Consider the following 57,671-nt stretch of genomic DNA (forward strand, 5'->3'; position numbering starts at 1 on the left):
TCTCGATTACGCGATGAGCGTGATTGTGGGCCGTGCATTACCTGATGTGCGTGACGGCCTTAAACCCGTGCATCGTCGTATTTTGTTTGCGATGCATGAAAGCAACAACGTGTGGAACCGCGCTTATGTGAAGTGCGCCCGTGTGATCGGTAACGTACTGGGTAAATACCACCCGCACGGTGACTCGGCCGCATACGAAGCACTGGTACGGATGGCGCAGAGTTTCTCCTTGCGTTACACCTTGATCGATGGCCAGGGTAACTTCGGCTCAATTGATGGCGATGCTGCTGCCGCTTACCGTTATACGGAATGCCGTCTGGCACGCATCTCCAGCGAGTTGCTGGCCGATATCGACAAAGAAACCGTTGATTTCGCGCCTAACTACGATGAAAAAGAGCAGGAACCCACAGTTCTGCCTACCCGTATTCCCAATTTGCTTATCAATGGCTCATCGGGTATTGCGGTCGGTATGGCCACCAATATTCCGCCGCACAACCTGGGCGAAGTCATTGATGCTGCCCTGGCTTTGTTGCAGAACGGCGAGTTGACCGTTGATGAATTGATCGATTTCATCCCCGCCCCGGATTTTCCTACCGCCGGTATTATTTACGGTGTAGCCGGCGTGCGCGAAGGTTATCGCACCGGTCGTGGCCGCGTGTTGATGCGTGCCCGTACCCACTTTGAAGACATCGTCCGCAGCGCTGATCGCCAAGCCATCATTGTTGATGAATTGCCGTATCAAGTGAACAAGGCCCGTCTGCTGGAGCGAATCGGCGATCTGGTGCGTGCCAAGCTCATTGAAGGCATCTCGGAAATCCGTGACGAGTCGGACAAGTCTGGCATGCGCGTGGTGATTGAGCTCAAGCGTGGTGAAGTGCCAGACGTTGTGCTCAACAATCTGTACAAGCAGACCCAGTTGCAAGACAGCTTCGGGATCAACATGGTGGCACTGGTCGATGGCCAGCCACGTCTGTTGAACCTCAAGCAGGTGCTGGAAAGCTTCCTCAAGCATCGCCGTGAAGTCGTTACCCGTCGCACCGTATTCGAACTGCGTAAGGCACGCGAACGCGGGCACCTTCTGGAAGGTCTGGCGGTTGCGTTGTCCAATGTCGATGAAATCATCGCGTTGATCAAGGCGGCACCGGCACCTGCTGAAGCCAAAGTGGCGTTGATGGATCGCACCTGGCGCTCTGCGCTGGTTGAGGACATGTTGGCGCGTACCGACGTCAGCGCCTCGCGTCCGGATGGCTTGGGTGAAGGCTTCGGCTTGGGTCGCGACGGCTATCGTCTGTCTGACGCACAAGCGCAAGCGATTCTGGAACTGCGTCTGCAACGCCTGACGGGTCTGGAACAAGACAAGATTGTCACTGAATATAAAGACGTCATGGAGAAGATCCTTGACCTGCTGGATATTCTGGCGCGGCCGGAACGCGTTACCCAGATCATCACCGATGAAATGCTGGAAGTTCGCGCGCAATACGCTGACGTTCGCCGCTCGGAAATCGTCGCGCACGCTGAAGACATCAATCTGGAAGACCTGATCACACCGCAAGACATGGTTGTGACCCTGACTCATGGCGGTTACATGAAGGCCACACCAGCGGAAGAATATCGGGCCCAGCGTCGCGGCGGTCGTGGCAAGCAAGCCGCAGCAACCAAAGAAGATGACTTCATCGATAATTTGTTCGTGGCTAACACGCACGATTACATCCTGAGCTTCTCTTCGCGCGGTCGGGTTTACTGGCTCAAGGTTTACGAAGTGCCGCAAGGTGGTCGTAACAGCCGTGGCAAGCCGATCAACAATCTGCTGCCGCTGGAAGATGGCGAAAAGATCAACGCCATTCTGCCGGTCAAGGTATTCAGCGAAGACCAATTCGTGTTCATGGCAACCGCTGACGGTACCGTCAAAAAGACCTCGTTGACCGATTTCTCGCGGCCAATGAAGCGCGGCATTATCGCCATTAACCTGGATGAAGGTAACAACCTGATTGGTGTGGCGCTCACTTCCGGTAGCGACCAGATCATGATGTTCTCGGATGCCGGTAAATCGGTGCGCTTCTCGGAGACCGATGTGCGGGTTATGGGCCGTACCGCAGCCGGTGTGCGCGGCATGATGCTGGGCGAAGGCCAGAGCGTTATCTCGCTGCTGGTGGCTAACGATGATCAACAACAAGTGCTGACTGCCACCGAAAATGGTTACGGCAAGCGCACTCCGGTTGGCGATTACCGTTTGACCAGTCGTGGCACTCAGGGCGTGATCGCCATTGATACCGGCGATCGCAACGGCAAGCTGGTTGCCGCTACGCTGGTAGAAGAATCCGATGACGTCATGCTGATTACCACCGGCGGCGTGCTGATCCGGACCAAGGTTGCGGAAATTCGCGAAACCGGTCGTGCCGCACAAGGCGTGCGCCTGATCAATCTGGACGATGGCGAAGCGCTGTCTGGCCTGGAAAAAGTGGTCGAGACAGATTCTGAAGAAGGCGAAGATGCGCTGGATGCAGAAGAGGGTGCAGCACCTGAAGCTGGCGCCGCAGATGTAACGCCGGACGACCAGCAGTAAACAGTCAGTAAACAGTAAAGAGCAGGAAATGGGCCGGGCACCTGTTGGCTTGAGCAAACAGGTGCCCGCTCAGATATGTAAGTAGAATTCAAAGCATCAATAATATAATCAGAATAACCAGTCAGTTTCCCTGGAGTGGCTTGCATGAACGGCTTGTGGCTGCCGGTCGAAGAACCGGTGTTTTTTGATCAGTTACAGCAGTGGTTCATGAACTTGCCACACTGCCGCATGCTGGGTATGGAATTTGCCAATGCCGAGCGTGGCCGCATTACCCTCAAATTGCCCTTCAGTGAAAAGCTGATTGGTAATCCGGATACCCGGGTTATCCACGGCGGTGTAGTGACCTCCCTGATTGATACCGCCAGTGGCACTGCCATCTATTCCTTGTTGTCGGCACCTGAACCGGTGGCGACGCTTGATCTGCGCATTGATTATCTGCGCCCGGCCCGGCCGGATCTGCCCGTTTATTGCACTGCCGAGTGCTATCGCCTGACCGATCACGTCGCCTTTACCCGCGCCACAGCGTATCAGGAAGATCCGGAAAAACCGGTTGCCCACGGCGTGGCCACATTTGCGCGCGGCATGGAGCCCAAGGGTAGTGCCGGAATCAACGCCACTCATGGAGCGAAAGCATGAGTTCGCTCGCCAATATCCAGACCATTGACGATTTATCTGTGGCCATTGCTGCCATTCCTTATGCCACTTTGCTTGGCATCAGGGTGCGCGAAGAAGCGGGCGAGCCTTTGTTTTACCTGCCATTTCAGGACCACAACATCGGCAACACAATCCTGCCAGCACTGCATGGTGGCGTGATTGGCGGCTTTCTGGAAAATGCCGCGGTGCTGCATTTGATGTGGCAGCGCGAAGGCGAAGGCATTCCTCGCGTCATCGATTTTTCTATCGATTACCTGCGCAGTGGCCGTGCGCAAGAACTCTATTGCCATTGCGAGATCGTGCGTCAGGGCAAGCGTATCGCCAACGTGCTGATGACTGCCTGGCAGGATGACCGGGCCAAGCCGGTAGCACAGGCACGCGCGCACTTCTTGCTCGCTTGAACATACATTTACCTTTGTCTTCCCCGGCGCCAAGCCATCCGGAGAAATCATGATTCGTCGCTGGTTTGCCTTGATTGCGCTGCTGTCAGGCATGTTCTGGCTGCCAACCGCCGTTGCAGATGCGCCGGACCCTGAAAAAACGGCAGTCCTTCAATCTTTGCTGCAGCATTTAAATGTGAGCCAGCAGCTTAAAGAGAGCCGCAAAACGGCGGTGCGCCAGACGCTGGACCAGTATGTGCAGTCTATGCGTACCCAAGTCATATTGGCCGGATATACTGATGAACAACGGGCAAAAGTGAATGCTGCAATGGCGGATTTTCCGGCACAGATCCAGCCCGTCATTGAGCAATTTGTTGCTGACGCAATGCCCGAAGATCTGGTGCGCCAAAGGCTGGTGCAGGTTTATTCCGATAATTTCACGCTGGATGAGCTCAAAGAACTGGACCGGTTCTACAGCACACCCGCGGGCCAGAAAGAGTATCGGCTGACGCCACAGCTGGCGAGCGATATGATGGCAGGCTTCAAAGAGCGCATTCAAAAGTTGGTGCCGAACTACAGTCACACCATCAACGAAAAATCCCGGCAGTTTCTGCATACCGCCTGCGGTTGTAATATCCCCTGACGTGCCGAGTCACGTGGTTAAATTTTTTTTGCCAGCAAGGATCACCATGACCCAAGTCTATAATTTCAGCTCCGGCCCCGCGGTTCTGCCGCGTGATGTGTTACTGACCGTTCAAGCGGAATTAACCGATTGGCATGGCTCCGGCATGTGCGTCATGGAAATGAGCCATCGCGGCAAAGAATTTACCCAGATCATCCATGAAGCCGAGGCGGATTTTCGCAAGCTGCTGAACATCCCTGCCAACTACAAAGTGCTGTTTATCCAGGGTGGCGCGCACTTCAATTTCAGCATGATCCCATTGAATCTGGCGACTGAAACCAGTGTGGTGGATTACGTGGATACCGGTCACTGGTCGCGCATTGCCATTAAAGAAGCGCGGCGCTATGCCAATGTAAACATCGCGGCATCCAACGAAGACCGGCATGGCTCGTACGTGCCGGACGAAGCGGGCTGGAAGCGCAGCGACAATGCTGCATATCTGCATTACTGCTCCAACGAAACCATTGGCGGTGTCGAGTTTCCGTTTGTGCCAGAGAGTGGTGATACGCCGCTGGTGTGCGATATGTCGTCCAATATCCTGTCGCGCACACTGGATGTCAGCAAGTTCGGGTTGATCTACGCCGGTGCGCAAAAAAATATCGGCCCGTCGGGCCTGAATCTGGTGATCGTGCGCGAAGACTTGCTGGGCAATGCCCGCGTTGGGACGCCGACCATGCTGGATTACCAGGTGCACGCTGCGGCCGATTCGCTCTACAACACGCCGCCTACTTTTGGTATTTACGTCGCTGGCCTGGTGTTCAAGTGGCTGCTGGCCAATGGCGGTGTGCCGGCCATGGAAGCGCGCAATATCGAGAAGGCTTCACTGCTTTATGAGACGATCGACGCTTCCAGCGGTTTTTACAATTGCCCGATCGAGCGTCCGTTCCGTTCGCGCATGAATGTGCCGTTCCGGCTGGCCGATGAAGCGCTGGATGACGCTTTCCTTGAAGCCGCCCAGGCGCATGGTTTACTGCAGCTCAAGGGCCATCGTTCGGTCGGTGGCATGCGGGCTTCGATCTACAACGCCATGCCGCTGGAAGGCGTGCGGGTACTGAGCGAGTTCATGCGCGATTTTGCGCGCGGCCATTAAGTTGCCAGCGGACGTCATCGGTGGCGTCCGCCCAAAAAACCAAGATAAGACCCATTGTTTGCCACAGGAGAGGGCATGTCCGACGAGCTGCTAAAAGTGCACCGTGATGCCATTGATAGCATTGATGCCGAAATTCTCAAGCTGCTGAACCAGCGCGCCGAGCACGCCCGGACCATTGGAGAAATCAAGGGTGGCGGCGTGGTATATCGGCCCGAACGCGAAGCGCAGGTGCTGGCACGTATCAAAACTCTGAACCCGGGACCGTTGTCGGACGAAGCCGCCGCCAAGCTGTTCCGGGAAGTGATGTCCGCCTGCCTGGCGCTGGAACGCCCGCTGACCATTGCTTATCTGGGTCCGGAAGGCACTTTCAGCCAGGCTGCGTCGATCAAGCACTTTGGTCACGCTGCGCATACGCAGGCCTGTGGCTCTATTGATGAAGCATTCCGCGTGGTTGAAGCCGGTTCGGCCGATTACGTCGTGGCGCCGGTTGAGAACTCCACCGAAGGCGCTGTGGGCCGCACGCTGGATTTGATGGTGACATCGCCACTCAATATCTGCGGTGAAGTCGTGCTGCGCATTCACCATCATCTGCTGCGTAAGGGTGAGGGTGTTGCAGGCATTTTGCGTGTGTACTCGCATGCGCAGAGCCTGGCGCAGTGTCACGAGTGGCTGAACAAGAATCTGCCGGCAGGCGTCGAACGCATTTCCGTATCCAGTAATGCCGAAGCCGCACGCCTGGCTAGCAAAGAGCCCAATAGTGCGGCGATTGCTGGCGATGCCGCTGCCGAACGTTTTGGCCTGACCAAGCTGGCCGAGAATATCGAAGACGAACCCAACAACACCACGCGTTTCCTGGTGCTGGGCGCGCAACAAACCGGGCCGTCCGGGCGTGACCGCACCTCGCTGGTGGTGTCGGCACCGAACCGCCCGGGCGCTCTGGCCTCGCTGGTGGAACCATTGGCGAGCAATGGCGTGTCGATGAGCAAGTTTGAGTCGCGCCCCAGCCGCACTGGTTTGTGGGAGTACGTGTTCTTTGTGGATATTGAAGGCCATGTGTCCGACGCCAAAGTGGCAACAGCGCTGGAAGGGCTGCGCAATGTGGCGGCCTTTGTCAAAGTGCTGGGGTCGTATCCGCAAGCCGTGATTTAACCCGCAGCTGTGGTCACATCAATCGAGCGTGACCACGGTTCCCAGTAGTCCGGAGTAATCCTGCAATGAAATCCGTTGTTGTATTTTGTGGCTCGCGCCACGGCGAGCGCCCCGAATATGCTGCTGCCGCGCGCGAACTGGGTCAGTTGCTGGCGCAGCGCGAGCTGACGCTGGTTTATGGCGGCGGTCGCGTGGGCTTGATGGGCGTTATGGCCCAAGCTGCCCTGGAAGCGGGCGGCAAAGTGATCGGCGTGATTCCGGAATTCATGCAAGAGCGTGAGCTTGGCCTGACTGAGTGCACCGAGTTGATCGTGGTGGATTCCATGCATACTCGCAAAGCGCGCATGGCAGAGCTGGCCGATGCCTTTGTCGCCATGGCTGGCGGCTTTGGCACCTTTGACGAATTGTTCGAGATTCTGACCTGGGGCCAGATTGGCATTCACGGCAAGCCCGTTGGCGTGCTTAACACCGCTGGCTATTACGACGGAATGCGCCAGTTTCTGGATGCTACGATGACCGAAGGTTTTGTACGCGAATCCGAGTTGGCCAAGCTGCAATTCGCCGATACACCCGCCGCCTTGCTGGATCAACTGGCCGCCACGCCGCTGCTGCCAGCGCGTTGGGCCAAAGCCGACCTCTTCAGCAAAACCTGAGCGGATTTACCGCAGTGCCCCAGGGTCAGGTTCTGGATTGATTGTTCGCCTGCCTCTGACTTCTGCCACGATGCACGCCTGTGTTAGTCTCGATTTTTATCTCGATTGCCATTTCTTTCCGCATGATTGAATGGCGCTTCCGAAATCCTGTTGTGGTGAGTTCCGAATGTCTCTGCGCGATCTAGCCCCCGAATACGTCCGTGCAATTGCACCTTATCAACCCGGCAAGCCGATTGGCGAGCTGGCCCGGGAAATGGGTTTGAACCCGGACGATATCGTCAAACTGGCCTCCAATGAAAACCCGCTGGGTTTGAGCCCGAAAGCCAAGGCGGCCATGGAGCGCGAGATTGCCGAACTGGCCCGCTATCCGGATGGCAATGGCTTTGATCTGAAAGCCAAAATCGCGCAGAAGTACGGCCTGGAACTGAACCAGATCGTTTTGGGCAACGGTTCCAATGACATTCTGGAACTGGTTTCGCACGCTTTCCTCACCACCAGTGATTCGGCGGTGTATTCGCAATACAGCTTTGCGGTGTACGCGCTGGCTACCCAGGCCGTTGGTGCTGAGCAAATTGAAGTGCGCGCCGTGGATTATGGCCATGACCTGACCGCCATGCGCGCCGCCATCAAGCCCAATACCAAAGTGGTATGGATTGCCAATCCGAACAATCCGACCGGCACACTGGCGCGCCCTGGCGATCTGGTCGAGTTTCTGGAGTCATGTCCCGCCAATGTGCTGGTGGTGCTGGACGAGGCCTACACCGAATATCTGGCGCCAGAAAAGCGCCTGGATACGCTGGCCTGGGTGAAGCGCTTTCCCAATATCATTGTGGTTCGCACTTTCTCCAAAGCCTATAGCTTGGCGGGTTTGCGTGTCGGCTTCGCCATAACCAGTGCTGAAGTGGCCGATATCCTCAATCGGGTGCGTCAGCCGTTTAACGTGAATAGCCTGGCGCAAGCCGCTGCCTGCGCCGCGCTGGATGACGTCGAATTCCTGAACGAATCGCGCCGCGTTAACGACGCGGGCATGAAACAACTGACGGATGCCTTTACCCGCCTTGGCCTGCCGTTTATTCCAAGCTATGGCAACTTCGTGACCTTTCACTGCGGTGACGCGGCAGCGCTCAACCAGTTCTTGTTGCGCAAAGGCGTGATCGTGCGACCAATTGCCGGGTACGGTTTGCCAGACAGCCTGCGGGTGTCGATTGGTTTGCCAGATGAGAACGCACGCTTTATTGCGGCGCTGGAAGAAGCGCTGGGCGACTGATCTGGTGGATTTTCATCTTGGCACGGTACTGAAAAGCCCGGTTCATACCGGGCTTTTTTGCGACCTTCTCGCAAATCAGCGCTGGGTTTACGCAACAAATGCCGACCGCACTGGCTGGCGTGAAAAGGCTGTTTTACCATCTTCTTCCCGAGGATGATCATCCTTGTCGTTTGCCCGGTTTGCTCTCTGAAGATACGCAGGTCAGCCCCGCTGAGTTGCGCCGACCCACCCGCATTGGCGAGCGGCCACAAGCCGTTTGCAGGATGAATGTCACCATCATGTTCAAACCCCTTATTCAGCGCTTCAGGGCGCTAGAAGCCAGCGTCGATTTTTGCTCGCTGCGCCTCGTTGAAGAGCAATCAGAAAGCCTCGCGGTACGCCAGAGCGTGCCGCAACCGATTGAGCGGCGCACTGAACGCGGCGCGATGATCACCGTGATCCATCGCGGTGGTTACGGTTATGCTGCCACTGCCGATTTGTCGCAAAGTGGCCTGGCTGCCGCGTTTGAGCGGGCCAAAGCCTGGGCGCAAGCCACGGCCGGGCGCTCGGTCTTCGACTACTCCAAAGCTGCGCTGACTCATCCCGTGGGCCAATATCACGGCCCGGCCGCTGCAGCCGAACTCGACTGGGACCGCAAAATTTTGATGGATTTGCTGATGAGCGAATCCGAAGCCTGTCGGCTGGATGAACGCATCGTCGATTGGGGCGTGAATCTGGACCGGCTGGACGTGCGCCAGTTGTATTTGACTTCAGGTGGCGGCGAAGTCGAGCAATCGTTTCGCGCTTTGATTCCGGCGTTGTCGGCCACGGCCTATGCCGATGGCGATTCACAAACGCGCAGTCTGGGTGGCCAGTACAACGGTTATTGCCGTCAGGGCGGCCTCGAAGTAATTGATCAGTCCGGTTTGCGCGGTGCCGGTCGGCGCGTGGCGGATGAAGCGCTGCAATTGCTGACCGCGCCCAATTGCCCGTCGGGCAAGCAAGACTTGCTGCTGATGCCATCGCAAATGATGCTGCAGATTCACGAGAGCATTGGCCATCCACTGGAGCTTGATCGCATTCTGGGTGACGAGCGCAATTACGCCGGGACCAGCTTTGTGTCGCTGGATATGTTCGGCAATTACCAATACGGTTCGCCGTTGCTGAACGTCACTTACGACCCGAGCCGCAGCAATGAATTTGCCGCTTATGGTTGGGATGACGATGGCACGCCTGCCGAGAAAACCTTCCTGATCCGCAACGGTCAACTGGAGCACCCTTTGGGTGGCACCATTTCGCAAGCGCGGGCGGGTGAGCGCGGGCTGGATCTGGGCGGAGTTGCGAATAGCCGCGCCTGCAATTGGAACCGTGCGCCGATCGACCGCATGGCCAATCTGAATATCGAAGCTGGTGACCAGACGCTGGAACAACTCGTCGCCGGGATTGAGCATGGCGTGCTGATGGACACCAATGTGTCATGGTCAATTGATGACTCGCGCAATAAATTCCAGTTCAGTTGCGAATGGGGCCGTGTGATCGAAAACGGCGAACTCAAAGGCGTGGTCAAAAACCCGGGCTACCGTGGGATTTCCGCCACCTTCTGGCGCTCACTCAAAGCCGTTGGCAATCAAGGCACCGACGACGTTATGGGCACGCCATATTGCGGCAAAGGCGAGCCGAATCAGGTTATTCGTGTTGGGCATGCTTCACCCGCTTGCGTGTTTGGCGATGTCGAAGTCTTCGGGGGAGAGGTGTAATGAGCATGCATCAAGACAACCGTCAGCATTTTTATGCGCTGGCCGACCAGGTTACCAGCCAGTTGCACGCTGGCGAGGGCTTTACGCTGTGGCTGCAAGGCGAAACTTCGGATTTCGTGCGCTTTAATCGCGGGCTGGTGCGCCAGGCGGGGCAAGTAGCGCAGGTCTATCTGACTATTCGCCTGGTGCAGGGACAAAAGCATATCTCGCAGCGCGTGGTGCTGACTGGGCAGGCTGAAGATGCGGAACAGGTATCCGCCGTGTTGCTAGACCTGCGTGCCGCACTGGTTGATGCCGCCCAAGACCCGCACCTGCTGCTGGCCGAAACCGTCAATTCCACCGAATCGATCCAGCCCAATCAATTGCCGCCGACCGAACAAATCGTTGAAGATATCATCGCCGCAGCGGCAGGCAGTGACGTGGTTGGCATTCTGGCAGCGGGTCCGGTGTTCTTTGGCTTTGCCAACCATTATGGTCAGCGCAACTGGCACGAAACCGCGAGCTGGAATTTTGACTGGAGCCTGTATTCGCACGGCGATAAAGCAGTGAAACGCGGTGGCGCCGGATTCGTATGGAATGCTGCAGCAATCCGCGCCAACATTGCCGCTGCGCGTACGCAAGCCGAATTGTTAAGCCGCCCGGCTCATTCGCTGGCCCCTGGCGGTTATCGCGCCTACCTGACGCCATCCGCTCTGGGTGAGATTGCTGCACTACTTAATTGGGGCGGTTTCTCTGAAAAGAGCCTGCGCACCAAGCGTAGTTCGCTGTTAAAGCTGGCAGAAGGCGCTGCGTTCTCCCCAAGCGTATCGATGGCGGATGACTCGGCTGGCGGGCTGGAGCCTTCGTTCCAGCAAGAGGGCTTTATCAAACCTGCGCGCATCCCTTTGGTGGCAGAAGGGCGCCTGGCAGGCAGTCTGGTGAGCCCGCGGACCGCGCGCGAATACGACATTCCCAGCAATGGCGCCAGCGCACAGGAAGGTTCCGAATCGTTCAGTATGGCTGGCGGTGACTTGCCACAAGCGGACGCGCTCAAAGCGCTGGGCACCGGCTTATACATCAGCAATCTGTGGTATCTCAATTTCTCTGACCGGCCGGCAGCGCGGATTACCGGCATGACGCGGTTTGCGTGTTTCTGGGTGGAAAACGGCGAAATCGTGGCACCACTGAACGTCATGCGTTTTGATGATTCTCTCTACCGGATTTTCGGTAGCGAACTGGAAGCACTCACCCGCGAGACCGAGTTCCTGGCTGATGCTGGTAGTTACGGTCACCGCAGCAGCGCCAGCCAGCGCTTGCCAGGTTTGCTGTTAAAGGATTTGAAGCTGGTGTTGTAAATCGTTTGCTGTCGCACAACGCGTTTGTCACGGCCCCACTTTTTCAGGTGGGGCTTTTTTTTGCAAGGCGATAGGTCATGTCAGCCCGCAGATGACCAGAAGCACACTTTTCAGATTCAAATTAAGCCGTTTCCTATATTGCCTCTCCAGCTGCCCCGGTATTGTCCGCAGCGTTCGCTAAAGAACTCGCCTGCCCTGCGCCAAGTAACAAGAGCCAATTGGCATCAGTTGAAATTCCGGACCGACATTTCGGCAGCATCAGGGGCAGTCTTCAAGCCACAGGGAAAGGAACAAGAAAATGAAAATCAAACGGATATGTATTGCTCTGGCGGTTATGTCAGGGATTAGCAGCGTGCACGCCTTGGCCAATGGCGAATTTGACGGCCCATTTGTCGGCGGCAAGATTGGCGGCAACCGCAGTAGCGCCGATGGCAAACCTTATTCCGGTTCTGTCGATTCCACTCTTGCAGCAGGGCTTGAGGCTGGCTACAACTGGCAACTGGACAGCGCGCTGATCGGCTTGAGCGCTACGTATGACTTTGTGGATAGCCACAATGCGGACCATGATAACGGCAGCCGTCGTCGTAACAACTACAACAGCAAGTACGGTAGCAATGGCGGTAGCCTCGATCTGAAACTGGGTGTGCCCATCGAAAATTGGCTGCCGTATGTCAAGGTTGGCTATGGCTACGTCAGCGGCACTGATGCCCTTGATCATCTAGGCGCTGGTGCGTTTCATGGTGGCGCTGGCGTTGAATACAAACTGGCACCCAACTGGGGTCTGGCGGGCGAGTGGACAACAACTCGCCCGACTGATCATGACCAGAAACTGCGCAACAACACCCTCACATTGAACCTGAACTACTACTTTGGTGGCGCCGCGCCAGCCCCGATAGTAGCTCCCGTGGCACCAAGGCCTGAGCCGGTTGTTGCACCTAAACCGGTCGTTCAAGAAGCTCCGGTGCCGGCTACGGAGGTGGTGAGCAAGCGCTTCTCACTCAAGTCTGATGTGCTGTTCGAGTACAACAAAGCGGTGCTGAAACCTGCCGGTAAAGATGCGCTTAATGCGATGTTTAGCCAGGTTGCGCAGATGGATGTGAAGCAAGCCCAGATGGCAGTGACGGGCTATACCGACCGCTTGGGCTCTGACAAGTACAACCTTGATCTGGGCAAGCGTCGCGCGGTAGCCGTGGCGAATTACCTGATAGGCAAGGGTGTGCCGCAAGGTGGCATGCAGGCGCTGAGCCAAGGCAAGGCGAATCCGGTCACAGGCAATAGCTGCGACAAGATCAAGAACCGCAAGAAACTGATTGAGTGCCTGGCGCCTGATCGTCGCGTGGAGATTGATGTGAGTGGTTTGCATGAAGTGCAGCAAGTGCACTGATACCACTGGTGAGCTGGCTCATCAGATGCAAGTGACAAGAAACCCCGGTACATCCGGGGTTTCTTTTTTTGATAGGCGTGAGCTAATGTGCACGTGCCTACCGGCTTGCATAACGACGTGGCGCTTAGAAATCGCGTTGCAAAGACGCCATATCTATCACGAAGCGGTACTTCACGTCGCTTTTAAGCATGCGCTCGTAGGCGTCGTTGATGTTCTGGATGTCGATGACTTCAATATCGCTAACGATGCCATGTTCCGCGCAGAAATCCATCATTTCCTGGGTTTCTGCAATGCCGCCGATGCACGAACCGGCCACCTGACGACGACCCAATACCAGCGGCACGGTTTGCAGTACCGGTTCCACCGGGCCCAGAAGGCCGACCAGTACCAGCGTGCCATCGCGCTTGAGCGTGTTGGTGTACGGGTTCAGATCGTGCGAGTACGGCACGGTATCCAGAATGAAACTGAAGCTATTGGCCACGGCCTCCATCTGGGCTTGATCGGTGGAGAGCACCACATGATCGGCACCAAGGCGACGGGCTTCGGCTTCTTTGCCGGGCGAGCGGGTAAACAGCGTGACTTCTGCACCCATCGCTTTGGCAAACTTCAGACCCATATGACCCAGACCGCCCAAGCCAATCACTGCCACTTTATCGCCCTTGCCGACTTTCCAGTGTTTGAGCGGCGAGTAAGTGGTAATGCCGGCGCACAACAGCGGGGCGGCGGCTTTCGGGTCGATCTTGTCGGAAACGCGCACCACGAATTTGTCCGAAACCACGATACGTTCCGAGTAGCCACCAAAGGTTGGCAAGCCATCGTGACGATCCAGGCCGTTGTAAGTCGGCGTCGGGTATTTCTCGCAATATTGCTCCAGCCCTTCGGCACATGAGGCGCAATGTTGGCAGGAATCCACCAGGCAACCGACGCCGACCAGATCGCCCGCCTTGAAGTTGGAGACGCTACCGCCCACGCTGCTGACGCGGCCAATGATTTCGTGGCCAGGCACCATCGGGTAAATCGAGTTGTGCCAGTCGTTACGGGCTTGGTGCAGGTCCGAGTGGCAAACGCCGCAGTAGAGAATGTCGATGACTACGTCATTGGCGCGTGGGTCACGGCGGGTGACCAGTGCCGGGCCCAGCGTGGCCGTTGCGGATGGGGTGGAATAGCTGCGAATGTTCAAAGCCATGATGTTCTCCGGTTATGTTGCAGTTCGCCTGGCCGGTAGGCCGGGGAATTGGTAGCCATTATTGAAGAGTGCGCCGCTCTCTTGAAGACCCGTTTCTGCGGAACACTTGCCTGATTCTGCTGATTCACACCTCGAGCCCTGTCAAACCAGCCCTTACGCTGATACATTTCTCCAGCACCCACCGTTATATAGCCCAATCATGACTACTTCTGTATTGCCTGTGAATGCCGAACTCTCCCGCTTGATCCTGCAATTGCAGCCGCGGCCGGGTGTGACTGACACCAGCGTGCCGGGCGTGACGCTCATGCGCGTGGATGAAGATACGGCGCGTATCCCGGTGTTTTATGAGCCGGGGATTTTTGTTATCGCCCAAGGCCGCAAGATGGGTTATCTGGGCGAGCACAACTGGCAGTATGACGCGGCCAATTATCTGGTGATGTCGGTGCCTTTACCGTTTGAATGTGAGACCCGTGTTCATGGGAAAGAGCCGTTTCTGGGTATCAAAGTGCCGGTTGATGCCGGTCTGTTGCGCGAGTTGTTACTGCAGATTGAAACGCTGCCGGATGCTGGTCCGAGTGACGTGGGTGCGACTATTCCAATGGCTTCGGTTGCTCAGGGTGACACACTCAACGACGCCGTCTTGCGCTTGACTCGCTGCCTGCAAAATCCTTTGGAAAGTCACGTGCTAGGCCCGCAACTGGTCCGGGAAATTGTGTTTCGCGCCTTGCTGGGCGGGCAGGGCACCGCGTTGCGGGCGGTGGTCGGGCGACAGGGTAACTTCAGTCGCATGGCGCGGGCTTTGCGGCGTATTCATACCGAATATGCGTCCGAGCTGGATATCGAGACGCTGGCGCAAGAGGCCAATATGAGCGTGTCGGCGTTCCATCACAACTTCAAGGAAATGACGTTTACCTCGCCTTTGCAGTATCTGAAGCGCATCCGTTTACACAAGGCATGGATGCTGATGCTGCAGGATGGCGTGAGCGTCAGCGTTGCGGCCAACCGTGTCGGCTACGAAAGCCCTTCGCAGTTCAGTCGAGAGTTCAAACGCTGTTTTGGCCGCAGCCCGGTGGCAGAAATCGGCGCGCTGCAACCTGGCTGAAAATGGTGCCGCGGGCGCGCGTATACGCGCCAGCCAGGTGGTCGGTTGACCGCTGGGGCAAGGTTTGTGAGACCTGGCACAACTTTGCACATGTGGTTACAGGATGCTGTGTATCTGCGTCAGCGAGGCTGTAATCGGTTCCGTTATTGGCTTATGCAGGCACGAAACGTCTGCGTGTAGCTAGCCGATACCAAATCGATACTCAGGAGAACACATCATGAAAAATGCATCCCGTTTACTGCTCGCCATTGCTGGTGCCGTCATTTGTGTTGGTGCTTACGCTGCCGATACGGCCACCGAAGTTCAGCGCGATACCAATCAGCAAGAACGTATTGAACAAGGCCTGCAAAATGGCTCGCTGAATACCAAGGAAGCTGGGCGGCTGGAACAGGATGAATCGCGTGTTGATCGTTCTGAAGCCAACGCCGAAAAGAACGGCAACCTCTCGGCTGCAGAAAAGAACCGCATCCAGCATCAACAGAATCAAGTGAGTCAGGCGATCAATCGCGATGAAAACAACGGCGCGCGCGGCAACCCGAATTCGGCCTCAAGCCAGCGCATGCAGGCCGATGTACAGCGCAATGTGAATCAGGATCAGCGGGTCGAGCAGGGTGTGAAGAACGGCTCACTCACCAATCGCGAAACGGGCAAGCTGGAGCGTGGACAGGCGCACGATGATCGCCTGCAAGCGCAGGCAGCACATAACGGCCACGTGAATGGGCGTGAACAGCAGCATATCCAGATGGCTGAGAATCATCAGAGCAATCGTGTCTGGAACAAAAAGCACAACGATGTAGTGCGCTAAACCAGCAGATGCGGCCGAAAAAAACGGGAGCGATCTGCTCCCGTTTTTATTTGAGGATGTGGATTAATCAGCGGCAAACACCTGGTTGCGACCACCATGTTTGGCGACATACAGAGCGGTATCGGCGCGGGCCAGCAATTCGGTGGCGGCTTCGCCCGGACGTAATTCGGCGGTGCCGATGCTGACGGTGAGATGCACATCCGGCAGCAAACCAGGCCAGGTGTGTGCCGCTACCGTGCTGCGGATGCGTTCGGCAATTTGCAACGCGCCCGGCAATTGCACGCCGGGCAGCAATAGCGTGAATTCCTCGCCGCCGTAGCGGGCGATAAATTCTTCACTGCGACACGTTGAGGTGATCAACTGCACGACGCCCTGCAGTACCTGATCACCCAGGATGTGGGTAAAGCGGTCGTTGATCTCTTTGAAGTGATCCAGATCGATCATCAAGATGCTCAGCGGCCAGCCGTCGGTGTTGGATTCATTGTGCAAACGGGCCAGACGATCTTCCAGTGCGCGTCTGTTCCAGGCACCGGTAAGGGCGTCGGTTTGGGCCACGCTGGACAAGGTCTGGATGGTTTGCTCGTGGGTTTGCACGCGTGCCAGCAGACGGTTGTTCTCGTGCCGGGCGCGTTCCAGTTCCATGCGTTGTTCCAGCCGCGCCAGACGCCGCTGTGTAGCCTGTTGCAGCTTCTGTTCGCCAAGGCGTTGCATCTGGGTTTCGAGCGCCTGATGCCAGGCCCGATGGTGATGCAGTCCCGCCTCAAAATGGTCTTGCGCTTTGTTCAGTTCATACAGTTTGCGGTGAATGCGCAGAATCAGACTGGGAGCGTTAAGCATCAACGCATGGCTCAGCGCAGTCTGCAAACGCGCCACGGCGGCGGTGCACTCACCCTGGCGCTCCAGTACATCGGCCCACGCCAGCAGGGTAATGGATTCACCCCACAACTGGCGTTGTTCGCCTTGCTGGCGACACGCACCCAGCGACTGTTCTATCCACTCCATTGCCGCAGCGAAATCGCCATTGCCGGCATGCGCCTCGGCGTAATAGGCCGCCAGCTCAATTTGCCAGACCGATCTGTCGCGCGCATTGGGTAGCGCATCGTGGGCGATTTTGAGCGAGACAAACGCACTCGGAATCTGCCTCAGCCGCAAAAAATCAGCGGCCAGGCACAAGTAGGTGGCGCAATAAATGGTCGGATCGTAAAAGGTGTGACCGTACTCAGCCGAGCGCAAATGATGCGCTTTGGCTTGTTCATAGTCGCCCAGCGCAAAATAGATTTTGCCGATGCCAAGATGGCTGCGCAAACACAACGCGGTATCGCGCGCGGCGATGGCCAGCTCCAGGCATTCCACCCAATAGCGCATGGCTACGTCAAACCGGCCCTGCAGCAACACGCTGTCGGCAGCCTGATCCAGTGCATTGGGTAAATCCTGCAGCAAGCGATGGCGGCGGGCAGATTCAATGGCCCGTTCCAGTAGTGGCGTGCCGGTTTCGACATTGCCTTGAAACATCAGCGCCAGCGCGTGATACAAGCGCGCCCGGGCCAGCGTGGATTGCATGTGAACCACCGCGGCTTCTTCGGCGACATCCAGCGCAATGCGACGGGCTTCATCGGGAGAGGTGGCAAGCAGCTCGCTCAGTTGATCCAGCTCTGCTTCCAGCAGACGCGATTGACTATGGGTGTTCATGAATGCTCGCGGACGTCGCTATCGGGTAGTCGTGCCGATACCGGGGCTTTGAGGACGCTGCGCAGCGCGGTGCGATGATCGTGCACCCGGCAGGCGCGCAAGCAGATACGCGCGGCCGGTACGTCTTGCGCTTGTCGCAGCATGATTTGCAGATCGGTCAGCAAGGCGTCAAAAATGCTCTGTTGCTGGTCGCTCGGAACAATCAGTACAAAACTGGCGGTCGAATAACGCGCCGCATGGCAAGACTTGTGCCGGGCGAACAGCGCCAGACGCTGGCCCAGCGTAGACAACACCTGGTCGCCGATGGTGAACGAATAGTGTTCACTGATCTCGTTAAGATTTTCCAGGCGCACGTTGATCAGGCTGGTAGCCTGACCGTCCAGCCGCAGCAGTTCCTGCTCCAGCGCACCGCGCTCAATCGGGCTAAGGTCGGCGCGCAGGGCCAGTCGTGCCTGGTGGGTGGCGCGCTGGGTTGCTGCCACATGCCGTTCCAGCAGCAGATCGTTTTCTTTGCGCGCCTGAATCACTTCCAGCCGTAATTGCAGATTAGCCAGGCGGTTGGGCGAGGGGCGGCAACCAGGGTCATCCAGTTGCTTCAGATAATTGAGGCGAATGGCGTGATAGGCCTCATGGGCCGCCAATGCGTCGGCGAAGTGGCCGCGCGCTTCTTCTGAGGTACATAGCACCAGATAAAGCGACTGCAGCAGGTAACCGGTATCAAACTCGCGGGCGATCTGGATGGCTTCATGCAAATCTGCCACGGCGGCGTCATAGCGCCCGCTATTGCGGTGCAATCGCGCCAGTTCTTTCAGGCATTGCACTGTCACCCACGGTGAATCGGAACTGCGCGACAGCTGCAGCGCTTCGTTCAGATCGCGCTGTGCATGCTGGCTGTTGCCGTTTTGCAAGGCGTACAAACCTTGATAAAACAGCACCTCGGCCCACCATGTCGGGTTGTTGCGGACGGTAATCAAATCTTGTGCGACTTGCAGCAGTGGCAAGGCCTGATGTGACAGATGTTGCCGCACATAGTCGCCAGCCAGTGCAATCGCACACTTGGCGATGACATCCGGGTCTTTGCTCTGGCAGGCAAAGTCATAGGCCTGGCGGCGCATGGCCAACGCGCGCGCCGAGTCTTCAATCAGTTGATAGTAATTGCCGATGCCAGCGCAGGCCATGGCGGCCAGTTCGGCCTGGCGGCTGGTCATGGAGATTTCCAGGCACGCCATCCAGGCATCCAGTGCTCCGGCGTAACGGCCCATGCCACGCTGGCATTCCGCGAGCACCCACAGGGACTGGGCGCGTTGGGCAGGCGCGTTATCCAGCAGGCGCAAGGAGCGGCGCGCAGCGATCAACCCCTGGCGATACTGGCGTCTGGCCCAGTGCACCTCAGCCTGCATGGCCCAGCCACGTGCCAGATGCGGTTGGCCATCCGGGCCGGCATGACGACGCGCACGTTTGACCAGTTCCAGCGCCCGTGTCTGGTCAGAGGCAACACAGCGTTGCGCTTCTTCAAGCAGTGCGGCGGGGTCTGGTTTTGTCACTGGTGGCGACTTCACTTCAAGGGGTTAGCGCAGTGTATATTAGAATTTACTTCCTTGCGTCAACCGACAGTCGATTTGTAGAGAATGTGGGTTTTTGCCCATAATTGGTAAAAAACAGTAAGAATTAATTTGCTGATTACAAATGAGTGACAGGAATGTCGCGATAATCGGTGACATATTCACACTGATCGAATTTCGCGTAAGCGAAAGCTGACAAATAAAAAACGCCCCGAGCTGGTCGGGGCGCTGTGTTAAACCAGGGCATTGCTGCTCCTGGTTTGTCATTTCCTGGTGCGAGTTAGCGCACTGGAATAATCAATGTATCGGGTTCAAAAATTCAGTTCACGCAATCCACGTAGTAGCTGGAAATACCGTTCTCCACGACATGCACCAGCCCGTGGATGTAGGTCTCAAAGCCCGGGAATTTCTGGTTGAATTCACGCGCGAATTTCAGGTAATCAACAATAGTCTTGTTGAAGACTTCACCTGGAATCAGCAGCGGAATGCCGGGCGGGTAGGGCGTGAGCATCACGGCGGTAATGCGGCCTTCCAGCTCATCCAGCGGCACGCGTTCAATATCGCGATGCGCCATCTTGGCAAAAGCCTTGGCAGGCTTGAGCGCTGGCACCAGATCAGACAGATACATCTCGGTAGTCAAACGAGCTACATCACGCGCTTTGTAGATGTCGTGAATCTGCTGGCACAACTCGCGCAGGCCAATGCGTTCGTACTGCGGGAATTGCTGGATGAACTCCGGCAGAATGCGCCACAGCGGCGCGTTCTTGTCGTAGTCGTCCTTGAACTGTTGCAGTGCGGTCAGCAGCGTGTTCCAGCGGCCCTTGGTAATGCCGATGGTGAACAGGATGAAGAACGAGTACAGACCAGTCTTTTCGATCACCACGCCGTGTTCGGCTAGATACTTGGAGACGATGGACGCCGGAATACCAGTTTCCGAGAAATCGCCTTCCATGTTCAGGCCCGGTGTAATGATGGTGGCCTTGATCGGATCGAGCATATTGAAGCCTTCGGCCACATCGCCAAAGCCGTGCCAACGCTCGCCTGCTTTCAACATCCACGCATCACGGTGATCCAGGCCTTCGTCGGTCAGATCATCCGGGCCCCACACACTGAACCACCACGAATCACCATATTCTTCATCGACCTTGCGCATGGCGCGGCGGAAATCCAGCGCTTCGGCCAGTGATTCTTCGACTAGTGCGGTGCCGCCAGGCGCTTCCATCATCGCCGCTGCCACGTCGCAGCTGGCGATAATCGCGTACTGCGGGCTGGTGGAGGTGTGCATCAGATACGCTTCATTGAAGATATCGCGATCCAGCTTGGTCTCTTGCGCATCCTGCACCAGAATCTGCGAGGCCTGGCTCAAGCCAGCCAGCAGTTTGTGCGTGGATTGCGTCGAGAACACCATCGATTCTTTACAACGCGGACGACCTTCGCCAATGGCGTGGTAATCGCCGTAGAAATCGTGGAACGCGGCGTGCGGCAGCCAGGCTTCATCAAAGTGCAGCGTCTCGATCTTGCCATCCAGCAAGCCTTTGATCTCTTCGACGTTGTACATGATGCCGTCGTAAGTCGATTGCGTGATGGTCAGCACGCGCGGCTTCACGTCAGGGTCGGCTTCCAGCTTTTCGCGGCAGAACGGGTTGGCGAGCATCTTTTTACGGATGTTTTCCGGCTCGAACTCGCTGCGCGGAATCGGGCCGATGATGCCGTAGTGATTACGCGTCGGCATCAGGAACACCGGCACCGCGCCAGTCATCATGATCGCGTGCAGGATCGACTTGTGGCAGTTGCGGTCCACCACCACGATATCGCCGGGAGCGACGGTGGAGTGCCACACAATCTTGTTGGAGGTCGACGTGCCATTGGTCACGAAGAACAAATGGTCGGCGTTGAAAATGCGCGCGGCATTGCGCTCGGACGCCGCTACCGGGCCGGTGTGATCCAGCAACTGGCCGAGTTCATCCACTGCGTTACACACGTCAGCACGCAGCATGTTCTCACCAAAAAACTGGTGGAACATCTGGCCAACGGGCGACTTCAGAAACGCTACGCCGCCGGAGTGACCCGGGCAATGCCAGCTGTACGAGCCGTCTTGTGCGTAATGCGTCAGCGCGCGGAAGAACGGCGGCGCCAGCGTATCCAGATACGACTTGGCTTCACGAATGATGTGGCGTGCCACGAACTCGGGCGTGTCTTCATGCATGTGAATGAAGCCATGCAGTTCACGCAGGATGTCATTCGGGATATGGCGAGCAGTGCGTGTTTCGCCATACAGATAAATTGGAATGTCCGGATTGCGGCGGCGGATTTCCGCCACAAAAGTGCGCAGACTGGTCAGCGCATGGTGCGTTTCCTCGACGCTGCCGCCGCCGAATTCCTCATCATCAATCGACAGAATAAAACCCGCAGCACGGCTTTGCTGCTGCGCGAACGAGGTCAGATCGCCATAACTGGTATAGCCGATGACATCCATGCCTTCGGTTTCGATGGCCGCAGCCAATTCACGAATACCGGAGCCGCTGGTGTTTTCAGAGCGGAAGTCTTCATCGATGATAACGAGGGGAAAATAAAATCGCATGCCAATGTCCTTCAAATAAAAACATTAGCGCTTCGGGCACGAGGCTTATAGGCGCAACAACATAAAAATGGGCGCTAGGGTTGGCAACCTGTCGATTGAAGGTTGTGCAACCCATCCTCCGCATGGCGGCGGGTGGCGAGCAGTTGGGTTGTGACCATGCAGCCGCAAAATCGTTGCAAAGTCACGCTGTCGCCGAGCCGGGGCCGGTCTGGGACGTCCTTGAAAGGCGCGTATATTAACGTGTTTTTTCGCGCTGAAAATGGCGAATTGATGAAATGTAAAACCAGGGGGATTTGTGGTGTGGTTTTTGCTGGTGTGGTTGATTGATTAAATGTTTTTGAAACATGGGGTTAGGGGCGGTTTTAGGTGGTGGGTTATTGCTGTGTTTTTTTCGTGGGATGAAGGTGGGTTTTGGTGTGGAAGGGTACGGTGAGGATCGATGGGGTTTTTGTGGTTGTGTATGGAGGCTGGTGGGAGGGTTTGGTTGGGCAGGTGTAACGGTCATTGCGATTTGGATATCGGCTTCGACGTCCGCTTCAAAAGCTTGTTTTATTAATGCCTTGCGGCACGGGTGCTAAAGGCGTTTGATACCCGGTGGTGACCGGGGGCACGTTACTTTCTTTTGCGTCGCCAAAAGAAAGTAACCAAAGAAAAGGCGACCCGACAGCGCAAGCGCAAACGGGGCCCAAAGTCAAAAGCCAAAACGAACCGTCTGTTTGCGAGGGTTCTTTACGCGGCTCCGCCGTTCCCTCGGTCGGCAGGAGCATGGGTCTCCGGCTCTCGGTCGGCGTGGTTTGTGGTGTGGAGTGCCAGGGTTGGTTGCAACAGCAAAAGCAACGGCAAGAGCAAATCCCCGATGCGCACCAATCATCTCGTCATTCCCGCGAATGCGGGAATCCAGCGGCTATCTTCGCCATGGCCGCCTCGCTGACACCACTGGATTTCCGCCAAGGGGGCCGCCTGGGCCGGGAATGACGAAATGGTGGATGACAGAGCTGGGTGAGGCATTGAATCACAATTGCTAGCCAACTGACGGTGTGCTTTTCCTCCCCTGTCCGACGCCCGCTTGCGGACTGGTTCGTCGACCCGCCGGGGCAATTTTGCGACAGCGCGGGTATCCAGCCGCAGGCTGGACGCCGGTTCGGGGTCGCCTTCTTTTTGGTGACTTTTTCTTGGCGAGGCAAGAAAAAGTCACGTGCGCCCCGGTCACTACCGGGTATCAAAAAACACCGTGCCGCAGGCACTCAAGCTTTTTGAAGTTAACGGACCGCAGCACAGATCAAGCATCGCAAACCCGCCTGCCCAGTGGAACTGGAAACCTGAACCAGCGCCTACACCACTCCCGCCCGGTTCATTCCCCCCAGCACCGCTTTAATCGCCGCCGTCACAATATCGCTATCCACCCCCACGCCATACAACGTACGCCCATCTGCCACGCGCAACTCCACATAGCATGCGGCGCGGGCGTCTTCGCCGCTGCCCAGCGAATGCTCGTGGTATTCAACAATATGCGCTTTGCCATCCAGTGCCCGTACAAAGGCTTCCAGCGGACCTTTACCTTCGCCGCGTAACTGAACCCGCTCACCGTTGACCGAGACTTCGGTATCCACTGCAATGCCACGTTCGCCCGCGTCACGCATGCGATGGCTGATGTATTGCCACGGCGCGGTGGTGTGCAGGTATTCGCTGGCGAATAAATCATGGATATCGCTGGCGGTGACTTCGCGGCCGGTTTCGTCAGACACGCGCTGAATGGCGCGGCTGAATTCGATCTGCATGCGGCGCGGCATCTCAAAGCCGTATTCCTGCTGCAGGATGAAACTCACGCCGCCTTTGCCAGACTGGCTGTTTACGCGGATCACCGCGTCATAGGTCCGGCCAATGTCGGCAGGATCAATCGGCAGGTACGGTACTTCCCAGAAGGTATCGGGCTTTTGCTGCGCCAGGCCTTTCTTGATGGCGTCCTGATGCGAGCCGGAGAACGCGGTATGCACCAGATCGCCCGCATATGGATGGCGCGGATGAACTGGCAACTGGTTGCATTCCTCCACCACCTGCCGCACCTGATCGATATTGGAAAAATCCAGCCCCGGCGCAACGCCTTGGCTGTACAGATTGAGCGCCAGCGTTACCAGGTCCACGTTGCCGGTGCGCTCGCCGTTGCCAAACAAGCAACCTTCCACCCGGTCCGCGCCGGCCATCACGGCCAGTTCTGCCGCAGCCACCGCCGTGCCGCGGTCATTGTGCGGGTGCACTGACAAAATAATGCTGTCGCGTTTTGCCAAGTTGCGGCTCATCCATTCAATCTGGTCGGCGTAGGTATTGGGCGTGGCCATTTCCACCGTGGCAGGCAGATTGATGATCATTTTGCGCTGCGGCGTGGGTTGCCAGGCGTCGGCCACAGCGTTGCAGACTTCCAGTGCAAATTCGGGCTCGGTGGCGGAGAAGGTCTCGGGTGAATACTGGTAGACCCATTCGGCTTCTGGCCGCGCTTCAGTCAACTGCTTGATCAGGCGCGTGCCTTCCAGTGCCAGTTGTTTAACGCCTTCTCGATCCGTGCCGAAGACGATCTTGCGCCAGGCCGGGGCGATGGGGTTGTACAGGTGCACGATGGCCCGGCGTGCGCCAGCCAGCGAATCAATGGAGCGACGGATCAGGTCTTCGCGGGATTGGGTGAGCACCTCGATGGTCACGTCATCCGGGATCAGCTTTTCTTCGATCAGCTTGCGCACAAAATCAAAGTCAGTTTGCGATGCAGACGGGAAGGCCACCTCGATCTCTTTCAGGCCGATATTCACCAGCGTCTGAAACATCTTCAGCTTTCTTTCTGCATCCATGGGGTCGATCAGCGCCTGATTGCCATCGCGCAGATCGGTGCTCATCCAGATTGGCGGCGCGCTGATGCGTTGATTCGGCCAGGTGCGATCAGGCAAGGCAATAGGGGTGAAGGCTTGATATTTGCGGGAGGGCTGCGTCAGCATCACAAACTCCATTTATACAAAAAGTAGAATATTTGAGTGAATTAAAAAAGGTGGTGAGTTGAATTTATCGATAATACGGACGTTAAGTAAAATTATTTTGGATTAAATTGATTGATCATCTCAAGTAACGCAATAAATTGGCATTATTTCTACAATATGTAGAATATTTTCCAGAAAATTATCGGGAACCTGTCCGCTTGCCAAGCCCCTAATAGCAGGCCGGTTCTGTGCGCCGTGCTTTCGGCATCATCAAGTTCCGATCTATGGCTAGCCAGTTATAGTGTTCAGGCATATCGCACTGGCTTAATCCCCAAAACTAAAAACGGTATCGCTATAGATATCACCGTCACCGCAACCGGAGATACTCACACATGCCGCATGACACCCCACTGATTGCCACGATTGTTGGCGGCTTGGTATTGGCATTCATTTTTGGTGCATTGGCCAACCGCATGCGCGTGCCGCCGCTGGTGGGTTATCTGGTGGCTGGCGTCGTTGCCGGGCCGTTTACACCGGGCTTTGTGGCCGACCAGAGCCTGGCACCAGAGCTGGCCGAAATCGGCGTGATTCTGCTGATGTTTGGGGTGGGGCTGCATTTCTCGGTCAAGGATTTGCTGTCGGTCAAAGCCATTGCCATTCCGGGCGCGGTTGCGCAGATCGGTGTGGCGACCTTGCTCGGGATGGGTATGTCCTGGCTGGTGGGCTGGAGCTTTGGTGCCGGGCTGATCTTCGGGCTGGCGTTGTCGGTCGCCAGTACTGCCGTGCTGCTGCGGGCGCTGCAGGATCGGCACATTCTGGATAGCGACGAAGGCCGCATCGCCATTGGCTGGCTGATTGTCGAAGACATCGCCATGGTGCTGGTGCTGGTGTTGATCCCTGCGCTGGGTGGCGTATTGGGCGCGACCCATACGGGCGGTGTTGCTCACGGCGCAGCGGCGGGAAATATCTGGCTGACACTGGCCATCACCATTGGCAAGGTCATCGCCTTTGTGGGCGTGATGATGATTGTCGGGCGGCGGGTTATTCCGTGGTTACTGGCACGCATTGCCAGTACCGGTTCCAAGGAATTGTTCCGGCTGGCGGTGCTGGCGATTGCGCTGGGCTGCGCTTTCGGAGCGACGGTGGTGTTTGGTGTGTCGTTTGCGTTGGGCGCGTTTTTTGCCGGCATGATGATGAGCGAATCCGAGCTCTCGCACCGGGCGGCAGAAGAATCCCTGCCGCTGCGCGATGCCTTTGCCGTGCTGTTTTTTGTGTCGGTGGGCATGTTGTTCGACCCGTCGATTATCGTGCGCGAACCGCTGATGGTGCTGGCAACGCTGGCGATTATCCTGGTCGGCAAATCGGCGGCGTCGTTCATCATTGTGCTGCTGTTCAAGCGGCCGCTGAAAACCGCGCTGGTGATCTCCGCCAGTCTGGCGCAGATTGGCGAGTTCTCGTTTATCCTGGCCTCGCTGGGGATCAGCATGGGGATCTTGCCGCCTACCGGCAAAGATCTGATCCTGGCCGGGGCGATCTTGTCGATTCTGGTTAATCCGTTGTGCTTCAGTTTGTCGCCAGTGATTTATCGCTGGCTGGCCAAGCGCTTTGGCTGGTCCACGCTGACGCTGGACGATGCCGCCAAAACAGGCGAAGAGCGTAACCACACCGTAATTGTCGGCTATGGCCGGGTGGGTTCAACCGCTGGCGAAAGTCTGCGCGAAGCACGGCAACCATTTGCGGTGATTGAAGCCAATGCAGAACTGATCTGGAAGTTGCGGGAGAAGCAAATCCACGCGCATTGCGCCAATGCGGTGGATGAAGACGCGCTCAGGGCGGTGCATGTCGAGCATGCCAACTGGTTGCTGCTCACGCTGCCCAATGCCTTTGAAGCGGCGCATGTCATTACGCTGGCCCGCGCGTTGAACCCGGCTATCCGCATTGTGGCGCGTGCACATTCAGACGCCGAGGTCGAATATCTGACTGAGCGCGGTGCGGATTACACCATCATGGGCGAGCGAGAAATTGGCCTCGGCATGAGCGCACGGGTGATGTCAGGTCTACAGGCGGCGCACTGAGATTGCACTGATCACCACGCAGCCCGGATTGCGTTGCGAATCCGGGCTGCGAATGAACAACTGTCGCGACCGGCTCAAACGTCTTTTAGCCGGTAGCAACATGCCAGCGCGGTAGCTACGCTGGCCACGGCCACATAAAACACCGCGTGATATCCCCAGACTTCGGCCACGCCACCCGCAATCGCCCCGGCAATCACTGAACCAGTACGAGTGCAGGTTGCAAACAGCGTGGTGGCCATGCCGATCTGGCCGGGCATCAAATCCTGAAAGTACAGCATGCCGATCCCGGCAATGATGCCGATGAAAATGGCGTTAAGCAGTTGCATGCCGATCATGGCGTATTCGTTGGCGACCAGCGTCATGCCAATGTAGAAAAACACCCCGGCCGCCGTCGCGAAACGCATCATGCTGCGCTTGCCAAAACGGCGGGTGTAATACCCGGCGATCAGCATGGACGGGATCTCTAGCCCGGCCGCAGTACCCATCAGCAAGCCCACGGTTTTTTCCGGCAAACCCAGCGTGTGGGTTATATACAGCGGCATGGTGATCAAATACATGCTGTTGCAGGTCCACATCAAAGTGCAGGCAATAAACAGCAAGCGCACCGCTGGATCGCGCCACCAGCTAACCCGCACATGATGAGCCGGGATGTGATGTTTTTGCGAAGGGATATCCGGTAAGGCTTTCCACACCAGCAACGCACAGCCCAGAAAAGCCAGCGCCGCGCCCAGGTACATGGCGGTAAAACCGTAACCAATGGCCAGGGCAAAGGCGAGCGGCGGGCCGATCACCCAGGCCAGCGAAACTTGCGCACGCAGGATGGAATTGAACATCACCGCTTCGCGTGCGGTGTGATCGGCATGTTCACGGGCCAGCGCAAACACTTGTGGGTTGCCGGTGCCGCCAAAGCTACCCAACAGCACGCCCACGGTAATCAGCAGCAGATAATGGCGATCAAACGCAAACAGGACGCAGCCCAGAGCGCCCAGAAAACAGCACCACACAATCAGCATGCGGCGGTTGCCGCTTTTGTCTGAGCGATGCGCCAGCCACTGGCTGACCATAATGCCGATCACTGCGCTGACGGTATAAAAGGTACCAACCAGAATCGGGCGTACGCCTACTTCGCCGCTCAAGAACAAACTCAAGGTCGGGACTTGCAGGGCGCCGGCGGTGCCGGTGAGGAAAGCGACCACCAAAAAGACGATCGAGGCGAAATCAGGCTTTTGCCTGTAATACAAAGCAGTCAGGGCACGCATCGGGGACACCGGCCAACAGGCCGGCAAGGTAACCGGTCAGGGCGAAGCAATTATTTTCAAAAGAAATCAAATGCGGAGTTTATTGAACTGACATGATTTGTGCACGGCTGTTTTTGGCACGGCTTGTCGTTGTGCTGTGTATGGGCGATAAGCGGCAGTGGCAGAGGTTGATCTAAAAGTCAGGCAAGGCGCGCCTGAGCAATGTGTCTGCATGCCAGATATTGGCGCCAAACTGGCTGAACCGCGTTTGTAATCTCCCCCTACACCAGGCGTCGGCGACAGTTGAATCGCCGCTTTCCAGCAGTACGGCGGCGGCGGTGAGATAGACCAGACGCTCCGCCACTTCACGCATCTGGGCTTCTTGCGGGTGGGCAATCAATGTCCGTAGCTCTGCCCAAGCCGGGCGAAGCAGCGAATGTGAACTGGCGAGCGGGGCAAAGAACGCTTGCAGCGCGGCTGGCACGGCGGGTTCTTTCTCCAGCGCCCGCAGCAAATCCAGCGCCATGATGTTGCCCGAGCCTTCCCAGATGGCATTCACTGGCATTTCCCGATACAAGCGCGGCAAGTCGCTTTCTTCGATGTAACCGTTACCGCCCAGTACCTCCATGGCTTCCGCCACAAACGCGGCACCACGCTTGCAGACAAGGTATTTTGCGGCGGGTGTCAGAACACGGGCCAACGCTTGTTCCCGTTCGGGAGCGGCTGGCTCTCGCCAGCGTGCCAGCCGCAGCAATAGCGCGGTAATGCCTTCCAGTTCCAGTGCCATATCAGCCAGCACGTTGGTCATGATCGGGTGGGCGACCAGCGGTTTGCCAAAAGCGTAGCGGCGGCGGGCATGGTAAATGGCGATGCTCAAGGCACGGCGCATCAGCCCGGCGCTGCCCAGCGCGCAATCAAAGCGGGTATGGCCGCCCATTTCCAGGATGGTGCGACCACCTTTGCCTTCTTCACCCACCAGCCACGCCAGAGCGCCGTCAAATTCCACTTCGGAACTGGCATTGGAGCGATTGCCCAGTTTATCTTTCAGGCGTTCCAGGCGGATGGCGTTGCGGCTGCCATCAGGCAAAATCCGTGGCAGCAAGAAACAAGACAAGCCGCCACTGGCTTGGGCCAGCACCAGATGGGCATCACTTTGCGGCACCGAGAAAAACCATTTATGCCCATGCAACCGATAAGCTTGATCCGGGCCCGCTTGGCCATCGGCGACCGCGAGCGTGGTATTGGCGCGCACATCGGAGCCACCTTGTTTCTCGGTCATGCCCATCCCAATCAACAAACCGGCTTTGCGTGAAGCAGGTAGGTCAGACGGGTCGTACTGGCCAGAAAGCAGTGCGGCTTGCCAGCTGGCGAGCGGAGCGCCTGCGGCCAGGAGCGTGCGTTGCAATACCGGAACGGCCCCATAGGTCATGGTTACCGGGCATAACGTACCAGCTTCGACCTGAGCGTGCAGGATGAAGCGGGCGGCGCGGGCAATGCCACTGTCGTCCGCGTCGCCCCATGCGCCATTGTGCAAACGGCTGGCCGTTGCCAGTTGCATCAACGCGTGCCACGACGGGTCAAATTCGACGTGGTCGATGCGGCGCCCGCCCGCATCGTAACGACGCAATTGCGGTGGATGAAGGTTGGCTTTGCGGCCCAAGGCAAAGCAGCCCGCAGTACCTAGCTCGGCGCCCAAGTGGTTCAAGGGTGTAAGCATGCCGGTGCCTGCCTCGTTTGCGACCGACTGTTGCAAGGGCAAATCGCTCAGAAACAGGTTGTAGTCATCCAACTGCGCAGGCTGATTGAGCGGATCTGGATTGCTGACAGGATGGGGCATCGCCGACCTCCGGCAGGTTGCCTGGATTTGCCGACTTACATGCTGGTGTCTTTGTAATACTTGGTGCCCTTGACCGCCAACTCAGCCGCCAGGCCATTCTCGGTGAGCTGGTAGACCCACACGCCCGGCGCAACGGAGAGGGCGCCCTGATAGGCATCGCCTTTGCCACCTGCTTTGGCTGCGACGGCGGCTTGGCCGCTGAAGTCCCAGCCATTATTGATGAATGAGTTCAATGCCTTTTCAGTCTCAAACACAAAAATGACCCGATATTGTTTGATTCCCAAGCCAAGCCCGGCTTGCACCTCCAGCATTTTCATGAAGGTTTCCTTGCCGCTTTTATTGTTAACGGCCACGCCACTGCCATTGCCGCTGCCCGCCAGCAAAATCTTTACGCCCATGTTGTTAAAGGCGGCGTAACCAGCGGCACGGTCAACGGCAGCTTTGGCGCCGGGCTGGGCCTTATAAAGTGCCGAGAGTGTTTCTTGCGCCGCTTTGCGCGCGGCATTTTGCTTATCCTGGACGCTGGGGTCAGCGGCTCGCGCCAACCCGGCCAGAGAGAAAAACAGGATCAAGGCAAGGCAATAGCGGAACACCTGCTGGCAACGCATTGGATTGGTCATGATAGGCCTCAGCTAAGGCGAACGCGGCCGCAGCAAAGCGGTGGCGTTCCGGACTTTTAGCGTAGACGCAGCCGTGCCGGAAAAACAGGAATACCGCTGGACGCAGCTCAGCGTTTTTGCAGGTCTTTGGTGACCACGACACCGTTCACCAGACGCAGCGTGATGGTCGTGCTGCCAGCTTCCCATACCGCGTTTTCGCCACTGATGCCCAGCAGCGAGCTACTGTCGGTTTTATCCGGCTCCCCCAGAATCTTGACGACATCGGGGCGCGCCATGCCGCTGTCGATTTTGGCGAAATTTTCGGCGGTGATCTTGCCGCAGGCGGTCAGGGCAAAAGCCAGGGTGGCGGCGATCAGCAAGGATTGCAGTTTCATAGCGTTTCTTTCCTCAAAAACCAGCTAGTAATTATGATTTTTCGACGAGCAAACCAGTGTAATGCACGTCTTTGTTTTCGCTGTGTGAGGTATGTCTTGCAAGGGATGGATTACAACAACTGCGGCAGGCGCTCGCTGATGAAGTTAAGAAAACAACTGATCCGCGCCGAAAGTTGGGTGTTGCGGTAGTACACCGCGTGTATGGGCTGGAATGTAATGATGGTGGCATCGCTTAGCACCTCAACCAGCCGTCCCTCATCGCGCGCGCTGCGGGTCATGAAATCCGACAAACAAGCAATGCCGTTCTCTTGTTCAGCCAGCCGCAGAATGGTTTCACCGCTGGATGACACCAGTTGCGGCGAGATTTGCCAGCCATCGCCATCCGCATGCCGTAATGGCCAGTTGTTAAGTCCTTCGGGCTGGGTAAAGCCGATCAGCGTGTGGGCCGCCAGTTCGGCCGCCGACGATGGGATGCCGTGTTTTTCCAGATAAGCCGGTGCGGCCAGAATGCGCAGCTGCGTGTGCCCAAGATAGCGGGCATGCAGGGACGAATCTTGCAGATTGCCATGGCGAATGGCGATATCGGTACGTTGTTCCAGCAGGTCGATAATCTGGTCGCTGCTGTTCAGTTCCAGCTGGATATCCGGGTACGTTGCTCTGAACTCGCTGACCAGCGGCACGATGGCGTGCAGCATGAACGGCGACGCGGCATTGAGGCGCAAGCGTCCGGCCGGGCGCTCACGCCAGATCGCCATTTGTTCTTCGGCGTCGTCGATGGCGGCGACGATCTTGCGGGCGTGCTCCAGAAAAGCCCGGCCTTCCTCGGTCAGCTCCAGCCGCCGTGTGGTGCGGTTCAGTAGCGTGGTCTCCAACTTCTGCTCCAGCCGGCTGAGCGCGCGGCTGACACCAGAAGTGGTTTGATTGAGTTGCTCGGCTGCCGCCGTGATCGAGCCGGTATCGATCACGGTGACAAAGGCGAGGAGTTCTTCCGTGCTGGTTTTCATTTGTTGATTATTAATCAAGCCTCGTCCGCTGTAACTGGCTTTTTATGCAAAAACCAGGCACGGCAGACGATAACTTGATTAATGAGCAATCAATTAGCCGCCGCGTTTCTCCCGACTGCGGGCGTTGCCAGCTTTACCAATGGCCTTCCATTTGGCGGTTTCGGCTTTGCGTTCCAGCGCAGTTTGCTGACCCCGCCGCGCTTCGCGCAGCAGCTTGTGATAGTTATGCAAACGATCGGCTGGAATGGCGTCACGTACCGCGCAACCAGGTTCGTCCTGATGCTGGCAATCGCGGTAATGACAATGCGCCGAGAGCGTGTCGATATCGTCAAAACCGGCGTTGATTCCGGCCTCGTCGGTGTCGGCTCGCCACGTGCGCAAACCCGGCGTGTCGATCAGGCATGCGCCGCCGGGTAACTGATGCAACGAGCGGGCAGTGGTGGTGTGGCGACCTCGGCCATCACCGTGACGCACGCCGCCGGTCGCTTGGGTGTCGCTGGTCATCAGGGTATTGGTGAGCGTGGATTTGCCCACGCCGCTGGAGCCCAGTACCACCAGCGTTTGCCCTGCGCCCAGCCACGGCGCCAGCGTATCGCGGGTGGCATCGGCTAGTCCATTGACGGCCAGAATGGGTACATCTGCTGGCAAGCGCTGCTGCAACTCGGTCAGGCGCTGTTCAACCTCAATGCCGATATCCGCTTTGGTCAGCACTGCCACGGCTGTAATGCCCGCAGCCCGGGTAAATGCCAGATAACGTTCCAGTCGACGCGGGTTGAAATCCATATCCAGACCCATGACCAGCAAGGCCGTATCGATATTGCTGGCCAGCGGTTGCCGTCGTCCGTCATTGGCTCGGCGGGCAAGGTGGCTGGCGGGTGGTAGCTGAATGCTGATCCAGCGCTCGCCCAGTTCATTAATCTGAACGATGACCCAATCTCCCACGGCTAGCGCCGTGCCTTGCTCATGCAGTGCGGTGAGTAGTTTGGGCAGTGTGCGTGCCGGATATTCGGTGTTGCCGTCATGCACGGTGAGCCAGTCGCGCTGGATTTCAGTGACCCGCAGCAGCGCGCTGCCAGCGGGCGGCGTTTCAGTCATGGCGTAAAGCTGGTTAATGACTGTCTGAGTCAAGCCGATGGTTTGCAGCTGGGTGTAATCGAAAACGATATCGATCATGGTGTCCGTCATTCCTGATTCGGTGGCCCACGGCGTGCGTGGGCGTCGCTGCTTGCGCAATGGCAGAGCAGCACTGAATGTGCTTTGAGAGTGCTAAAGCAGAATGTCGGCCACGCGGATGCGGGCAGCAGAGGCGCCTGATTGCCTGCTGTGGTGAACGCAAGTCATGCGGGATGCGCTTGGGCTCAGAACAAGGCAGAGATCAAAGACTAAAAATGGCTGGTACTGGCGAATACACCAAAGCAAAAACCAGAAACCGCAAAGAAAAGCCCGATCAGGCAGTGGCCGACAGGAGGAGGGCAAGGTCAAATGTACGCATGGCTGTGCTCCTGTGGCGGTGGGTGGAGAGCGCACTTTGCGCGCTGGATTGAGGGGGCGTCAATATTGGGTAAGGTGGTGGCAGCGTTTTTGCAACGGCGCGGCGAATTGCAGTTGTAGGGTTTGCATGCCAGGGGCATGCGAACGCGTTCAACTAACCTGCACAAGGGATCTGCGCTGTTTAGATTGGGGCTTTTGGTGCGCACTAGTGCGCACCCTACGAAGCTTGGTCTCCGGCTCTCGGTCGGCGTGATTTGCGCTGTGGAATGCCAGCACCGTAGCCCGGATGAAGCATTAGCGAGAATCCGGGGTTGCAACGTATCAGCGAGCCGCCGGGATTTGCCATGGCCACCAAGCCACATCCTTGCGACCCGGCAATTCCGGCACTCACATCCCCATCGCCACCTTCATGCCATCGGCAATCGCCCGGCGGGCGTCGATCTCCGCTGCTTCATGCGCGCCGCCGATCAAATGCGCTTTCACGCCACGGGCAGTGAGTTCATCAAACAAGTCACGCACCGGCTCCTGACCGGCGCAGATCACCACATGATCGACCGCCAGACATTGCTCTTCATCCTTGATGCGGATATGCAAACCTTCGTCATCAATGCGCACGTATTCAGCGCTGCCAATCAGATTCACCTTGCGATGCTGCAGCGTGAGTCGGTGGATCCAGCCGGTGGTTTTGCCAGGCCCCGCGCCAGGTTTGCCGGGGCGGCGTTGCAGCAGCCAGATTTCCCGTTGCGCGGCATGCGGATGCGGCGCAATCAGCCCGCCAGGCGCGCTGATCGTCGGGTCGATGCCCCATTCGGCCAGATACTGGGCGATGGCGGTTTCGTGCGTAGCCTCATTTTGTTCAGACAAAAACACGGCGGTATCCACGCCAATGCCGCCCGCGCCGATGATCGCTACACGCTGGCCTACCGTGACCTTGCCGCGCAGTACGTCTGGGTAACGCACGGCTTTAGGGTGGTCGATGCCCACGATGGCGGGCTCGCGGGGTTTGACGCCGGTGGCGATCACCACTTCATCAAACGCTGCCAGTTCATCACTGCTGGCGCGATGGTTGAGTTTGACCTTCACGCCATGCAGATCAATCAGCTTCTGGTAGTAGCGCAGGGTTTCGTTGAATTCTTCTTTGCCTGGAATGCGACTGGCAATGCGGAACTGCCCGCCAATGGCGTCGCTGGCTTCAAACAAGGTGACGTCATGACCACGCTGGGCGGCGGTGGTGGCACAGGACAACCCGGCCGGGCCGGCGCCGATAACCGCGACGCGACGGCGTTTGGGCGTTGGTTTGATGATCCATTCGGTTTCGCGGCAGGCGCGCGGATTGACCAGACAGCTCGCGCGTTTGCCCTGGAAAATCTGGTCCAGACACGCCTGATTGCAGGCGATACAGGTATTGATTTCGTCAGCTTTGTTGGCGGCGGCTTTGTTTACAAAGTCCGCGTCGGCCAGCAGCGGACGTGCCAGCGACACCATGTCCGCAGCACTGCTTGCCAGGATTGATTCACCGATTTCCGGCGTGTTGATGCGGTTCACGGCAATCAGCGGGACGTTCACATGTGGTTTGATCTGCGCGGTCACCCAACTGAAGGCGGAGCGTGGCACAGTGGCGGCGATGGTCGGGATGCGCGCTTCGTGCCAGCCAATGCCGGTGTTAATCATGGTGACACCAGCGGCTTCCATCGCTTGGGCGAGTTCAATGGCTTCAGCCAGTGTGCCGCCGTCTTTGACCAGATCCAGCATCGACAGCCGGAAGATAATGATGAAGTCGCTACCCACCGCAGCACGTGCGGCTTTGACGATTTCCAGCGGGAAACGCATGCGGTTGGCAAACGAACCGCCCCAGTCATCGCCGCGCTGATTGGCGTGCAGGCTCAAGAACTGGTTCAGCAGGTAGCCTTCTGAACCCATGATTTCCACGCCGTCGTAGCCCGCTTCTTTGGCCAGCACACTGGTGTGGGCAAAGTCAGCAATCGTGGCGCGAATTTCGGCGTCGGTCAGGGCGTGCGGGGTATACGGCGAGATTGGCGATGCAATGGCGCTGGGGGCGACGGCTTCGGTGTGATAACCGTAGCGCCCGGCATGCAGAATCTGCAGGCAAATGTGCCCGCCTTGCGCATGAACAGCCTTGGTGACCTCGCGATGCCGCGCAACGGCGCTGGCATCGTTTAGCATGGCGGCTTCAGGGTAAATCTGACCCGCCGCATTGGGGGCGATACCGCCGGTCACAATCAGGCCGACACCACCGGCGGCGCGCTCGGCATAGAAAGCGGCCAGCGCAGACAAACTGTCGTGTTGTTCTTCCAGTCCGGTGTGCATGGAGCCCATCAGCACGCGGTTGCGCAGTTTGACGAATCCCAGATCAAGCGGATTGAGCAGATGAGGGTAGGCGGCCATTGCAAAGTCCTCGATTTTTTTTGCTATAACCCCGGAATTATCCGGAATTTGCTGATTGCAGACGAAACGATTCAAACGATTGTTTGAAATATTGCGCCAATCATTACGGAAATTGCCCGCAAAACCACTAAGGGATTTCCTGAGCAGTTGCGTTTAATCCACTATTGGCGGGCCGTTGGTCCACCGCTGGTCTGCCAGGCTGGCCCCCGCTGATACCTTGCTTGCACAGATATTTCGCGACTTTGCAAGAGGGATTCATAAAAAAATAGTTAAAAAAAATATATTTGCTGGACGGTACAGTCTAGACGCGTCGCTAGCGCTTCTTTATGATGCTGTCCTGTTACGGGCAGGTTTCGTTGCTCGTCGTCACAATGTCGGTCGGGCGAAAGCCGCTTTGCCGGTTTTGTTCCCTCACCGTAGTGCCTTTATCGAAGGGCTGCGGTTGAGCTGATCGCTATTTCGGGATAGTAAAGATGCGTGTTGTGCCTCGCCGATTTCTCATCGTTCCCCTTGTCGCACTGATCGCCGGTTGTGCGGTTGGTCCTGACTTCAAATCGCCGGATGCCCCGGCCAATAAAGCTTATACAGAACAGCCCATTCCTGGCCAGACCGTCAGCGCAGATACCGTTGAAGGCGCTTCGCAGCGTTTTGTAAACGGCCAGTTGCAGCCAGACTGGTGGACGTTGTTTGGTTCTGACACGCTCAATAGCCTGGTGGCTGAGGGTCTGGCGCATAGCCCGACGCTGGCCGCTGCCCAAGGCACGCTGCGTCAGGCTCAGGAAAACTATAATGCCCAGTATGGTACAACCGTCTTCCCACAAGTTGACGGCTCGCTGGGGGCTACGCGTAACAAAATCAGTGCCGGTTCATCGCAGGCTGGCGATCAGTCGCTGATTTTTAACCTATACAACGCTTCGGTAGATGTGTCTTACACGCTGGACTTGTTTGGCGGGAATCGTCGCCAGCTCGAAGCGTATTCCGCGCAAGTGGGTTATCAGCAATATCAAGTGGAAGCTGCGCGTTTGACGCTCGCTGCCAACATTGTGACCGCTGCGGTCACCGAAGCTTCGTTGCGCAAGCAAGTGGATGTAACCACCGAACTGATCAAGTTGCAGCAGAACCAGCTGGACATTCTGCAAAAGCAATTCAAGCTGGGTGCCGTTTCGCAGGCCGATGTTTCTACGCAAGAAACGCAGGTAGCGACGATCAAGGCTTCGCTGCCAGATCTGAACAAGGCACTCGCGCAAGCGCGCACGCAACTGGCAGTGCTGCTTGGCCGCACACCGGATAACGGTACGCCGCCGCTGAAACTGGAAGACCTGAAGCTGCCAACTGATCTGCCGGTGAGTTTGCCGTCAGAACTGGTGCGCTCGCGTCCGGACATCCAGGCTTCGGAAGCTTTGGTCCATGCAGCTACCGCCCAAGTGGGTGTCGCTACGGCCAATCTGTACCCGAAGATCACACTGACCGGCTCGCTGGGTATCAGCTCGCAAAACTGGAACAACGTGAGCTTTGGTAACGATGGCTTGTGGAGCATCGGGGCAGGGCTGGTACAGCCGTTGTTCCATGGCGGTTCACTGCGGGCACAGAAACGTGCAGCAGAAGCCGGGATGGATGTCGCGCTGGCGCAATACCAGCAAGTGGTGCTGACCGCGTTCAAGAACGTGTCGGACAGCTTGCAGGCGCTGGATCAGGACGCATTGGCGTTGCAGGCACGGGTTGATGCGGCCAATGCCGCCAAGCGTTCGCTCGATTTCACCCAGGCGCGCTTCAAACTGGGTGCCACCTCGTTTGCTTCGTTGTTGATCTCGCAACTGCAATATCAACAAACCCAGCTGAACCTGTGGCAAGCCAATGCCTCGCGTTTGAATGACACTGCTGCACTGTTCCAGTCGATTGGTGGCGGAGTCACGAAAGAAGCTACTGCGGCGGCCAGCGCGCCAGCGGCTGCGGGCGGCTGAAAACACAACTGCAGTACCGCAACACCAGAACACAAAACGCGGATTTTGTTTGACTGAGCGAGCCACAAATCCGTTCTGACTGCCAATGGACCCGATCAGCACAACTGTCCGGGTCCGGCATTTGAAGAATCCGTAATCGCAGTACCCAAGCCTTCGGGGAGAGTTTGTATGGCCAAGCGCATGATTATCATGCTGATTGCTGTTGGGGTGATTTTTGGGGGCATTTTCGGCTTCCAGGTCTTCAAGGGCATCATGATCAAGAAGTACCTGAGCGGTAACAAAGCGCCGCCAGTCACCGTAACCGCTACCCATATCAGCACCCAGCCGTGGCAGCCTACGCTGTCGGCAGTGGGTACTTTGCGTGCTGTGCGTGGCGTGGATCTGTCCAGCGAAGTCGCTGGCCAGGTGCGCGACGTACTGCTGCAATCGGGCGCCTTTGTGAAAGCTGGCCAGCCGCTGGTCAAGCTCAATGACGATACTGAAGTGGCGCAGCTCAAGTCGCTGCAGGCTGCGGCTGATCTGTCGGCAACCACCCTCAAGCGCGACAAAGCCCAGCTGGATGTTCAAGCCGTGGCGCAAGCCGTGGTGGATTCCGATCAGGCCGACCTGAACAGCAAGAATGCGCTGGTCGCTCAGCAACAAGCCGTGATCGCCAAGAAAGTGATCCGCGCGCCATTCGCTGGCAAGGTCGGTATCAGCACGGTTAATCCGGGTCAGTACATCAATCCGGGCGACAAGCTGGCAACGTTGCAAACGGTTGATCCGATCCTGGTTGACTTCCTGGTGCCGCAACAAGCGCTGACCCAACTGAAGATTGGCCAGGCCATTGCAGTCAAGAGCGATGCCAATCCGAAGGCGGCTTACACCGGCAAGATCACTGCCATTGATGCCAAGGTGGACCCGTCCACCCGCAACATTCAGGTCGAAGCCTCGGTCAGCAACCCCAAGGGTGATTTGCTGGCAGGCATGTTTGCCACCGTGCAGGTATCCACCCAAGAGCCGATCAAGTATCTGACGCTGCCGCAAACCGCAGTCAGCTTCAATCCGTACGGCGAAGTGGTGTATCTGATTTCGGAAACAGGCAAAGATGCCAAGGGCAATCCTGAGCTGACCGTGAAGCAAACCTTTGTTAACGCTGGCCAGACCCGCGGCGACCAGGTAGCGATCACGTCCGGTCTGAAAGAAGGTGACTACGTGGTTACCAGCGGCCAGCACAAGTTGAAGAACGGCAGCACCGTGATCATCAACAACAAGCAACAGCCGTCGGATAACCCGAACCCGCTGGTTGGCAACGAAGACTGATGCGTTGCCTGCGGTAAACGGTCGATCAGACTAGTCAGACGATAAGTACGACCTGGAATGGCGAGCCCACAATGCGCGTCGTTCCAGGGCTAGAAAGGCACTCTGCTTGCCCCGGCGGCAAGCGGATACACAGAGGTTAGCCAGATGCGCTTTACCGATATTTTCATACGCCGGCCCGTGCTGGCGACCACGCTCTCCCTGCTGATTCTGGTGCTGGGTTTGCGTTCGCTGGATTTGCTGCCGATTCGGCAGTATCCCAAGACGGAAAACGCGGTTATTAATGTTTCCACCACCTACACCGGGGCTGACCCGGAACTGGTGGCGGGCTTTATTACGACACCGCTGGAAAACTCCATCGCCCAGGCCGAGGGCATTGATTACATGACCTCGACCAGCACGCAGGGTAGCTCGGCCATTACGGCCAACCTGCGGCTGAACTACGACGGCAACAAGGCGCTTACCGAAATCACCTCCAAGGTGAATGCGGTGCTGAACCAGTTGCCGCAAGGCTCGCAACAGCCGGTGATCTCGATCTCGGTGGGTGACACCATTGACTCGATGTATATCGGCTTTTACAGCAAGGCTTTGCCGCCCAACAAGATTACCGACTACCTGATCCGTGTGGTGCAGCCAAAACTGCAAGCCGTGGATGGGGTGCAACAGGCGGAAATCCTGGGTGAGCGCCGTTTTGCCATGCGCGTGTGGATGGATCCGAAAAAGCTGGCCGCCTATGGCGTGACGGCTGCGGATGTGTCGGCCGCCTTGCAAGCGAATAACTTCATCTCGGCGGTCGGTCGTACTGACGGCAACATGGTGACGGTCAACTTGACGGCGGATACCGGGCTGCATTCGGCTGATGAATTCAACAACCTGATCGTCAAGCAAAAAGCCGGTGCGATTGTGCGGTTGTCAGACGTCGCGAATGTCTCGCTGGGTTCGGAAGACTACAACACGCAAGTGGGCTTTGACGGCGTGCAAGCGGTGTATGTCGGTATCAAGGTGGCGCCTAACGCCAACTTGCTGACCGTGATCGACAACGTGCGCAAGACCATGCCGGAAGTCCAGGCGCAATTGCCGGAAGGGCTGCAGGGCACCATCGTTTATGACGCGACCAAGTATGTGAACAGCGCCATTCACGAAGTGATCTGGACGCTGGGTGAAGCGCTGTTGATCGTGACCGTGGTGATCTTCTTGTTCCTGGGGTCGTTCCGCTCGGTGATCATCCCGGTGATCGCGATGCCGCTGTCGCTGATCGGCGCGTTCATGATCATGCTGGCGCTGGGCTATACCATCAACTTGCTGACCTTGCTGGCGCTGGTGCTGGCGATTGGTCTGGTGGTGGATGACGCGATTATTGTGGTGGAAAACGTCCACCGCCATATCGAGGAAGGCTTGACACCGTTCCAGGCGGCCATTCGTGGTGCGCGCGAACTGGCTGGCCCGATTATTGCCATCTCGGTGGTGCTGATTGCGGTGTATGTACCAATCGGCTTTATGGGTGGCCTGACCGGTTCGCTGTTTACCGAGTTCGCCTTTACCCTGGCCGGTGCCGTGGGCGTATCCGCGATTATCGCGCTGACCTTGTCGCCGATGATGACCGCCAAGTTCCTGCGTTCGCCGGACCCGGAACATCCGGAAAAACTGGCGAAGTGGCTGGACAAGCAGTTTGATAAATTGCGTGGCCGCTATGAGCGCTCGTTAAGTGGTTCGCTGAATTACCTGCCGGTGGTGGGCGTGTTTGCGCTGATCATTCTGGTGAGCATTTACTTCCTGTTCATCACCTCCAAGAGCGAACTGGCACCGCAAGAAGATCAGGGTATTGTCATTACCATGAGTACCGGTGCGCCGAACGCTTCGCTCAAGCAAAGCGAGATCGATGCCCGTCAGGTCTTCAACATCTTCAAGACCTTCCCGGAAACCGATCATGTGTTCCAGTTGACCGGTGTGTCGGGCCTGAACTCGAGCATTGGCGGTATGGTGCTCAAGCCTTGGGATGAGCGCAAAACCACTGCCGACAAGATTCAGCCGCAGGTTCAGCAAAAGCTGGGTGAAATCGCCGGTACGCAAGCTGCGGCCTTCCAGCCGCCGCCGTTGCCGGGCGGCGGTGGTGGTCTGCCGGTGCAGTTCGTGATCAACACCACGAACGACTACCAGCAACTGAACGAAGTCGCTCAGGACATGATGGCCAAGGCGCGAGCCAGCGGCGTGTTCATCTACATGGACGTCGACCTGAAGTACGACAAGCCACAAACCCAAATCACCTTTGATCGTGACAAGGCCTCGCAACTGGGTCTCTCGATGAAAGATCTGGGCGATTCGCTGGGTGCCGCATTGGGCGGTGGCTATGTGAACTACTTCAGCCTGGCGGGTCGTTCGTACAAGGTGATTCCGCAGGTCGGCCGTGAAGATCGTCTGAATCCGAACCAATTGCTGGACTACCACATCACCACGGGCACGGGCGATACCATCCCACTGTCGACGGTGGCCAAGGTCAAGACCACGGTGATTCCGCAACAATTGAATCACTTCCAGCAAATGAACTCGGCGACTATCTCTGGCGTGCCTTTCCCGGGCGTTACGGTGGGTCAGGTGATCAGCACGCTGCAAGGCATTGCCAAAGACACGCTGCCGCAGGGTTACACCATTGATTACGGTGGCCAGTCTCGTCAGTTTGTGCAGGAAAGCAGTGCGCTGATCGTGACCTTCGTGTTCGCGCTGATCATCATTTTCCTGGCGCTCGCGGCGCAGTTTGAAAGCTTCCGCGATCCGCTGATCGTGATGGTGTCGGTGCCGATGTCGATTTGCGGTGCGATGATCTTTGTTTCGCTGGGTCTGGGTGGCGCCAGTCTGAATATCTACTCGGAAGTGGGTCTAGTGACGCTGATCGGCCTGATTTCCAAGCACGGTATTTTGATTGTTGAGTTCGCCAACCAGCAGCAAAAACTGGGTCACAGCAAGCGTAAAGCCATTGAAGACGCCGCCGGTATTCGTCTGCGGCCGATTCTGATGACCACCGCCGCCATGGTGCTGGGTGTGATGCCGCTGATTACATCTTCTGGCGCTGGTGCATTGGGCCGCTACAACATGGGTCTGGTGATTGCCACCGGTATCTCGATCGGTACGCTGTTCACCTTGTACGTGGTGCCAGCGATGTACATGATGCTGGCCGCTGACCACAATGCCTCGGTGCATGAAGAAGAAGATGCACAGATCAAGGCGCTGGATGACGGCACCGTTGGTGAGAGCGCGCACTGATAGCTCCATGACACGGCTTGAAGCAGCTTCTGCTTCAACGTGAAAACAAAACCCCGGCCTTGGTGCCGGGGTTTTGTTTTGCGCGACGCCTTGTCGCCTGTGCTAGTTTTATAAGTTGAATCAACCTGCTACGAGGTGTGTATGGCAGCCATGGCCTGGCGTGATCTGCTGCTGTGGACAGCATTGGTCAACTATCTGCTGTTGCTGACCTGGTTTGTCCTGGCGCTGCTAACAAGGGCGACGCTGGGCCCGTGGTGCGCCCGGCTTTTTGGCTTGACTCAGGCGCAATACAACCAGATCAATTTCGGCGGCATTGTGCTGTACAAACTGGCCATCGTGTTTTTTCTGCTTAGCCCGGCAATTGTGTTGTCGGTGAAAGGCTAACGCCATGCGCGCGCCGGTCCCGCCCCGCCCAACGCCGGTGAGTCTGCATTTGCAAGACTTCCCGTTGCCGCGCGCCCAGCGTGCGGTACTGATCGTGCATGGTCTGGGCGAGCATATGGGGCGCTACCAGCATATGGCCGACTGGTTTAACCAGCGCGGCTACTCGGTGCGCGGCTACGACCACTACGGCCACGGCCACAGCCCGGGCCCGCGTGGCTCGATTACCGACAACAATATGTTGCTGGATGATCTACGCACCCAGTTTCACGATTACCAGTCCGAACTAGGCTATTCGCCCATCTTGCTGGGGCACAGCATGGGCGGACTGGTGGCGGCAGCGGCGGTCACCACCGGCTGGGTGCAGCCACGAGCGCTGGTGCTAAGTTCGCCCGCCTTACGCACCTGGATTTCCCCCTCGGTACAACTGCTGGCCCATGTGCTGGCGCTGACGGTGCCGGACGTTCCACTGTGGCAGCGTTTGCCCAATCACAAGCTTTCGCACGATCCGCAAGTCACCCCGACTTTTCTGGCTGACCCGTTGCGCCATGGCCGCATGACTCCACGCCTGGCGTACTTCTTGATGCGTGGTGGCAGAGAGGTGCTGGCTAAAGCGGCCTGTTTGCAAATACCGACTTTGTTGCTAGTGGCTGGCGAAGATGAACTAGTCGACCCCTCTGGCAGCCGGGACTTCGCCGCCGCCGCACCGCCCAGCCTGGTCACGCTGCATGAGTTTCCCGGGCTCTATCACGAACTATTCAATGAAGCTGAACCCGCCCGCAGCGAAGTGCTGAACGAATTGGCGATCTGGCTCAAGTCGCTAGAAACCCGCTACCCCGCACGCATGGTGGCCAGTCGTTAAACCTCGCGCAGTGTTTACCGCCGTGACGGCGGTGGGCACATGAATGGGCTGCAAGTTGCCGTGTATTCAAGCGAGTATTCACACCTTTCCGTGTTGTTTGTGCAGGCACTTTTGACAGTCTGCCACTGTCTTTCTATGGGTTCTAAATAGTTTCGCTCTGTTGACGACGCAATTTCGATTGATATAAATAATCTATTGATTTGTTTGTAACAATAAATTGGATCAATCGTTTGGACGTCGGCATACTTCGTTCATCGCATCAAGCAACACCCAGCCAATAACCCCCCAAAGGAGTTTGAACCATGCAAAACCGTGAAGGCCAACGCGTCCCCAACGTCACTTTCCGCGTCCGTGAAAACAATGCCTGGAAGAACGTCACCACTGACGATCTGTTTGCGGGCAAAACGGTTGTCGTGTTCTCGCTGCCAGGCGCATTTACCCCAACGTGTTCGTCCAGCCACCTGCCGCGCTACAACGAACTGACTCCGGTTCTGAAGAAACACGGCGTCGATAGCGTGCTGTGTGTTTCGGTGAACGACACCTTCGTGATGAACGAATGGGCCGCTGATCAGGAAGCCGGCAACATCGTTATGGTGCCAGACGGCAACGGTGAATTCACCGAAGGCATGGGCCAACTGGTCGACAAATCCGACCTTGGCTTTGGCAAGCGCAGCTGGCGCTACTCCATGCTGGTGAAAGACGGCGTGGTGCAAAAGATGTTTATCGAGCCAGAGAAAGAAGGCGATCCGTTTGAAGTGTCCGATGCCGACACCATGCTCGACTTTGTCGCCCCAAGCGCCAAGAAGCCAGACCAGGTTGTGGTGTTCAGCAAGGTCGGTTGCTCGTTCTGCGCCACTGCCAAGCGTCAATTGACTGAAGCCGGTTACGACTTCATTGAAGTGCCGCTGGACAACAAAGTGCGCGGCAAGGTACTGGGCGCACTGTCCGGTAAGATGACTGCCCCGCAAGTATTTGTGAACGGCAAGCTGATTGGCGGTGCGGAAGAAGTAGCCAAGTTCGTTGGCAAATAAGAAATCGCAAACAAAACCCTGCAGGCTGCGTCGCCCTCACTTGCCGTACTAATTGTACTGTCTGCGTTTCGCGCGCCTTGCCTGCACCGCTTCGCTGGGTTTTGTTAGTGATTTCGTTAGTTCTAAAAAGGGCGGATGAAAGTCCGCCCGGTTCGCAGTTTGCGGACCTGAATGCATCGCAGCGTTCAAGCAGCAAAAGCGGTGTATTCAGGTCCGTTGATTGATCCAGACTAATCATAAAAAGGGGCTATTCATGACCACACTCAAAACCATCACCACCGATGTTGCAGTTATTGGCGCAGGCACTGCTGGCCTGGCGGCTTACCGCGCAGCCAAAGCCAATGGCAAGCAAGTGATCATGATCGAAGGTGGCCCTTATGGCACAACCTGTGCCCGCGTGGGCTGCATGCCCTCTAAACTGCTGATCGCCGCTGCCGAGGCCGCACACGAATTGCGCCACACCGCACCATTTGGCGTGCACGTGGATGGCGAAATCCGCATTGATGGGCGTGAAGTGATGGACCGCGTAAAACGCGAACGTGATCGCTTTGTCGGCTTTGTGGTCAACAGCGTCGATGGCATCCCGGCGGAAGACAAACTCGCCGGTTTCGCCCGCTTTGTGGATAACACCACACTACAAGTCGGCTTTGATGGCGGCGAGCAAGTTTTGGTCAAAGCCTCCCGCGTGGTTATCGCGACGGGTTCCAGCCCGGCGATTCCGGAACCGTTCAAAGTGTTTGGTGACCGGCTGGTAGTGAACGATGACGTTTTCAACTGGGACACATTGCCGCAAAGCGTGGCGGTATTCGGCCCCGGCGTAATCGGTCTGGAACTGGGCCAGGCACTGTCGCGTCTTGGCGTGAAGGTTCGCCTGTTTGGTTTGCGCGGCGGGGTCGGCCCGCTGAGCGACCCGCAGATTCGCGATTACGCCAAGGCTGCGTTCAAACAGGAGTTCTATTTTGATCCGGATGCCGAAATCATCAGCATGGCGCGCGATGGCGACGAGGCCGTCATCACCTTCCGTAACTTGCAGGGAGAGGTGGTAACCGAGCGCTTTGAGTACGTACTGGCCGCAACCGGTCGCACGCCAAATGTACGTAATATGGGCCTGGAAAGCATCGGTCTGGAACTGGATGAACGCGGCATCCCCAAGTTTGACGCCGACACGTTGCAATGTGGCCAGTCGCCCATCTTTATCGCCGGAGATGCCAACAACTTCCTGCCGCTGCTGCATGAAGCGGCGGACCAAGGCAAAACTGCGGGTACCAACGCGGCGACTTACCCGGTGGTGCAAGCCGGTTTGCGCCGGGCCATGATTGCGGTGGTGTTCTCGGACCCGCAAATCGCCATTGTTGGCAAACGCTTTGCGGATCTGCAGCCCGGTACGTTTGTGACCGGTGAGGTCAGCTTTGAAGATCAGGGCCGCAGCCGTGTCATGCTCAAGAACCGGGGCCTGATGCACGTTTATGCCGATAAAGTCAGCGGCAAGTTCCTCGGCGCAGAGTGGATCGGCCCGCGTGCCGAAAACATCGCCCACTTGCTGAGCTGGGCCGTACAGCAAGACATGACGATTGCGCAGATGCTGGATATGCCGTTTTACCACCCGGTAGTAGAAGAGGGCGTGCGCACCGCACTGCGTGATGCCGCAGCCGCGCTGGCACAAGCCGCTTAAGTTACGGTGCGCCGGGTTTTCCGGTTATGTAGCTCCACTTCAATAAACAGGCTCCCCGATGGGAGCCTGTTTTTGTTTGCTGGCGGGCGATTATGCCGCGCGCCTGCCGCCAATCCGCTCATGATGACAGCATAAATTGTCCGGTCCATGCTGACAGCAGCACCAGAGCAAGACTGATCCTGTGGCGAACGCAGCACGCGGATCATGAAGGTTTGCTCCGGGTGAGCTGATCCGAAGAGGAGAGCATCATGTTCGTTCCTTCGCGTTCCGTGAATTTGCTGGTTGCCGCCTCCGTACTTGGTGGCATGGCGGGGTTGTATGCTGAAAAAGACTGGATCGACAATCCGCGCTCACGCTTGCCGGATGTAGAGCGTCCGTTCTCTGATCCGCTTGATGCCGATTTACTGCCTTTGCTGGCGGACGGGCCGCTTTGGCATTAAGCACAAACCCAATACGTCAAATACCGCCCAAATACTTCTGACCAACGCTTCCCAAGTGCGGCGCGACTGTGGCCGCGCTTGGCGCACATGCCCGGTCGATTAAAAATCAGGGTTTTGCTGCCGAGTGCAGCACTCGCCAAGTGTCAGACATCACCCTGGCATTACAACTGAGACCCGTCCCCGGTATCATCTGGGCCTTCGCTTGTAAAAGGCCTACCGGATCAACCCATGGTTTCCGTTCAGAACAAGAAAAACCCGCTGCGTGCGGCGCGCGGCAGTATTTTGCTGTTTTTGCTGGGCCTGCTGGCCGCACTGGCTGTACTGGCCGTGCTTGGGGTCGCCTACGTCGTGCTATTGATGGGCCCTAAATTGCCCGATCTGGATGCGCTGACCAACTTCCAGCCTAAAGTGCCGTTGCGGGTTTACACCGAAGATCACGTACTGATTGGTGAGTTCGGTGAAGAACGCCGTAGCCTGGTCAAGTTTCAGGACATTCCCGATGTCATGAAAAAGGCCGTGCTGGCCATTGAGGACTACCGCTTTTACCAACATGGTGGCGTGGACTTCATGGGTATTGCCCGTGCCGGTGTGGCCGACGTCATGCACGGTGGCGCGGCGCAGGGCGCCAGTACCATCACCATGCAGGTGGCCCGTAATTTCTTCCTCTCCCGCGATAAAACTTACTCGCGCAAGATTTACGAAATGCTGCTGGCGTACAAGATCGAAGCTGCGCTGAGCAAAGACCAGATTCTTGAGTTGTACATGAACCAGATTTTCCTGGGTCAACGTGCATACGGCTTTGCCAGTGCCGCGCGCGTGTATTTTGGCAAAGACCTCAAGGACATCTCGCTGCCTGAAGCCGCCATGCTGGCCGGTCTGCCCAAGGCACCGTCCGCTTATAACCCGGTGGTGAACCCCAAGCGCGCCAAGATTCGCCAGGAATACATCCTCAAGCGCATGTACGAACTGCAGTACATCACCAAAGACCAGTATGACGAGGCGGTCAAAGCGCCAATTCACGTGGTGGAAAGTGGCGGCCAGTTTGCGGTACATGGCGAATACATCGCCGAAATGGTGCGCCAGACCCTGTACGGCCAGTACAAGGAAGATGCTTATACCAAGGGCTTTAGCGTCACCACCACGGTGAACTCGGTCGATCAGACCGCTGCCTACAAAGCGGTGCGTAGCGGGGTGATGGATTACGACCGTCGCCACGGCTATCGCGGCCCGGAAGGCACAATGGAGCTGCCGCTCGATGCCGATGCCCAGCAAGACGCCATTGACGACACACTCAATCAGCATCCGGACAACGATGAACTGCTGGCTGCGGTTGTGATCAGCGCCAATGCCAAGGAAGTCGTGGCGGTGCCCTCCGACGGCGAACGCGTAACGATTACTGGCGATGGCTTGAAGTTTGCCGCCAACTCGCTCAAGGCAAGCGCCAAGAATCCGATTCGCGCCGGTTCGGTTATCCGCATTACCCAGGATGCCAAGGGTAATTGGCAGATTTCGCAAATGCCGCAAGTCGAAGGCGCATTGATTGCGCTGGCGCCGGACAACGGCGCGATCAAGGCACTCGTTGGCGGCTTTGAGGCCGATGGCAGCAAGTTCAACCATGTCACGCAGGCGTGGCGCCAACCAGGTTCCACCTTCAAGCCGTTCATTTATTCGGCGGCGCTGGAGAAGGGCGTCGGCCCGGCCACGCTGGTCAACGACGCCTCGTTCACCTTGCCACCGGCCACGCCGGATCAGGAAGCCTGGTCGCCCAAGGATGATGACCAACCGGAAGGCCCGATTACGTTGCGTCGCGGTTTGCAGAAATCCAAGAATCTGGTGGCAGTGCGTACGCTCAATTTCATTGGTCCGGTTTACGCCCAGCAATACATCACGCGCTTTGGTTTTGATGCGGCCAAAAACCCGGCTTATCTGCCGATGGCCTTGGGTGCCGGTGCGGTCACGCCGCTGCAACTGGCCAATGGTTATGCGGTGTTTGCCAATGGCGGCTTCCGGGTTAATCCGTGGCTGATTTCCGAAGTGCGTGACGCCCGTGGCAATGTGCTGTCCAAAGCCAAGCCAGTGGTGGCCAGTAAAGACGCACCGCGGGTGATTGATGCCCGTAACGCGTATGTCATGGATAGCCTGCTGCAAACCGTGGCGCAACGCGGCACCGGCGCGGGCTCCAATGTACTGGGGCGGAGTGACCTTGCTGGCAAAACCGGTACCACCAACGATGCGGTAGATGGCTGGTTTGCTGGTTATCAACACACGCTGGTAGCCGTCACGTGGCTGGGGTACGACCAGCCCAAGAGCCTGGGTAGCCGTGAATTTGGCGCGCAACTGGCCTTGCCATTGTGGGTCTCGTTCATGGGTAAAGCGCTGCAAGGCGTGCCGCAATATCAAATGACACAGCCGGATAATCTGCTGACCATTGATGGCGAGCTTTATTTTGACAACATGACGCCGGGCAATGGTTTTGTGCCCGGGATCGATCTGGGCGCGGGCGACGCGGCTGATCCAGACCAGCCTGCGGCCAGTGCGCCAACGGCGGATGAGATTTCCGATAAACAAAAAGTAATCGACATGTTCAAGAATTGATCTCTTCAATAATTGATCGGTCTAATTAATTTTTTAATTGTTTTCGTTATTTGAAAGCTAATCAAAAAAAAGCATGCAAGCATTCGCTTCATGCTTTTTTTTCGTGAAAAATACCGTTTGTCAGATAAAAGCTGATGTCCTAAAGAAGCGTAAGTCCTTGCCGATATGAAGATTATTCCAGTTGAGACATTGAGTTCGATGCTGGGTTAATTGATTAACCATATTTGCTTTGCGGTTATGATGATGGAATATTACTGAGGCGGAATTGAACCCGCCCATGTTTTAACTCACCGGGTAATACACTGCCATGTCCATCGGAAAGCGTCTTCTTCTTCTCATCGGTTTTTTCATTGCGGGTCTGGTGTTCATTCTGGCCGTGGGTATCTGGCAGCTGGGGAAAATGGACGACCGCGTTGTCCAGCTGAATAAAGATGTGGTGCCCAGTATTCTGGCAATTAAAAACGCGTCTGAAAATTATCAGCGGATGCGGGTTTCGCTATTTCGCCACTTGGTAGTCAAAACCGCTGAAGAAAAAACCAGCCTTGCGCAGAAAATTGCCGGACAGGATCAACAGATCAAAGAAGAACTGGAAAGCTATAAATCGCTGATTTCCGACGACCAGGATAAAACGTTACTGGATGCGGATATCGCTGCCTATAACGCCTATCTGGTCCTCCAGAAAAACATGCTGGATGCTTCCAGTGGCAGTACGCCTGAGCAGGGTATTGCGCTGATGATGTCTTCGTATAACGATCAATTGAAAGTAACCGACGCTTTTGCCGCGCATGCCAAATATAACAATGACCTGGGTAACAAGGCGCGAGATGCGGCCCAGGCCACTTACAGCTCCGCTTTATATTTGCTGATTGGTCTGGGTGTTCTTGTGTTGGTGGGCGCGGTCATATTCAGCGTGCTGATTTACCGTTCCGTAACTACACCACTGGCCGCCATGCGCAATGGCATTGAAGCCGTGGAAAGCCGCCTGGATTTCCGTAACCGGGTTAACGGATCTGGCCGTGATGAAGTGGGCGTCACCATTCGCGCATTCAACAAGCTGCAAGACAAAGTGCAGAACAGCCTCAAGCAATTGCGCGGCGCCAGCACCAGTGTGGCGGGTTCCGCCACGCAGTTGTCGGACGCCAGCGAGCAGGTAGCCAAAGCCGCAGCAGCGCAAAGCGAAGCGACCGCCAGCATGGCAGCTTCGATTGAAGAAATGACGGTCAGCATCACCCATGTTTCTGATCGGGCGGGCGAGGCACAGCATCTGGCCGACGAATCGGGCAAGCTGGTCAAAACCGGTCGCACCATCATTGGCCGCACTGCGGACGAGATCAACCGCATTGCCGAAGGTGTGGGCGTGGCCGCAGAACGGCTGACCCAGCTAGAACAACAAACCCAGCAGATTTCCTCTGTGGTCCGGGTGATTCGCGACGTGGCAGATCAAACCAATTTGCTGGCGCTGAACGCTGCCATTGAAGCCGCACGTGCTGGCGAAACCGGCCGGGGCTTTGCGGTGGTGGCCGATGAAGTACGCAAACTGGCAGAACGTACAGCCCAATCCACTGCGGAAATCAGCAAGATAATTGAATCGGTCGGAGAAAGCGCCCAACGCACGGTCGCCGGCATGAATGAGGCGGTCGAACTGGTGCATTCGGGCGTGGCGCAAGCAGGTGAGGCGCGGACGGTGATCGAGCAAATTGGCGAACACGCTGGCCGCACGGTAGATATGGTGTCGGATATCTCCGCTGCCTTGCGCGAGCAATCGCAGGCCAGTTCCAACATTGCGCAACAAGTCGAACGCATTGCCCAGATGACCGACGAAAACAGTGCCATCGCTGGTAACACCAGTGAAGCCGCCCGTAACCTGGGGCGTCTGGCTGAAGAAATGGAAAAAGAAACCGCGCAGTATCAGCTCTGATCCTGAGTGGCGATGTGCGAAAAAAAGCAGCCTGTTGGCTGCTTTTTTATTTATTGGCGTCCGTCCCGACTCACCAGGGCCGACGCGGTGGCGTGACTACATTACATACTGGTTACACCAGCCGCCACCTTGCACCAGCTTGCCTTTGATCAAGCTGCAGGAGCCGGTCGGGCCACCATCCGGCGAGTTATAGAGTTCACAGGTATCGCAGCGCTGCCCGCTGGCCCAGCTCGGGTTTTTGGCTTTGTCGACCGTCGTGGCATCGGCCACATACGCCAGCTTGATCGCTTCCGGGTCTGTTTCTGCCAGCAATGGGTCCTGCGCATGGGCGTGGCGCGCCAGCATGACCGCGACGCCAGCGGCGGGCAGGGTTTTCAGCAAAAAGTCTCGACGGCTGCTCATGCGTAGTTTCTCCAGATGGCCCAGATGGTTCTGACCGATAGATGTCATTCAAACGCGCGAGCAGGCATTGCGCTGACCGTGCTCAGGGCGATTACCAGATGCCTGGCAACATGCGCGCCGTGTGATTGCTGTAATCAGACCACGTGCTGCCAAAAATCTGCCTGAGTGCAGCATCCTCATGCCGGGCTTTCCACATGAAGGCCACCAGCACCGGCACCACTATCCACAGCGCTTGCCAGCCATGTGCCAGGGCCGTGCCAGCAAAGGCCACAACAAAGAAACTGTAGAAAGGATGACGGATGCGCCGGTACAGCCCGCAGGTAATCAGCGGCTGCGGATCAGGCAGGCCAGCGGGCGCGGTCCATGCGGCCCCCAGCATGCGCCGGGCCCGGTACATGCCCGCCAGCCCCACAACCAGCAGCAGCAGCGATAACACCTGCTCCAGCGTGCTGTTGCTGGGGTCGTATTGATTGAGCAGCACAAAGCCACCAAAAATCAGCAGCACTTGCACCAGCCGCGCCCAGGCATGTTGCGGGGTTTGCCCTTGCTTGATGCCGCCAGCAAAAAAGATCCACCAGATGGCCCAGACCAGCCAGCCAAGGCCGTGCCAGGCAAGAATATGCTCGAACATGACTCCTCCGTCCCACCGGCTGCCGCGTGTTGTGCATGTGTAGTCCATGCGCGTCGGTCAGCCTTGTTTTGCTATTTGTTGTGTAAATGGCTGTTTGAATGCAAATGGTGCCGGGGCAAATTATGGGCTCGCTCCATGACAACGGCAATGGCCCTGCAGTACGGTAATGACCTTGCAACAAGACTGTCATGAAGACCAGCTAGCGTAGGCAGTTTATGCAACGTGCATTGTTGCGCTATCCAAGGGGAGCGGGTGTGTGGAGATAGGTCATTTCGGCGGTTACGGCGCGGACGCTAGCGGCCTGGTGTGCGGTTTTTTGTTCAGTCCGGCCGGTGTCAGCACGCTGACCTCGGATGCCGCCAAAGACTGGCTGGCGCAACCGGCACCCCCAGAGCAGTTCATCTGGCTGCATTTCAACATAGCGCAGGCCGCCACCGCGCGCTGGATGGATGAGCATCTGCCGCTGCCCGAAGCCTTTCATCAATCGTTAAGCATGGCCAGTCGTTCTTCGCGGGTTGAGCTGGAAGGGGAGTCGTTATTGGCGGTGCTCAATGATGTGTTGTTTGAGTTTTCGTTTGACGCCGCCGAGATATCCACCCTGTGGCTGTGTCTGGATTGCCGCATGGTTATCAGCGCCCGCACCAAGCCGCTGCGCTCAATCGACCGCTTGCGCGAGGCGGTGCGCGGTGGCGTCAATTTGCGCTCACCGGTGGATTTGCTGGTGCGTTTGCTGAGTTTGCAGGCCAGTGTGCTGGAGCAGATCGTGCGCGATTCGGCGCAGGAGGTTGATCGCATTGAAGACCGCTTGCTGGCAGATCGACTGGAGCGCCGTCGGGTCAACTTGGGCAGCTTGCGACGTGTGCTGGTCCGCCTGCAACGTTTGCTGGCACCTGAACCCGCCGCACTGTTTCGCTTGCTGAGTCGGCCGCCCAAGTGGATTGCCGAGGCCGATGTCAACGAGTTGCGCCAATCCACCGAAGAGTTCGCCGCTGTGCTGACCGATCTGGCCGCACTGCACGAGCGGATCAAACTCTTGCAGGAAGAAATTGCCGCACATATCAACGAGCAAGATAACCGCAGCTTGTTCGTGCTGACTATCGTGACCGTGCTGGCATTGCCCTTCAATATCATCGCCGGTCTGCTGGGGATGAACGTGGGCGGCATCCCGTTTGCCCAGCATGCCAACGGCTTCTGGATTGTGGTGGGCGTAGTGGCAACGGTGACCGGTACTGCCGGTTGGTACGCCTGGCGCAAATGGCGGGAGTGAGGCGCCAGCTCAGATCAAGGCTACGCCAAAGCGGCGCATGACCAGCGCAAACAAGCCAAAGCAAACAATCGTGAAGACAGCGCTGCCAGCCATGGCTGGCCAGAAGCCAAACCGGGCAAATAGCCACGGAAACAGCAAGAACATCGGCAGCGTCGGCAACACGTACCAGAAGGTATACCAGGCATGATTGGCAATCTTGCTGGCAGGTTGCCTTTCGAAATACAGCCAGCACAAGGTCAGCAGCGTGACCAGCGGCAGGGATGCGATGAGCGCTCCCAGCTTGTCGCTGCGTTTGGCTATTTCGGACACGGCCACCACCACTGCGGCGGTGACCAGATATTTGATGATGAGATAAGGCATCGGGTTACCACGTGGCACTGGCTTGGGGTTTGGCGGAATTACAGCAATACCTGCCAGAAACCGGCATCCAGCCATTGTTCAAATTTGCGGCCGACTTCGTTAAAGTGCGCCACTTTGCGAAATCCGCAACGCTCATGAAACGCCACGCTGGCCGGATTGGGCAATGCAATGCAACCAATGACAGCATGAAACTGGCGCGCGCGCAGTTCATCCAGCAGCGCGGTATATAGCGGCGTACCAATCCCGCCTTTAAGCGAATCGGCACGCAGATAAATGGTGCTTTCCACCGTGTGACGATACGCCGGGCGACCGCGCCAGACCGTGCCATAGGCGTAACCCACCACGCCAGACTCGGTTTCAGCCACCAGCCATGGATAGTGTGCGATTACATCGTTAATGCGTTTTTGCATATCGGCCGCGGCAACCGGGTGTTGCTCGAAGCTGATGGCGGTATTGACGACGTAATAGTTGTAGATATCGCAGATGGCTTGGGCGTCAGACGGTTGGACAGGGCGGATTTGCATGGGCGGTGAGTCGGTAAAGACCTGGTCGTGGATACAAGGTATGACAGTACCCGGTTTGGGAGGAGGTTAGAAGTGGAGTTACGGAGAAGGGATATGACGGAGACGGCTTTGCTGCTGGGCTGCAACGCCAACAGTTTGCATCGTTGCCTGGATTCGCGCAGCAAGCCGGGGCGCGATATTGTCAAAATCAAATGCCGGTTATCCGTTGATACGTTGCCCCCGAATTCCCGCTAGCGCTCCATCCGGGCTACAGGCACTGGTTTATGCACGCCAACCTGATACTCGCAAAACAAAAAAGACCCTCAAGAGGATCTTTTTTGTTGGCACACAGTAAATATCAATGCCCGCCCGCCGCTGCCGCACTGGCGCCGCCACCTTTGGGAGCAAAGGGTGGTTTGGCAAAGAACACGACCGCAATCAGCGCCAGGAACAGCACGCCCAGCATGTTGAAGTAGTCGATGGTCGACATCATTAGCGCTTGCGATTGCACCATTTGTTCGATCATGACCGCAGTGCGCTGCAAACTGCCGTGGCCGAGCGAGGTCACCGCTTGCTGCGTAGCCGGGTCGTAGACCGAGATATGCTCGGTGAGCCGCGCATGGTGTTCAATTGCCCGTTCCTGCCAGATCCACGTCGTGAGCGATGCCGCAAAGCTGCCGCCCAAGGTACGCAGGAAGGTCGCCAGACCAGAGCCCGCCGAAATTTCATGCGGATGCAGGTCAGACAGCACAATCGATAGCACTGGCATGAAGTAGAAAGCCACACCAAGGCCCATCAGCAACTGCGCCAGCGCCACGGTCTGGAAGTCCACATCGATGGTGAAGCTGGCTCGCATGAACGAGGTGGCCGCCAGGATGATGAAGGAGAACGAGGCCAGTATGCGCAGATCAAAACGCGGCGCGTATTTGCCCACGAACGGCGTCAATATCACCGGCAATATCCCGATAGGCGCCGTCGCCAGACCTGCCCACACCGAGGTGTAGTGCAACTGCGTTTGCAGCCACAGCGGCAACAGCAAACTCATGCCAAAGAACCCGGCATAACCCAGCGTAAGCGTCACCGTACCTGCCGCAAAGTTGCGGTGGCGGAACAAGCGCAGGTTCACGATCGGGTCGCTGTCGGTCATTTCCCAGATCAGGAAGATGGTCAACGCCACGGCAGCAATGATCGCCAGCACCACAATGAACGGCGAGCCGAACCAGTCCAGATCGTTACCCTTGTCGAGCAGCACCTGCAGTGCGCCCACGCCAACGATCAGCGTGATCAGGCCAACGTAGTCCATCTTCGGGCGTTCGAGTTTTTCTGGACGGCCCTTCATCTGGCCGGCGACAACCCAGGAAGCAAAGATCCCGATCGGCACGTTGATAAAGAAAATCCACGGCCACGAATAATTATCGGTAATCCAGCCGCCCAGAATCGGCCCGGCAATCGGCGCTACCACCGTAATCATCGCCAATAGCGCGAGTGCTTGCCCTCGCTTGTTGGCGGGGTAGATGGAGATCAGCAGCGATTGGGTGATCGGGTACATCGGCCCGGCTACCGCGCCTTGCAGCGCCCGGAAACCCACCAGCATGCCCATGCTTTGCGCCACGCCGCACAGCAGCGAAGCCAGCGAGAACAGGATGGTGGCCCAGATAAACAGTTTGGTTTCGCCATAACGCCGCACCAGCCAGCCGGTCAGCGGCAGCGCGATAGCGTTGCTGACCGCAAACGAGGTGATGACCCACGCGCTTTGGTCCGAGCTAACGCCCAGATTGCCGGCGATGGTTGGCAGAGAGACATTGGCGATGGTTGTGTCGAGCACCTGCATAAAGGTGGCCAGGCACAGGCCAATGGTCGCCAGCCCTAAATTGGGCGGGCGAAATGAGGGCTGACTCATTGTGTTTTTCCCGCCTTACTTCTTGGCCTGGCCGGAAGCCAGGTTGGCATGGATGGTGTCCTTGATCAGTTCATCGGCAGCGTTCAGTTGCTGCTTGTAAACGTCGGTCGTGAACAGCGGGTGCGTGGCAGCGGTTTGCGACAACGAGGCGCCAGACTGGTCATGCAGGCCAACGTCGGCACTCATCGACAGCCCGATACGCAGCGGGTTGGCCGCCACTTCTTTCGGGTCCAGCGTGATGCGTACCGGAATACGCTGCACGATCTTGATCCAGTTGCCGGTGGCGTTTTGCGCCGGAATCAAACTGAACGCGCTGCCAGTACCGACGCCCAGGCTATCAACCTTGCCGTGGTATTCCACGCTGCCGCCGTACAAATCGGCCTTGAGCGTTACCGGCTGGCCAATACGCATGTGGCGCAGCTGGGTTTCCTTGAAGTTGGCTTCAACCCACACTTGTTCCAGTGGCACGACGGCCATCAGCGGCGTACCTTGCTGCACGCGCTGGCCCACTTGCACCGCACGTTGGGCGACGTAACCGGTGACTGGCGCGACCATGGTGGTGCGCACGTCATCCAGATAGGCAGAACGCAGCTTGGCGGCAGCGGCTTGCACATCCGGGTGCGATGCCACGACGGTGTCTTCAACCAGCACTTTGCTGCTGGTCAGTTGGCCTTGATACGAAGCCACCGCGCTTTGGGCTGCAGCCAATGCATCGCGAGCGTGCGCCAGTTCTTCAGCAGAGATAGCGCCGGTTTTGACCAGTTGCTGGCGACGATCAAAGTCGGCCTTGGCTTTATCCAGTGCAGTTTGCTGGGCGGCCACTTCGGCTTGCAGGCTGTTCACGTTGCTAAACAGGCCCCGTACTTTACGCACGGTGCTGGCCAGGTTGGCCTTGGCTTGCTCCAGACCAACATGCGCATCGCTTGGGTCCAGCTGTACCAGCGTTTGGCCAGCTTTTACCAGCGCGCCATTGTCGGCACCAATGCTGACTACCGTGCCAGGGATTTGCGGGGTGATTTGCACCACGTTGCCTTGGACGTAGGCATCGTCAGTGTCTTCGTTCCAGCGGCCTACGGTGACATACCAGACGGCCCAGGCCAGGATGGCGAGGACAAAAATGGCAAAAGCCAGGCGCAACAGAAATTTGCGGCGGGAAGGGCGCTGCGGGGCGGCAGCAGCGGCGTTGTTTTCGGTGCTCATGCTCGTCTATTCCTTGATGTCTCGATTCTTGATGATCTTTGGGCCAGCTTATTGCGCTTGCGCCGGGGCGGAGGCAGTAGCCAGTGTGGGCGTATCGTCAGCCGGGCGATAACCGCCACCCAGTGCCTGCACCAACAGTACCGATGCATCCAGCTGTTGGGCATTCAGG

45 protein-coding genes (2 of these 45 running past the window's edge) are annotated in these 57,671 nt (G+C 57.3%); 25 read left to right on the forward strand and 20 right to left on the reverse strand.

Features of this window, described 5'->3' with window-relative positions; genetic code table 11:
- The 11 genes from gyrA to P4L78_RS02930 form a co-directional block, all read left to right on the forward strand.
- Positions 1-2,563: the 3' portion of a DNA gyrase subunit A gene (gene gyrA / locus P4L78_RS02880; protein ID WP_309326888.1), read on the forward strand. Its footprint begins 71 nt before the window's first position; 2,563 of the gene's 2,634 nt are visible here — the last part of the coding sequence; the start codon falls outside the window, past its left edge; the stop codon is at positions 2,561-2,563.
- A 144-nt stretch (positions 2,564-2,707) separates the two neighbouring features.
- A complete protein-coding gene (locus P4L78_RS02885; protein ID WP_283148669.1) occupies positions 2,708-3,199 on the forward strand; it encodes a PaaI family thioesterase in 492 nt (163 codons plus the stop codon).
- Positions 3,196-3,618, forward strand: coding sequence for a PaaI family thioesterase (locus tag P4L78_RS02890; protein ID WP_283148670.1), 423 nt, complete (start codon positions 3,196-3,198; stop codon positions 3,616-3,618). The genes P4L78_RS02885 and P4L78_RS02890 overlap by 4 nt, the downstream gene beginning before the upstream one ends.
- Positions 3,619-3,667: 49 nt before the next feature.
- Positions 3,668-4,240, forward strand: coding sequence for a DUF2059 domain-containing protein (locus P4L78_RS02895; RefSeq protein WP_283148671.1), 573 nt, complete (start codon positions 3,668-3,670; stop codon positions 4,238-4,240).
- Between the two features lie 46 nt (positions 4,241-4,286).
- Positions 4,287-5,369: a 3-phosphoserine/phosphohydroxythreonine transaminase gene (gene serC, locus P4L78_RS02900; RefSeq protein WP_309326889.1), complete on the forward strand. Its 1,083-nt coding sequence runs from the start codon at positions 4,287-4,289 to the stop codon at positions 5,367-5,369.
- A 75-nt stretch (positions 5,370-5,444) separates the two neighbouring features.
- On the forward strand, positions 5,445-6,518 hold the full coding sequence (gene pheA, locus P4L78_RS02905) for a prephenate dehydratase (protein ID WP_283148673.1): 1,074 nt from the start codon (positions 5,445-5,447) through the stop codon (positions 6,516-6,518).
- A 65-nt stretch (positions 6,519-6,583) separates the two neighbouring features.
- Entirely contained in the window at positions 6,584-7,171 is a 588-nt protein-coding gene (locus tag P4L78_RS02910) for a TIGR00730 family Rossman fold protein (RefSeq protein ID WP_309326890.1), read from the forward strand.
- A gap of 166 nt (positions 7,172-7,337) precedes the next feature.
- A complete protein-coding gene (hisC, locus tag P4L78_RS02915; RefSeq protein WP_309326891.1) occupies positions 7,338-8,438 on the forward strand; it encodes a histidinol-phosphate transaminase in 1,101 nt (366 codons plus the stop codon).
- 278 nt (positions 8,439-8,716) lie between these two features.
- Positions 8,717-10,174: a TldD/PmbA family protein gene (locus P4L78_RS02920; protein WP_283148676.1), complete on the forward strand. Its 1,458-nt coding sequence runs from the start codon at positions 8,717-8,719 to the stop codon at positions 10,172-10,174.
- Positions 10,174-11,508: a metallopeptidase TldD-related protein gene (locus tag P4L78_RS02925; RefSeq protein ID WP_309326892.1), complete on the forward strand. Its 1,335-nt coding sequence runs from the start codon at positions 10,174-10,176 to the stop codon at positions 11,506-11,508. Before P4L78_RS02920 ends, P4L78_RS02925 begins: the two co-directional genes overlap by 1 nt.
- Positions 11,509-11,806: 298 nt before the next feature.
- A complete protein-coding gene (locus tag P4L78_RS02930) occupies positions 11,807-12,892 on the forward strand; it encodes an outer membrane beta-barrel protein (RefSeq protein WP_309326893.1) in 1,086 nt (361 codons plus the stop codon).
- Between the two features lie 124 nt (positions 12,893-13,016).
- Here the strand turns inward: P4L78_RS02930 and P4L78_RS02935 are convergent, their stop codons facing one another.
- Positions 13,017-14,078: an NAD(P)-dependent alcohol dehydrogenase gene (locus P4L78_RS02935; protein ID WP_283148679.1), complete on the reverse strand. Its 1,062-nt coding sequence runs from the start codon at positions 14,076-14,078 to the stop codon at positions 13,017-13,019.
- Between the two features lie 199 nt (positions 14,079-14,277).
- On the opposite strand from P4L78_RS02935, the gene P4L78_RS02940 reads away from it, so the two are divergent.
- Both P4L78_RS02940 and P4L78_RS02945 read left to right on the forward strand, forming a co-directional pair.
- Entirely contained in the window at positions 14,278-15,180 is a 903-nt protein-coding gene (locus tag P4L78_RS02940) for an AraC family transcriptional regulator (RefSeq protein WP_309326894.1), read from the forward strand.
- Positions 15,181-15,397: 217 nt separating this feature from the next.
- A complete protein-coding gene (locus P4L78_RS02945) occupies positions 15,398-15,985 on the forward strand; it encodes a hypothetical protein (protein WP_283148681.1) in 588 nt (195 codons plus the stop codon).
- A gap of 63 nt (positions 15,986-16,048) precedes the next feature.
- Here the strand turns inward: P4L78_RS02945 and P4L78_RS02950 are convergent, their stop codons facing one another.
- From P4L78_RS02950 to leuA, 4 genes are all read right to left on the reverse strand, one after another.
- Positions 16,049-17,674, reverse strand: a complete 1,626-nt coding sequence (locus P4L78_RS02950; protein WP_309326895.1) for a GGDEF domain-containing protein — start codon at positions 17,672-17,674, stop codon at positions 16,049-16,051.
- Positions 17,671-19,218: a diguanylate cyclase domain-containing protein gene (locus tag P4L78_RS02955; protein ID WP_283148683.1), complete on the reverse strand. Its 1,548-nt coding sequence runs from the start codon at positions 19,216-19,218 to the stop codon at positions 17,671-17,673. Before P4L78_RS02955 ends, P4L78_RS02950 begins: the two co-directional genes overlap by 4 nt.
- A 337-nt stretch (positions 19,219-19,555) precedes the next feature.
- Entirely contained in the window at positions 19,556-21,817 is a 2,262-nt protein-coding gene (locus P4L78_RS02960; protein ID WP_283148684.1) for an arginine/lysine/ornithine decarboxylase, read from the reverse strand.
- A gap of 1,331 nt (positions 21,818-23,148) precedes the next feature.
- A complete protein-coding gene (leuA, locus tag P4L78_RS02965) occupies positions 23,149-24,798 on the reverse strand; it encodes a 2-isopropylmalate synthase (protein ID WP_309326896.1) in 1,650 nt (549 codons plus the stop codon).
- A 371-nt stretch (positions 24,799-25,169) separates the two neighbouring features.
- Here leuA and ybaL point away from each other — a divergent pair, with 371 nt between their 5' ends.
- Positions 25,170-26,852 (forward strand): YbaL family putative K(+) efflux transporter, encoded by a 1,683-nt coding sequence (gene ybaL / locus P4L78_RS02970; RefSeq protein WP_309326897.1) that lies wholly within the window; start codon positions 25,170-25,172, stop codon positions 26,850-26,852.
- A gap of 74 nt (positions 26,853-26,926) precedes the next feature.
- On the opposite strand, the gene P4L78_RS02975 is transcribed toward ybaL, so the two are convergent.
- The 7 genes from P4L78_RS02975 to P4L78_RS03005 form a co-directional block, all read right to left on the reverse strand.
- Complete coding sequence (locus P4L78_RS02975) at positions 26,927-28,111, reverse strand: MFS transporter (protein ID WP_309326898.1); 1,185 nt, start codon at positions 28,109-28,111, stop codon at positions 26,927-26,929.
- Positions 28,112-28,283: 172 nt separating this feature from the next.
- Positions 28,284-29,927, reverse strand: a complete 1,644-nt coding sequence (locus P4L78_RS02980) for an isovaleryl-CoA dehydrogenase (protein WP_309326899.1) — start codon at positions 29,925-29,927, stop codon at positions 28,284-28,286.
- Between the two features lie 35 nt (positions 29,928-29,962).
- Positions 29,963-30,547, reverse strand: a complete 585-nt coding sequence (locus P4L78_RS02985) for a YSC84-related protein (RefSeq protein WP_283148689.1) — start codon at positions 30,545-30,547, stop codon at positions 29,963-29,965.
- 107 nt (positions 30,548-30,654) lie between these two features.
- Positions 30,655-30,921 (reverse strand): DUF3862 domain-containing protein, encoded by a 267-nt coding sequence (locus P4L78_RS02990; protein WP_283148690.1) that lies wholly within the window; start codon positions 30,919-30,921, stop codon positions 30,655-30,657.
- A 110-nt stretch (positions 30,922-31,031) separates the two neighbouring features.
- Complete coding sequence (locus P4L78_RS02995; RefSeq protein ID WP_309326900.1) at positions 31,032-31,925, reverse strand: LysR family transcriptional regulator; 894 nt, start codon at positions 31,923-31,925, stop codon at positions 31,032-31,034.
- Between the two features lie 93 nt (positions 31,926-32,018).
- Positions 32,019-33,098 carry a ribosome small subunit-dependent GTPase A gene (gene rsgA, locus P4L78_RS03000; RefSeq protein ID WP_309326901.1) on the reverse strand — a complete coding sequence of 360 codons (1,080 nt, stop codon included), beginning with the start codon at positions 33,096-33,098 and terminating at the stop codon, positions 32,019-32,021.
- 705 nt (positions 33,099-33,803) lie between these two features.
- Positions 33,804-35,822: an NADPH-dependent 2,4-dienoyl-CoA reductase gene (locus tag P4L78_RS03005; RefSeq protein WP_309326902.1), complete on the reverse strand. Its 2,019-nt coding sequence runs from the start codon at positions 35,820-35,822 to the stop codon at positions 33,804-33,806.
- 473 nt (positions 35,823-36,295) lie between these two features.
- Here P4L78_RS03005 and P4L78_RS03010 point away from each other — a divergent pair, with 473 nt between their 5' ends.
- From P4L78_RS03010 to P4L78_RS03040, 7 genes are all read left to right on the forward strand, one after another.
- Positions 36,296-37,783 (forward strand): efflux transporter outer membrane subunit, encoded by a 1,488-nt coding sequence (locus P4L78_RS03010; RefSeq protein ID WP_283148694.1) that lies wholly within the window; start codon positions 36,296-36,298, stop codon positions 37,781-37,783.
- A 168-nt stretch (positions 37,784-37,951) separates the two neighbouring features.
- Complete coding sequence (locus P4L78_RS03015; RefSeq protein ID WP_309326903.1) at positions 37,952-39,085, forward strand: efflux RND transporter periplasmic adaptor subunit; 1,134 nt, start codon at positions 37,952-37,954, stop codon at positions 39,083-39,085.
- A 144-nt stretch (positions 39,086-39,229) separates the two neighbouring features.
- Positions 39,230-42,340, forward strand: a complete 3,111-nt coding sequence (locus P4L78_RS03020) for an efflux RND transporter permease subunit (RefSeq protein ID WP_283148696.1) — start codon at positions 39,230-39,232, stop codon at positions 42,338-42,340.
- A gap of 141 nt (positions 42,341-42,481) precedes the next feature.
- Positions 42,482-42,724, forward strand: a complete 243-nt coding sequence (locus P4L78_RS03025) for a DUF6868 family protein (protein WP_309326904.1) — start codon at positions 42,482-42,484, stop codon at positions 42,722-42,724.
- Positions 42,725-42,728: 4 nt separating this feature from the next.
- Positions 42,729-43,583, forward strand: a complete 855-nt coding sequence (locus tag P4L78_RS03030; RefSeq protein ID WP_309326905.1) for an alpha/beta hydrolase — start codon at positions 42,729-42,731, stop codon at positions 43,581-43,583.
- A gap of 302 nt (positions 43,584-43,885) precedes the next feature.
- The gene (locus P4L78_RS03035) at positions 43,886-44,614 is read left to right on the forward strand and encodes a glutathione peroxidase (RefSeq protein WP_283148699.1); all 729 of its coding nucleotides are present in this window, start codon (positions 43,886-43,888) and stop codon (positions 44,612-44,614) included.
- A gap of 253 nt (positions 44,615-44,867) precedes the next feature.
- Positions 44,868-46,286, forward strand: coding sequence for a dihydrolipoyl dehydrogenase (locus P4L78_RS03040; RefSeq protein WP_309326906.1), 1,419 nt, complete (start codon positions 44,868-44,870; stop codon positions 46,284-46,286).
- Here the strand turns inward: P4L78_RS03040 and P4L78_RS03045 are convergent.
- Complete coding sequence (locus P4L78_RS03045) at positions 46,283-46,492, reverse strand: hypothetical protein (RefSeq protein WP_283148701.1); 210 nt, start codon at positions 46,490-46,492, stop codon at positions 46,283-46,285. The genes P4L78_RS03040 and P4L78_RS03045 overlap by 4 nt on opposite strands.
- A gap of 42 nt (positions 46,493-46,534) precedes the next feature.
- Between P4L78_RS03045 and P4L78_RS03050 the strand changes: the two genes are divergently transcribed.
- The 3 genes from P4L78_RS03050 (at position 46,535) to P4L78_RS03060 (ending at position 51,239) form a co-directional block, all read left to right on the forward strand.
- The gene (locus tag P4L78_RS03050; RefSeq protein ID WP_283148702.1) at positions 46,535-46,726 is read left to right on the forward strand and encodes a hypothetical protein; all 192 of its coding nucleotides are present in this window, start codon (positions 46,535-46,537) and stop codon (positions 46,724-46,726) included.
- 228 nt (positions 46,727-46,954) lie between these two features.
- Positions 46,955-49,321: a penicillin-binding protein 1A gene (locus P4L78_RS03055; RefSeq protein ID WP_309326907.1), complete on the forward strand. Its 2,367-nt coding sequence runs from the start codon at positions 46,955-46,957 to the stop codon at positions 49,319-49,321.
- A gap of 307 nt (positions 49,322-49,628) precedes the next feature.
- Entirely contained in the window at positions 49,629-51,239 is a 1,611-nt protein-coding gene (locus tag P4L78_RS03060) for a methyl-accepting chemotaxis protein (RefSeq protein WP_309326908.1), read from the forward strand.
- A gap of 96 nt (positions 51,240-51,335) precedes the next feature.
- Here P4L78_RS03060 and P4L78_RS03065 read toward each other — a convergent pair whose 3' ends face one another.
- Entirely contained in the window at positions 51,336-51,641 is a 306-nt protein-coding gene (locus tag P4L78_RS03065; RefSeq protein ID WP_283148705.1) for a high-potential iron-sulfur protein, read from the reverse strand.
- Positions 51,642-51,732: 91 nt separating this feature from the next.
- Positions 51,733-52,272 carry an isoprenylcysteine carboxylmethyltransferase family protein gene (locus tag P4L78_RS03070; RefSeq protein WP_309326909.1) on the reverse strand — a complete coding sequence of 180 codons (540 nt, stop codon included), beginning with the start codon at positions 52,270-52,272 and terminating at the stop codon, positions 51,733-51,735.
- Positions 52,273-52,528: 256 nt separating this feature from the next.
- On the opposite strand from P4L78_RS03070, the gene P4L78_RS03075 reads away from it, so the two are divergent.
- Positions 52,529-53,539 carry a transporter gene (locus P4L78_RS03075; RefSeq protein ID WP_309326910.1) on the forward strand — a complete coding sequence of 337 codons (1,011 nt, stop codon included), beginning with the start codon at positions 52,529-52,531 and terminating at the stop codon, positions 53,537-53,539.
- A 9-nt stretch (positions 53,540-53,548) separates the two neighbouring features.
- Here P4L78_RS03075 and P4L78_RS03080 read toward each other — a convergent pair whose 3' ends face one another.
- The 5 genes from P4L78_RS03080 to P4L78_RS03100 all read right to left on the reverse strand — a co-directional run.
- Positions 53,549-53,899 carry a DUF3147 family protein gene (locus tag P4L78_RS03080; RefSeq protein WP_283148708.1) on the reverse strand — a complete coding sequence of 117 codons (351 nt, stop codon included), beginning with the start codon at positions 53,897-53,899 and terminating at the stop codon, positions 53,549-53,551.
- A 38-nt stretch (positions 53,900-53,937) separates the two neighbouring features.
- Entirely contained in the window at positions 53,938-54,423 is a 486-nt protein-coding gene (locus P4L78_RS03085; RefSeq protein ID WP_283148709.1) for an arsinothricin resistance N-acetyltransferase ArsN1 family B, read from the reverse strand.
- A gap of 337 nt (positions 54,424-54,760) precedes the next feature.
- Complete coding sequence (locus P4L78_RS03090) at positions 54,761-56,302, reverse strand: DHA2 family efflux MFS transporter permease subunit (protein WP_283148710.1); 1,542 nt, start codon at positions 56,300-56,302, stop codon at positions 54,761-54,763.
- 15 nt (positions 56,303-56,317) lie between these two features.
- Positions 56,318-57,502: an HlyD family efflux transporter periplasmic adaptor subunit gene (locus tag P4L78_RS03095; RefSeq protein ID WP_309326911.1), complete on the reverse strand. Its 1,185-nt coding sequence runs from the start codon at positions 57,500-57,502 to the stop codon at positions 56,318-56,320.
- Between the two features lie 48 nt (positions 57,503-57,550).
- Positions 57,551-57,671, reverse strand: partial view of an efflux transporter outer membrane subunit gene (locus tag P4L78_RS03100; protein ID WP_309326912.1) — the 3' portion only. It continues 1,379 nt past the right edge of the window; the window shows 121 of its 1,500 coding nt (coding positions 1,380-1,500); its start codon lies beyond the right edge, outside the window; it ends in the stop codon at positions 57,551-57,553.

Source organism: Silvimonas sp., from assembly GCF_031291215.1.
GTDB classification, from domain to species: Bacteria; Pseudomonadota; Gammaproteobacteria; order Burkholderiales; family Chitinibacteraceae; genus Silvimonas; species Silvimonas soli.

Bases quoted from the DNA above. Each gene is read 5' to 3' on its own strand.
- P4L78_RS02985 (WP_283148689.1), bottom strand. From the start codon at position 30,547: ATGACCAATCCAATGCGTTGCCAGCAGGTGTTCCGCTATTGCCTTGCC.
- P4L78_RS02995 (WP_309326900.1), bottom strand. From the start codon at position 31,925: ATGAAAACCAGCACGGAAGAACTCCTCGCCTTTGTCACCGTGATCGAT.
- P4L78_RS03025 (WP_309326904.1), top strand. From the start codon at position 42,482: ATGGCAGCCATGGCCTGGCGTGATCTGCTGCTGTGGACAGCATTGGTC.
- ybaL (WP_309326897.1), top strand. From the start codon at position 25,170: ATGCCGCATGACACCCCACTGATTGCCACGATTGTTGGCGGCTTGGTA.
- P4L78_RS03045 (WP_283148701.1), bottom strand. From the start codon at position 46,492: ATGATCCGCGTGCTGCGTTCGCCACAGGATCAGTCTTGCTCTGGTGCT.
- P4L78_RS03055 (WP_309326907.1), top strand. From the start codon at position 46,955: ATGGTTTCCGTTCAGAACAAGAAAAACCCGCTGCGTGCGGCGCGCGGC.
- P4L78_RS03030 (WP_309326905.1), top strand. From the start codon at position 42,729: ATGCGCGCGCCGGTCCCGCCCCGCCCAACGCCGGTGAGTCTGCATTTG.
- P4L78_RS02910 (WP_309326890.1), top strand. From the start codon at position 6,584: ATGAAATCCGTTGTTGTATTTTGTGGCTCGCGCCACGGCGAGCGCCCC.
- pheA (WP_283148673.1), top strand. From the start codon at position 5,445: ATGTCCGACGAGCTGCTAAAAGTGCACCGTGATGCCATTGATAGCATT.
- P4L78_RS03060 (WP_309326908.1), top strand. From the start codon at position 49,629: ATGTCCATCGGAAAGCGTCTTCTTCTTCTCATCGGTTTTTTCATTGCG.
- leuA (WP_309326896.1), bottom strand. From the start codon at position 24,798: ATGCTGACGCAGCCCTCCCGCAAATATCAAGCCTTCACCCCTATTGCC.
- serC (WP_309326889.1), top strand. From the start codon at position 4,287: ATGACCCAAGTCTATAATTTCAGCTCCGGCCCCGCGGTTCTGCCGCGT.
- P4L78_RS02990 (WP_283148690.1), bottom strand. From the start codon at position 30,921: ATGAAACTGCAATCCTTGCTGATCGCCGCCACCCTGGCTTTTGCCCTG.
- P4L78_RS03010 (WP_283148694.1), top strand. From the start codon at position 36,296: ATGCGTGTTGTGCCTCGCCGATTTCTCATCGTTCCCCTTGTCGCACTG.
- P4L78_RS03035 (WP_283148699.1), top strand. From the start codon at position 43,886: ATGCAAAACCGTGAAGGCCAACGCGTCCCCAACGTCACTTTCCGCGTC.
- P4L78_RS02935 (WP_283148679.1), bottom strand. From the start codon at position 14,078: ATGGCTTTGAACATTCGCAGCTATTCCACCCCATCCGCAACGGCCACG.
- P4L78_RS03070 (WP_309326909.1), bottom strand. From the start codon at position 52,272: ATGTTCGAGCATATTCTTGCCTGGCACGGCCTTGGCTGGCTGGTCTGG.
- P4L78_RS03005 (WP_309326902.1), bottom strand. From the start codon at position 35,822: ATGGCCGCCTACCCTCATCTGCTCAATCCGCTTGATCTGGGATTCGTC.
- P4L78_RS03085 (WP_283148709.1), bottom strand. From the start codon at position 54,423: ATGCAAATCCGCCCTGTCCAACCGTCTGACGCCCAAGCCATCTGCGAT.
- P4L78_RS02940 (WP_309326894.1), top strand. From the start codon at position 14,278: ATGACTACTTCTGTATTGCCTGTGAATGCCGAACTCTCCCGCTTGATC.
- P4L78_RS03095 (WP_309326911.1), bottom strand. From the start codon at position 57,502: ATGAGCACCGAAAACAACGCCGCTGCTGCCGCCCCGCAGCGCCCTTCC.
- P4L78_RS02930 (WP_309326893.1), top strand. From the start codon at position 11,807: ATGAAAATCAAACGGATATGTATTGCTCTGGCGGTTATGTCAGGGATT.
- P4L78_RS03015 (WP_309326903.1), top strand. From the start codon at position 37,952: ATGGCCAAGCGCATGATTATCATGCTGATTGCTGTTGGGGTGATTTTT.
- P4L78_RS02950 (WP_309326895.1), bottom strand. From the start codon at position 17,674: ATGAACACCCATAGTCAATCGCGTCTGCTGGAAGCAGAGCTGGATCAA.
- P4L78_RS03065 (WP_283148705.1), bottom strand. From the start codon at position 51,641: ATGAGCAGCCGTCGAGACTTTTTGCTGAAAACCCTGCCCGCCGCTGGC.
- P4L78_RS02890 (WP_283148670.1), top strand. From the start codon at position 3,196: ATGAGTTCGCTCGCCAATATCCAGACCATTGACGATTTATCTGTGGCC.
- P4L78_RS02885 (WP_283148669.1), top strand. From the start codon at position 2,708: ATGAACGGCTTGTGGCTGCCGGTCGAAGAACCGGTGTTTTTTGATCAG.
- P4L78_RS02925 (WP_309326892.1), top strand. From the start codon at position 10,174: ATGAGCATGCATCAAGACAACCGTCAGCATTTTTATGCGCTGGCCGAC.
- P4L78_RS03090 (WP_283148710.1), bottom strand. From the start codon at position 56,302: ATGAGTCAGCCCTCATTTCGCCCGCCCAATTTAGGGCTGGCGACCATT.
- P4L78_RS02945 (WP_283148681.1), top strand. From the start codon at position 15,398: ATGAAAAATGCATCCCGTTTACTGCTCGCCATTGCTGGTGCCGTCATT.
- P4L78_RS03020 (WP_283148696.1), top strand. From the start codon at position 39,230: ATGCGCTTTACCGATATTTTCATACGCCGGCCCGTGCTGGCGACCACG.
- P4L78_RS02895 (WP_283148671.1), top strand. From the start codon at position 3,668: ATGATTCGTCGCTGGTTTGCCTTGATTGCGCTGCTGTCAGGCATGTTC.
- P4L78_RS02975 (WP_309326898.1), bottom strand. From the start codon at position 28,111: ATGCGTGCCCTGACTGCTTTGTATTACAGGCAAAAGCCTGATTTCGCC.
- P4L78_RS03040 (WP_309326906.1), top strand. From the start codon at position 44,868: ATGACCACACTCAAAACCATCACCACCGATGTTGCAGTTATTGGCGCA.
- P4L78_RS02980 (WP_309326899.1), bottom strand. From the start codon at position 29,927: ATGCCCCATCCTGTCAGCAATCCAGATCCGCTCAATCAGCCTGCGCAG.
- rsgA (WP_309326901.1), bottom strand. From the start codon at position 33,098: ATGATCGATATCGTTTTCGATTACACCCAGCTGCAAACCATCGGCTTG.
- P4L78_RS02920 (WP_283148676.1), top strand. From the start codon at position 8,717: ATGTTCAAACCCCTTATTCAGCGCTTCAGGGCGCTAGAAGCCAGCGTC.
- P4L78_RS03080 (WP_283148708.1), bottom strand. From the start codon at position 53,899: ATGCCTTATCTCATCATCAAATATCTGGTCACCGCCGCAGTGGTGGTG.
- hisC (WP_309326891.1), top strand. From the start codon at position 7,338: ATGTCTCTGCGCGATCTAGCCCCCGAATACGTCCGTGCAATTGCACCT.
- P4L78_RS03050 (WP_283148702.1), top strand. From the start codon at position 46,535: ATGTTCGTTCCTTCGCGTTCCGTGAATTTGCTGGTTGCCGCCTCCGTA.
- P4L78_RS02960 (WP_283148684.1), bottom strand. From the start codon at position 21,817: ATGCGATTTTATTTTCCCCTCGTTATCATCGATGAAGACTTCCGCTCT.